Annotated in this window: 62 protein-coding genes, 2 tRNA genes and 1 rRNA gene (1 of these 65 running past the window's edge); 32 read left to right on the forward strand and 33 right to left on the reverse strand. The window is 64.4% G+C overall.

Features of this window, described 5'->3' with window-relative positions; translation table 11 throughout:
* Positions 1–119 precede the first annotated feature (119 nt).
* A 5S ribosomal RNA gene (gene rrf, locus ACSFC5_RS00005) occupies positions 120–241 on the forward strand.
* A gap of 157 nt (positions 242–398) precedes the next feature.
* Positions 399–474 (forward strand) — tRNA-Cys (locus tag ACSFC5_RS00010).
* A gap of 383 nt (positions 475–857) precedes the next feature.
* On the opposite strand, the gene ACSFC5_RS00015 is transcribed toward ACSFC5_RS00010, so the two are convergent.
* The 3 genes from ACSFC5_RS00015 to ACSFC5_RS00025 form a co-directional block, all read right to left on the reverse strand.
* Positions 858–931 (reverse strand) — tRNA-Lys (locus ACSFC5_RS00015).
* A 109-nt stretch (positions 932–1,040) separates the two neighbouring features.
* Positions 1,041–1,736, reverse strand: coding sequence for a DUF7119 family protein (locus tag ACSFC5_RS00020; protein WP_440763229.1), 696 nt, complete (start codon positions 1,734–1,736; stop codon positions 1,041–1,043).
* A 51-nt stretch (positions 1,737–1,787) separates the two neighbouring features.
* Positions 1,788–1,934, reverse strand: a complete 147-nt coding sequence (locus ACSFC5_RS00025) for a DUF8595 family protein (RefSeq protein ID WP_440763230.1) — start codon at positions 1,932–1,934, stop codon at positions 1,788–1,790.
* A 741-nt stretch (positions 1,935–2,675) separates the two neighbouring features.
* On the opposite strand from ACSFC5_RS00025, the gene ACSFC5_RS00030 reads away from it, so the two are divergent.
* From ACSFC5_RS00030 to ACSFC5_RS00075, 10 genes are all read left to right on the forward strand, one after another.
* Positions 2,676–2,984, forward strand: coding sequence for a DUF6360 family protein (locus ACSFC5_RS00030; RefSeq protein WP_440763231.1), 309 nt, complete (start codon positions 2,676–2,678; stop codon positions 2,982–2,984).
* 76 nt (positions 2,985–3,060) lie between these two features.
* Positions 3,061–3,555 carry a ferritin-like domain-containing protein gene (locus tag ACSFC5_RS00035; RefSeq protein WP_440763232.1) on the forward strand — a complete coding sequence of 165 codons (495 nt, stop codon included), beginning with the start codon at positions 3,061–3,063 and terminating at the stop codon, positions 3,553–3,555.
* A 308-nt stretch (positions 3,556–3,863) separates the two neighbouring features.
* Positions 3,864–5,324 carry a sodium-dependent transporter gene (locus ACSFC5_RS00040; protein WP_440763233.1) on the forward strand — a complete coding sequence of 487 codons (1,461 nt, stop codon included), beginning with the start codon at positions 3,864–3,866 and terminating at the stop codon, positions 5,322–5,324.
* Entirely contained in the window at positions 5,324–5,647 is a 324-nt protein-coding gene (locus tag ACSFC5_RS00045; RefSeq protein WP_440763234.1) for a DUF8026 family protein, read from the forward strand. The genes ACSFC5_RS00040 and ACSFC5_RS00045 overlap by 1 nt, the downstream gene beginning before the upstream one ends.
* 80 nt (positions 5,648–5,727) lie before the next feature.
* Complete coding sequence (gene rimI, locus ACSFC5_RS00050) at positions 5,728–6,210, forward strand: ribosomal protein S18-alanine N-acetyltransferase (protein ID WP_440763235.1); 483 nt, start codon at positions 5,728–5,730, stop codon at positions 6,208–6,210.
* 111 nt (positions 6,211–6,321) lie between these two features.
* On the forward strand, positions 6,322–6,762 hold the full coding sequence (locus tag ACSFC5_RS00055; protein ID WP_440763236.1) for a DUF5810 domain-containing protein: 441 nt from the start codon (positions 6,322–6,324) through the stop codon (positions 6,760–6,762).
* 25 nt (positions 6,763–6,787) lie between these two features.
* A complete protein-coding gene (locus ACSFC5_RS00060) occupies positions 6,788–7,198 on the forward strand; it encodes a DUF5809 family protein (RefSeq protein ID WP_440763237.1) in 411 nt (136 codons plus the stop codon).
* Between the two features lie 120 nt (positions 7,199–7,318).
* Complete coding sequence (locus ACSFC5_RS00065; RefSeq protein WP_440763238.1) at positions 7,319–8,206, forward strand: hypothetical protein; 888 nt, start codon at positions 7,319–7,321, stop codon at positions 8,204–8,206.
* Positions 8,207–8,273: 67 nt separating this feature from the next.
* Positions 8,274–8,888 (forward strand): NUDIX hydrolase, encoded by a 615-nt coding sequence (locus tag ACSFC5_RS00070; protein WP_440763239.1) that lies wholly within the window; start codon positions 8,274–8,276, stop codon positions 8,886–8,888.
* A gap of 123 nt (positions 8,889–9,011) precedes the next feature.
* Entirely contained in the window at positions 9,012–9,551 is a 540-nt protein-coding gene (locus ACSFC5_RS00075; protein WP_440763240.1) for a hypothetical protein, read from the forward strand.
* Between the two features lie 53 nt (positions 9,552–9,604).
* Here the strand turns inward: ACSFC5_RS00075 and ACSFC5_RS00080 are convergent, their stop codons facing one another.
* On the reverse strand, positions 9,605–9,847 hold the full coding sequence (locus ACSFC5_RS00080) for a hypothetical protein (protein WP_440763241.1): 243 nt from the start codon (positions 9,845–9,847) through the stop codon (positions 9,605–9,607).
* A gap of 172 nt (positions 9,848–10,019) precedes the next feature.
* Between ACSFC5_RS00080 and ACSFC5_RS00085 the strand changes: the two genes are divergently transcribed.
* Positions 10,020–10,385, forward strand: coding sequence for a rhodanese-like domain-containing protein (locus tag ACSFC5_RS00085; protein ID WP_440763242.1), 366 nt, complete (start codon positions 10,020–10,022; stop codon positions 10,383–10,385).
* 212 nt (positions 10,386–10,597) lie between these two features.
* On the opposite strand, the gene yciH is transcribed toward ACSFC5_RS00085, so the two are convergent.
* From yciH to ACSFC5_RS00115, 6 genes are all read right to left on the reverse strand, one after another.
* Entirely contained in the window at positions 10,598–10,891 is a 294-nt protein-coding gene (gene yciH, locus ACSFC5_RS00090; protein ID WP_006088627.1) for a stress response translation initiation inhibitor YciH, read from the reverse strand.
* Between the two features lie 208 nt (positions 10,892–11,099).
* A complete protein-coding gene (locus ACSFC5_RS00095; protein WP_440763243.1) occupies positions 11,100–13,415 on the reverse strand; it encodes a transglutaminase TgpA family protein in 2,316 nt (771 codons plus the stop codon).
* Positions 13,412–14,512, reverse strand: a complete 1,101-nt coding sequence (locus tag ACSFC5_RS00100; RefSeq protein WP_440763244.1) for a DUF58 domain-containing protein — start codon at positions 14,510–14,512, stop codon at positions 13,412–13,414. The genes ACSFC5_RS00095 and ACSFC5_RS00100 overlap by 4 nt, the downstream gene beginning before the upstream one ends.
* Before the next feature lie 3 nt (positions 14,513–14,515).
* On the reverse strand, positions 14,516–15,487 hold the full coding sequence (locus ACSFC5_RS00105; protein WP_440763245.1) for an AAA family ATPase: 972 nt from the start codon (positions 15,485–15,487) through the stop codon (positions 14,516–14,518).
* 245 nt (positions 15,488–15,732) lie between these two features.
* Positions 15,733–15,927, reverse strand: coding sequence for a cold-shock protein (locus ACSFC5_RS00110; RefSeq protein WP_006088631.1), 195 nt, complete (start codon positions 15,925–15,927; stop codon positions 15,733–15,735).
* Between the two features lie 96 nt (positions 15,928–16,023).
* Positions 16,024–16,350, reverse strand: a complete 327-nt coding sequence (locus ACSFC5_RS00115) for a DUF7573 domain-containing protein (RefSeq protein WP_440763246.1) — start codon at positions 16,348–16,350, stop codon at positions 16,024–16,026.
* Between the two features lie 209 nt (positions 16,351–16,559).
* On the opposite strand from ACSFC5_RS00115, the gene ACSFC5_RS00120 reads away from it, so the two are divergent.
* Positions 16,560–16,760 (forward strand): DUF8024 family protein, encoded by a 201-nt coding sequence (locus ACSFC5_RS00120; RefSeq protein ID WP_440763247.1) that lies wholly within the window; start codon positions 16,560–16,562, stop codon positions 16,758–16,760.
* Between the two features lie 20 nt (positions 16,761–16,780).
* Here the strand turns inward: ACSFC5_RS00120 and ACSFC5_RS00125 are convergent, their stop codons facing one another.
* The 10 genes from ACSFC5_RS00125 to ACSFC5_RS00170 all read right to left on the reverse strand — a co-directional run bounded on the left by ACSFC5_RS00125 (position 16,781) and on the right by ACSFC5_RS00170 (position 27,274).
* Positions 16,781–17,809 (reverse strand): 5,10-methylenetetrahydromethanopterin reductase, encoded by a 1,029-nt coding sequence (locus tag ACSFC5_RS00125; protein WP_440763248.1) that lies wholly within the window; start codon positions 17,807–17,809, stop codon positions 16,781–16,783.
* Positions 17,809–18,579: a coenzyme F420-0:L-glutamate ligase gene (locus tag ACSFC5_RS00130; protein ID WP_440763249.1), complete on the reverse strand. Its 771-nt coding sequence runs from the start codon at positions 18,577–18,579 to the stop codon at positions 17,809–17,811. The genes ACSFC5_RS00125 and ACSFC5_RS00130 overlap by 1 nt, the downstream gene beginning before the upstream one ends.
* Positions 18,580–19,137: 558 nt before the next feature.
* Positions 19,138–19,704 carry a DoxX family protein gene (locus ACSFC5_RS00135; protein ID WP_440763250.1) on the reverse strand — a complete coding sequence of 189 codons (567 nt, stop codon included), beginning with the start codon at positions 19,702–19,704 and terminating at the stop codon, positions 19,138–19,140.
* 220 nt (positions 19,705–19,924) lie between these two features.
* On the reverse strand, positions 19,925–20,686 hold the full coding sequence (locus ACSFC5_RS00140) for a maleate cis-trans isomerase family protein (RefSeq protein WP_440763251.1): 762 nt from the start codon (positions 20,684–20,686) through the stop codon (positions 19,925–19,927).
* Positions 20,683–22,389 carry a hydantoinase B/oxoprolinase family protein gene (locus ACSFC5_RS00145; RefSeq protein WP_440763252.1) on the reverse strand — a complete coding sequence of 569 codons (1,707 nt, stop codon included), beginning with the start codon at positions 22,387–22,389 and terminating at the stop codon, positions 20,683–20,685. The genes ACSFC5_RS00140 and ACSFC5_RS00145 overlap by 4 nt, the downstream gene beginning before the upstream one ends.
* Positions 22,389–24,491: a hydantoinase/oxoprolinase family protein gene (locus tag ACSFC5_RS00150; RefSeq protein ID WP_440763253.1), complete on the reverse strand. Its 2,103-nt coding sequence runs from the start codon at positions 24,489–24,491 to the stop codon at positions 22,389–22,391. The genes ACSFC5_RS00145 and ACSFC5_RS00150 overlap by 1 nt, the downstream gene beginning before the upstream one ends.
* A 43-nt stretch (positions 24,492–24,534) precedes the next feature.
* Positions 24,535–25,740 carry an Nramp family divalent metal transporter gene (locus ACSFC5_RS00155; RefSeq protein WP_440763254.1) on the reverse strand — a complete coding sequence of 402 codons (1,206 nt, stop codon included), beginning with the start codon at positions 25,738–25,740 and terminating at the stop codon, positions 24,535–24,537.
* 155 nt (positions 25,741–25,895) lie between these two features.
* Complete coding sequence (locus ACSFC5_RS00160) at positions 25,896–26,441, reverse strand: ribbon-helix-helix protein, CopG family (RefSeq protein WP_440763255.1); 546 nt, start codon at positions 26,439–26,441, stop codon at positions 25,896–25,898.
* 31 nt (positions 26,442–26,472) lie between these two features.
* Positions 26,473–26,628, reverse strand: a complete 156-nt coding sequence (locus tag ACSFC5_RS00165) for a hypothetical protein (protein ID WP_440763256.1) — start codon at positions 26,626–26,628, stop codon at positions 26,473–26,475.
* Positions 26,629–26,719: 91 nt separating this feature from the next.
* Entirely contained in the window at positions 26,720–27,274 is a 555-nt protein-coding gene (locus tag ACSFC5_RS00170; protein WP_440763257.1) for a metallophosphoesterase family protein, read from the reverse strand.
* Positions 27,275–27,506: 232 nt separating this feature from the next.
* Here ACSFC5_RS00170 and ACSFC5_RS00175 point away from each other — a divergent pair, with 232 nt between their 5' ends.
* Positions 27,507–28,892 carry an eIF2B alpha/beta/delta subunit family protein gene (locus ACSFC5_RS00175; RefSeq protein WP_440763258.1) on the forward strand — a complete coding sequence of 462 codons (1,386 nt, stop codon included), beginning with the start codon at positions 27,507–27,509 and terminating at the stop codon, positions 28,890–28,892.
* Between the two features lie 526 nt (positions 28,893–29,418).
* On the forward strand, positions 29,419–30,351 hold the full coding sequence (ddh, locus tag ACSFC5_RS00180; protein WP_440763259.1) for a D-2-hydroxyacid dehydrogenase: 933 nt from the start codon (positions 29,419–29,421) through the stop codon (positions 30,349–30,351).
* Positions 30,352–30,408: 57 nt separating this feature from the next.
* Here ddh and ACSFC5_RS00185 read toward each other — a convergent pair whose 3' ends face one another.
* Entirely contained in the window at positions 30,409–31,605 is a 1,197-nt protein-coding gene (locus ACSFC5_RS00185; protein ID WP_440763260.1) for a polysaccharide deacetylase family protein, read from the reverse strand.
* A 278-nt stretch (positions 31,606–31,883) separates the two neighbouring features.
* Here ACSFC5_RS00185 and ACSFC5_RS00190 point away from each other — a divergent pair, with 278 nt between their 5' ends.
* The 4 genes from ACSFC5_RS00190 to ACSFC5_RS00205 all read left to right on the forward strand — a co-directional run bounded on the left by ACSFC5_RS00190 (position 31,884) and on the right by ACSFC5_RS00205 (position 34,115).
* On the forward strand, positions 31,884–32,399 hold the full coding sequence (locus ACSFC5_RS00190; RefSeq protein WP_440763261.1) for a GNAT family N-acetyltransferase: 516 nt from the start codon (positions 31,884–31,886) through the stop codon (positions 32,397–32,399).
* 61 nt (positions 32,400–32,460) lie between these two features.
* The gene (locus tag ACSFC5_RS00195; RefSeq protein ID WP_440763262.1) at positions 32,461–32,931 is read left to right on the forward strand and encodes an NUDIX hydrolase; all 471 of its coding nucleotides are present in this window, start codon (positions 32,461–32,463) and stop codon (positions 32,929–32,931) included.
* A 314-nt stretch (positions 32,932–33,245) separates the two neighbouring features.
* A complete protein-coding gene (locus ACSFC5_RS00200; RefSeq protein WP_440763263.1) occupies positions 33,246–33,650 on the forward strand; it encodes a 30S ribosomal protein S6e in 405 nt (134 codons plus the stop codon).
* A gap of 27 nt (positions 33,651–33,677) precedes the next feature.
* Positions 33,678–34,115: a DUF7112 family protein gene (locus tag ACSFC5_RS00205; protein WP_440763264.1), complete on the forward strand. Its 438-nt coding sequence runs from the start codon at positions 33,678–33,680 to the stop codon at positions 34,113–34,115.
* Between the two features lie 66 nt (positions 34,116–34,181).
* Here the strand turns inward: ACSFC5_RS00205 and ACSFC5_RS00210 are convergent, their stop codons facing one another.
* The 8 genes from ACSFC5_RS00210 to ACSFC5_RS00245 all read right to left on the reverse strand — a co-directional run bounded on the left by ACSFC5_RS00210 (position 34,182) and on the right by ACSFC5_RS00245 (position 41,881).
* On the reverse strand, positions 34,182–34,682 hold the full coding sequence (locus ACSFC5_RS00210) for a helix-turn-helix transcriptional regulator (protein WP_440763265.1): 501 nt from the start codon (positions 34,680–34,682) through the stop codon (positions 34,182–34,184).
* A gap of 345 nt (positions 34,683–35,027) precedes the next feature.
* A complete protein-coding gene (locus ACSFC5_RS00215; protein WP_440763266.1) occupies positions 35,028–35,486 on the reverse strand; it encodes a FlaD/FlaE family flagellar protein in 459 nt (152 codons plus the stop codon).
* 124 nt (positions 35,487–35,610) lie between these two features.
* The gene (gene arlJ, locus ACSFC5_RS00220; protein WP_440763267.1) at positions 35,611–37,374 is read right to left on the reverse strand and encodes an archaellar assembly protein ArlJ/FlaJ; all 1,764 of its coding nucleotides are present in this window, start codon (positions 37,372–37,374) and stop codon (positions 35,611–35,613) included.
* A gap of 28 nt (positions 37,375–37,402) precedes the next feature.
* Positions 37,403–39,082: an archaellum flagellar ATPase motor FlaI gene (gene flaI, locus ACSFC5_RS00225; RefSeq protein ID WP_440763268.1), complete on the reverse strand. Its 1,680-nt coding sequence runs from the start codon at positions 39,080–39,082 to the stop codon at positions 37,403–37,405.
* A 1-nt stretch (position 39,083) separates the two neighbouring features.
* Positions 39,084–39,812 carry an archaellum protein ArlH gene (gene arlH / locus ACSFC5_RS00230; protein ID WP_440763269.1) on the reverse strand — a complete coding sequence of 243 codons (729 nt, stop codon included), beginning with the start codon at positions 39,810–39,812 and terminating at the stop codon, positions 39,084–39,086.
* Positions 39,809–40,288 (reverse strand): archaellum stator protein ArlG, encoded by a 480-nt coding sequence (arlG, locus tag ACSFC5_RS00235; protein WP_440763270.1) that lies wholly within the window; start codon positions 40,286–40,288, stop codon positions 39,809–39,811. The genes arlH and arlG overlap by 4 nt, the downstream gene beginning before the upstream one ends.
* Positions 40,278–40,733 carry an archaellum stator protein ArlF gene (arlF, locus tag ACSFC5_RS00240; protein WP_440763271.1) on the reverse strand — a complete coding sequence of 152 codons (456 nt, stop codon included), beginning with the start codon at positions 40,731–40,733 and terminating at the stop codon, positions 40,278–40,280. The genes arlG and arlF overlap by 11 nt, the downstream gene beginning before the upstream one ends.
* Positions 40,734–40,756: 23 nt before the next feature.
* Positions 40,757–41,881, reverse strand: coding sequence for a FlaD/FlaE family flagellar protein (locus tag ACSFC5_RS00245; protein WP_440763272.1), 1,125 nt, complete (start codon positions 41,879–41,881; stop codon positions 40,757–40,759).
* A 436-nt stretch (positions 41,882–42,317) separates the two neighbouring features.
* Between ACSFC5_RS00245 and ACSFC5_RS00250 the strand changes: the two genes are divergently transcribed.
* The 10 genes from ACSFC5_RS00250 (at position 42,318) to ACSFC5_RS00295 (ending at position 48,559) form a co-directional block, all read left to right on the forward strand.
* On the forward strand, positions 42,318–42,923 hold the full coding sequence (locus ACSFC5_RS00250; protein WP_440763273.1) for a flagellin: 606 nt from the start codon (positions 42,318–42,320) through the stop codon (positions 42,921–42,923).
* Between the two features lie 5 nt (positions 42,924–42,928).
* A complete protein-coding gene (locus tag ACSFC5_RS00255) occupies positions 42,929–43,510 on the forward strand; it encodes a flagellin (RefSeq protein ID WP_440763274.1) in 582 nt (193 codons plus the stop codon).
* An 80-nt stretch (positions 43,511–43,590) separates the two neighbouring features.
* Positions 43,591–43,971, forward strand: coding sequence for a DUF7500 family protein (locus ACSFC5_RS00260; protein WP_440763275.1), 381 nt, complete (start codon positions 43,591–43,593; stop codon positions 43,969–43,971).
* Positions 43,972–44,202: 231 nt separating this feature from the next.
* Positions 44,203–44,757, forward strand: a complete 555-nt coding sequence (locus tag ACSFC5_RS00265; RefSeq protein WP_440763276.1) for a DUF7342 family protein — start codon at positions 44,203–44,205, stop codon at positions 44,755–44,757.
* An 8-nt stretch (positions 44,758–44,765) separates the two neighbouring features.
* The gene (locus ACSFC5_RS00270; protein ID WP_440763277.1) at positions 44,766–45,272 is read left to right on the forward strand and encodes a hypothetical protein; all 507 of its coding nucleotides are present in this window, start codon (positions 44,766–44,768) and stop codon (positions 45,270–45,272) included.
* A gap of 77 nt (positions 45,273–45,349) precedes the next feature.
* Positions 45,350–46,132: a twin-arginine translocation signal domain-containing protein gene (locus ACSFC5_RS00275; protein ID WP_440763278.1), complete on the forward strand. Its 783-nt coding sequence runs from the start codon at positions 45,350–45,352 to the stop codon at positions 46,130–46,132.
* 78 nt (positions 46,133–46,210) lie between these two features.
* Positions 46,211–46,648, forward strand: coding sequence for a DUF7500 family protein (locus tag ACSFC5_RS00280; RefSeq protein WP_440763279.1), 438 nt, complete (start codon positions 46,211–46,213; stop codon positions 46,646–46,648).
* 145 nt (positions 46,649–46,793) lie between these two features.
* The gene (locus ACSFC5_RS00285; RefSeq protein WP_440763280.1) at positions 46,794–47,222 is read left to right on the forward strand and encodes a DUF5807 family protein; all 429 of its coding nucleotides are present in this window, start codon (positions 46,794–46,796) and stop codon (positions 47,220–47,222) included.
* A gap of 76 nt (positions 47,223–47,298) precedes the next feature.
* Positions 47,299–47,997, forward strand: a complete 699-nt coding sequence (locus ACSFC5_RS00290; protein ID WP_440763281.1) for a hypothetical protein — start codon at positions 47,299–47,301, stop codon at positions 47,995–47,997.
* Positions 47,998–48,100: 103 nt separating this feature from the next.
* Positions 48,101–48,559, forward strand: a complete 459-nt coding sequence (locus ACSFC5_RS00295) for a MaoC family dehydratase (protein ID WP_440763282.1) — start codon at positions 48,101–48,103, stop codon at positions 48,557–48,559.
* 78 nt (positions 48,560–48,637) lie between these two features.
* On the opposite strand, the gene ACSFC5_RS00300 is transcribed toward ACSFC5_RS00295, so the two are convergent.
* The gene (locus tag ACSFC5_RS00300; protein ID WP_440763283.1) at positions 48,638–49,936 is read right to left on the reverse strand and encodes a DHH family phosphoesterase; all 1,299 of its coding nucleotides are present in this window, start codon (positions 49,934–49,936) and stop codon (positions 48,638–48,640) included.
* 196 nt (positions 49,937–50,132) lie between these two features.
* Positions 50,133–50,609, reverse strand: coding sequence for a universal stress protein (locus ACSFC5_RS00305; RefSeq protein WP_440763284.1), 477 nt, complete (start codon positions 50,607–50,609; stop codon positions 50,133–50,135).
* A 196-nt stretch (positions 50,610–50,805) separates the two neighbouring features.
* On the opposite strand from ACSFC5_RS00305, the gene ACSFC5_RS00310 reads away from it, so the two are divergent.
* Positions 50,806–51,267 carry a universal stress protein gene (locus ACSFC5_RS00310; RefSeq protein ID WP_440763285.1) on the forward strand — a complete coding sequence of 154 codons (462 nt, stop codon included), beginning with the start codon at positions 50,806–50,808 and terminating at the stop codon, positions 51,265–51,267.
* A gap of 98 nt (positions 51,268–51,365) precedes the next feature.
* Here ACSFC5_RS00310 and ACSFC5_RS00315 read toward each other — a convergent pair whose 3' ends face one another.
* Both ACSFC5_RS00315 and ACSFC5_RS00320 read right to left on the reverse strand, forming a co-directional pair.
* Positions 51,366–51,926, reverse strand: coding sequence for a GNAT family N-acetyltransferase (locus ACSFC5_RS00315; protein ID WP_440763286.1), 561 nt, complete (start codon positions 51,924–51,926; stop codon positions 51,366–51,368).
* Between the two features lie 2 nt (positions 51,927–51,928).
* The gene (locus tag ACSFC5_RS00320; RefSeq protein WP_440763287.1) at positions 51,929–52,297 is read right to left on the reverse strand and encodes a universal stress protein; all 369 of its coding nucleotides are present in this window, start codon (positions 52,295–52,297) and stop codon (positions 51,929–51,931) included.
* Positions 52,298–52,500: 203 nt separating this feature from the next.
* On the opposite strand from ACSFC5_RS00320, the gene ACSFC5_RS00325 reads away from it, so the two are divergent.
* Positions 52,501–53,792, forward strand: partial view of an ATP-binding protein gene (locus tag ACSFC5_RS00325; RefSeq protein WP_440763288.1) — the 5' portion only. It continues 148 nt past the right edge of the window; the window shows 1,292 of its 1,440 coding nt (coding positions 1–1,292); the start codon lies at positions 52,501–52,503; its stop codon lies beyond the right edge, outside the window.

Below are 53,792 nucleotides of genomic sequence, written 5' to 3' on the forward strand. Positions count from 1 at the left end.
AACTGGACTACACATACATTACGGTCAGTAACCACCGATTACGGTAGCTTGGACACGAGTCCAAGGCACGGAAGACATGGTCTTCCGATGTACAACGGTTCGAGTCCGTTGATCGGCGTCACGGCGGCCAGAGCGGCGGGGTTCCTCCCGTACCCATCCCGAACACGGAAGATAAGCCCGTCTGCGTATCGCGGAGTACTGGAGTGCGCGAGCCTCTGGGAAATGCGATTCGCCGCCTTCACTCATACTCGGCGATCCCTTCGGGATCGCCACGCACATCACCCACGGAGCCACAGCGCTGGCTCTGTGGGTTTTTTGCGTATGGACGACACAGTCGCCCAGCAACGATTGTGCCGTACCGCTATGCTTAAACGAACGCAGTGACAACAGCAAGACGCGCCAAGGTGGCAGAGTCCGGCCGAACGCAGCGGCCTGCAGAGCCGCCCACCGCCGGTTCAAATCCGGCCCTTGGCTTCTTGCTACGAGCAAACCCGCGAGCGGCAGAAACGTACCTGCGGTAAACCGAAAGTCTGCGCAAGGCAGTGCTCGAAGGTCGTTCAAATCCGACCGGCAGGTTTCCAATCGCTGTCACCGACAGCTTGCCGATCGAAGAGGGGTTCCGCGACAGGAAGGCGGTCCGATCGCGGTTGTGAACGACGCCCAGAAACGCTCGTGGTTTGAGAGAGCTACGCTCTCTCGTCACTAAGCGGGATCGCAGATCCTGCGAGGTCCGCAACCCCGAAGGGTTCGCTTGATCACGAAACGGCTTCTGCGTTTCGAACGACTTCGCTGCGCCTTTTTCGTTACTTCAAATCGCAGCCGCCGCTCTGCTTATCACGAATCGTTCCTTCCAGAAGCGGGCCGGGCGCGATTTGAACACGCGACCGTCTGGTTAAAAGCCAGACGCTCTGCCAGACTGAGCTACCGGCCCTGTAGTTGCTACTTCCGGAGAGTGATGGTTAAACGTTTCTTTCTGCATCAGGCAGTGGCCGTTCTGGTGCTATTTTCACGACAAATAGACGTGGTTTCTCGTTCCGATGCTACTCGAAGTAGTCTTCCAGTGCTTCGCTAACGATGGCACCGGGTTCAACGCCGTCGACCGAGGCTCGACGCCGGAGATCGCGATAGGTATCCGGGGTGAGCGTCAGCTCGAGTCGGCCGAGGGTAACGCCCTGGTCGATCAACGCCTGGTCGATCGAGACGTCGTCGTTGACGGCGCTCGCGACGCTGCGAACCTCGCGGACGGTGAGGTCCCCGTCGAGTGCGGCCCACGCGAGCAGGAGTCTGGCCTCGCCGCCGACGCGAGCGATGTGCTTGGCTGCGGTCGGCGCGATGCGGCCGAGTGCGACCTGTTTGCGGACCGAACGCGGGAGATCGTGGACGCGGGCCCACTTTCGAATGAACGAAACCGTCGCATCGCCGCCCGCGCGCTCGGCGGCGGCCTTGTACGACCCTTCGCCGCGAACGAGTGCGGCACAGGCGGCGGCGCCGCGGAGCATGTAGAGGTGGTCGTCGTTCGTCGAGCCGGCGGCGAACTGACGGACGGTTTCGGCGGCGTCGGCGAGACTGCCGGGATCGTCGGGATCGAACTGGACGGCCTCACGGGCACGCGTTCCAGTGACCGATTCGTCGCCCCGGATAACTGGTGCACCGACGGGAGACTCTCGGTCCGTCGGGATCGATCGACCGCTGTCACGACGGTTGGCGCCACGGTCGCCGGGCCGATTGTCGGTCATACCTTCGGTACGGGCTTCGAGGTCAAAAAAGTCGCTGCCATGGCGAATATCTCACTCGTCGCGCTGCTCGGCGAGATGCTCCCAGATTTCCGTACAGCCAGCACCCTCCTCGATGTCGTCGAGGTGGGCGTCGTCACGCTCCGCTTCGTCCTGCTCGTGCTCGGTCATCTCTGGTTTGCATTCGGCCGCGTCAGTCATGGATTCCCTTTCGAACGCCGAGGGCATAAGTACCGCTTCGTCTGCAAGCGATACCCGTGCTCGGTCTTATCGGTTAGTGCTGCCGCTATCGTTGACGCACTCGAGCATCGTTCGTGTCGGAACGGCTGTCGCAGATCGCCAGTACAGATCGATGACTTCGAAATGACCTATCGGTACTATCGTCGTATTCGGCTAGTGCCGTGGGTGGCGGGGAATCTGTAGGCATTCACTCGACATTTCGTACAGCTTCGAACTATGGTCTCTTTAGGGCCATGCCCACAGTTCTATCGGGGGAGCTCGAGCGAACGCTTCGTAACGCGGTTTCTCGTCGACGGACGACGGGAACCAGCGACGGCTCGTTTCAGGTCGAACGTCCAGTTTTGGCAATTTAGTATCGCCTGTCGAATGCCGTCAGTAGGGGTGAATCGCGTGAGAGATCGACCGTCGGTGTCCGAAGAGGGCGGTAGGCGAGGATCGTTACGCTCGATTTTATAGGCAAATGGTGCCGATACGCGGGGCGATGTTTAGTGTGGCATATCGAGGACAAACGGTGCTATCGCGACACCTGGGTAAGACATTGTCACGGGAACACGACGGGGCTCCAGTTTGGAGTCGGATTCGTGAGGGAGAATTGAATCGCGATCTGTGGCTGATGTGATAAGCCGAGCGCGTCACGGTGGATTGAGACCCGACCGTTTGCTCGTCGCGGGGCCTAAGTGATCCCGCCGCGAGCGTTGCAGTATGTCCGATCGACTGATGTCGGTAACCGCTTACACGACGTTGGATTACGTCGAGGCCAGAGCGAAGGGCCAAGAGTTCGAGTGGGAGTCGGTCGCCGTCGTGAACGCGACCGCCGACAGGGAGGAGCCCGATGCCGTCCACTTACAACTCGAGCTCGACAACCTCTCCGAGCGACATCTGCCCAAACACATGGAGGACCTCGAGTTGACGCCCGAGCAGGCGCGAGCGCTGGCGGCTGACCTCGAGAAACACGCTGACCGCGTAGCGAACGCGAGTACCGAGAACGACAGCGACGAAACCGGCACGTAGCCGCGCGTCGACGGCGCCTGCCGTCGCAGGCTGCCGATTCTTTCAGTTCCGTGGCGAACGATCCGCCGGTTCCACGATGAGTATGGATACGATTCAGGACCTGTTCGAGCACGGCCTCGAGGACATCTATCACGCCGAGCATCAGCTGTTGGACGCGCTCGAAGACCTCGAGGAAAACACCGAGCACGAGGACGTCGCCCGGGCGTTCGCCGACCACCGCGAGGAGACCGAGGGCCAGATCGAGCGCCTCGAGGAGGTGTTCGATCTCTTCGGCGAGCCACCCGAGAAAGAGGAGTGTGAGGGTATCGAAGGCCTGCTTCAGGAGTACGAGGAGTTCACGGCGGCGAACCCGAGCCAGGAAGTGATGGATTACCACAACATGGCCGCCGCGGAGAAGACCGAGCACTACGAAATCGCCGCGTACGGAAATCTGATTCCGCTTGCGGATCAGCTCGGGCTCGACGAGGGGGCCGACCTGCTCGAGGAGAATCTTCGGGAGGAACAGAACGCCCTCGAGAAACTGAAGGAGCTGGCCGAGCGGTTCGAGATGGACGCGATTCCGGCGGAGTAACCCACTCGTCCGAACGAAAACGCTGGCGGCGACGAACGTGCCGAGGCCGACAACGAAGCCGCCGACGCGTAATCGGTAACTGTCGTCTCGGCCGTCGATAACTGCGCGTGAGTTTTCGCCGATCAGTCCCCGGATCCCGCCGTCAGCACCCGAACACGGGTCCGTTTCGTACGAATCGATTCTGCCTCGAGCGGTCGCCCGTCGATTCCTTGACCGGCCGGTAACGCGCTGATAATTTCATGAGGTATGGTGGCAAGCACCAAATATATACGTAGCTGGACGTGGTGGGTTTTCCGGGTGATCCGAGGATGGCTGATGTCCCAACAAAGACGGCACGAGCGGAGTGGGGAACCCGGTTCGGGTTCCTGATGGCGATGATCGGCGCGATGGTGGGCGCCGGGAACATCTGGCGGTTCCCGTACGTGATGGGAGATAACGGGGGTGGCGCGTTCGTTCTCGCCTTCCTCGTTCTGTTGTTCCTCCTCGCGGTACCGGGGTTGATGGCCGAGGTTGCACTCGGCCGGTACACGAACAAGGGAGTCATCGGGGCCTTCCGTGAGGTCGTCGGGCGGGGCGGGATGGTCGGCTTCGGCGTCGTCGTTATTCTGGTAAACGTCGCGCTGATGTCGTACTACTCGCCGGTGATCGCCTGGACGCTGTACTACGCGGTTCACTCGCTGCTGTTTACGTTTACGGCGACCGGCTTCGAGGCCGAGGCGTTCATGAACGGGCTCTTCGCGAACTCGGCGCTGATGATCGGCCTCCACACGGTCGTGATGGGGTCGATCGCGGCGATTCTCGTTCTCGGCATCCGGCGCGGCGTCGAGCGAATCGTCGTCTACGCGGTGCCGGCGCTGGTGATCGCGCTCGTAGTGATGACGATTCGCGGACTGACGTTACCGGGGGCGAGCGAGGGGATCGCCTTCACCTTCGGCGTCCAGTGGGAGTACTTGACGTTCAGCGACACCTGGATCGCGGCGCTCGGCCAGGCGCTGTTCTCGACCGGCCTCGGCTGGGGGATCGCCCTGACCGTCGGGAGCTATCTGCGCGAGTACGACGACGTTCCGCTGGGCGGCGGCGTCTTCACGGCGATCGGCGAGTCCAGTATCGGCATTCTCGCCGCCCTCGCCATCTTCCCCATCGTCTTCGCGGTCGGGGTCGATCCCGACGCCGGGGCTGGCCTCGCGTTCGTCTCGCTGGTCCAGGTCTTCCCCGAGATTCCGCTGGGCGGGCTCGTCGCGATCCTGTTTTTCGTCGGCTTCTTCCTCGCGACGTTCACGTCCGGGCTGCTCATCACCGAAGTCAGCGTGACGACGGTGAGCGAGGAAACGCGATTCGATCGGACCCAGACGACGCTCGGAGTCTGTGGCGTGATCTGGCTGCTCGGTATTCCGAGCGCCTACTCCGTCGACGTTCTCGATTACCTCGACTTCGTCTTCGGGAACTGGGGACTGCCGCTCGCAGCGCTCGCCATCATCGGTATCATCGGCTGGGTCGCGGGGCCGAAACGGATCCGCATGCTCGCGGTCAACCGCAACGCCGGCATCTACGTTGGCTCCTGGTGGGATCCCGTGATCAAGTACGTCATTCCCGCGGTCATGCTCTTCATCATGGGCTACTTCGCCTGGGAGAACTACGGTACTCCGGAGATGATCGGCGGCATGCTCGTGATCGTCCTCTTCCCGATCATCGGCTACGCGGTCATGTCCGTCGTGGAGGGCCGGGGCGGTCAACCGGATACCGCGGAACTCCCCGGAGGTGACGACTGATGCTGGGCGGTCTCTCGGCCGAGGTGATCGGCATGCTCACGTTCACCCTGCTCGCGTTCTGGGGCGTCGCCGGATGGGCGCTCGTCCGGACGCTGCGCCAAGAGGGGCGGAAAGTCGAGATCCTCGAGCACCAGGATCGGATGGACACCTACTCGCCGAAGGCGCTCGCGGAGTTGCGCGAGTGGGTCGAGGCCAACCCCGACGATCCGCTGGCCGACGAGGTCCGCGAACGGCACAACGAGTGCGTCGAGGTCCTCGAGCGGACCGACAGGCGCTTTTACGACTGGTCGGACGCGGAGGTCGAGCGACTCGAGCGAGTCTGATCGACGGATCGGGTTCGTCGCGTCCGATCGGTCTCGACTTCGACGCTAGTTCTTTTACCGTGCCGCCACTACCGGCAGGTGTGACACGGCCGGCTTCCGGAGTGCCTCACGACGACAGCGGTCCCTCGATTCGCCCCGCCGAGCGCGCCGACCTGCTCGCGGTTACCCGTATCGAGAACGAGTCGTTCGCCCAGCCCTGGCCGTACGACGCGTTCGACCGGTTTCTGGGCGAACCGGGCTTTCTTATCGCCCTCGAGGGAGGCGAGGTCGCGGGCTACATCGTCGCCGACGTCGCGCAGAACTTCGGCCGAGACCTCGGCCACGTGAAGGATATCGCCGTCCACCCGGACCACCGCGGCACGGGCGTCGGCAGCCTGTTACTCTCCCGGGCGCTCGCGGTGCTCACCGCCCACGGGGCCGATTCGGTCAAACTCGAGGTTCGCCGCTCGAACGACGGTGCGAAGCGCCTCTACCGGCAGTTCGGCTTCGAGCCGTTGCGGTTCGTCCCCGACTACTACGGCGACGACGAGGACGCGATCGTGATGATCCGTAAACTCGGCTGATCGTCGCTCGTCGGCTCTCGCCGTGTCGGTTACGTGCTGGATCTCGCTCTTCCGTCGTGGCTGTAGCCGCGGGACGCGGACGTTTTATCGCGCGCGCTCGTAGGGCCGGGCATGGGATACGCTTGCCCCGTCTGCGGCGCCGAACAGGCCGACGCGGCGCATCTCGCGAATCACCTCGCGATCACCGCGTCGCTCGGTCGAGAGGATCACCGCGAGTGGCTCGAGGAGTACGCCCCCGACTGGGGCGACTGTTCGCCCGAGGAGTTGGGCGAGCGCGTCAGTTCGCACGCCCCGGAGATCGAGACGCCCGACTTCGAGAGCGCGAGCCACGGTCACGACCACGGTCGACCGGAGGGTCTCGAGGGGGGGATCGCCCAGCAGAGCCGCCAGCCCGGTCGCGGATCGCTGACGGCCGAAGCCGAGGACGTCCTGCAGGAGGCCCGGGAACTAACGAAGCAGATGCAGGAAACGGGCGATGCGGACGACGATACCGAGGGCAACGAGCCCGAGGACGTGGACGACGCAGCCGAGAGCGGAAACGAAAACGCGTAACTGCCCGTCGGTCGTTCGTTCGAGTATGCACACGGTGGGGACGTTCAGCTTCGAGTCGGCGGCGGACGTACGCGAACAGTACGACGACGTCGGTCCTGCGGCCCAGACCGTCGTCCGCGAGGTCGCGAAGGGCATGGCGTTCGACCGCGAGGAGTACGCCGACCGCGTCTCGAGCGAGGTCATCGAGACCGCCCGCGACGCCCTCTTCGCGAGTTTGCTCGCGGTTCGCGTCGGCACGCGAGAGGAGTTCGACGACTGGCGGGAGTCCTACGACGGCGAGGTCTCGGTCGCCGGCCACGAGAACGTCGAGAACGTCGTCTGGCACGTCGGCCCCGAGGGCGAGGCCGCTGCCGCCACGTTCCAGAACGAGGAGGACGCAGCGATTGCGACGCTTCGTCGGCAGGCGTTCGGGCAACTGTATCGGGACCTCCTGTAGTCGCTCGAGCCGAGTTCATTCCGGTCGGGTTCTTCGTGCCGTCAGTCGTGACTATCTGTGTAACTGTCCGGCGAACCGATACGATAATATATTCGTGAATACTATCCAACACCTATTGCGATGCCCTCCGTACAGGACTTTCGCGACGGTCTGGCCGACGAGTCGCTACGGACGGCGATCCTCGCTGGTCTCGCGGCGGTACCGTTTGTCGTGTTTTTCTCTTGGGAGGCGGTGATCGACGACGTCGTCGTTCTCGGCGGGTCGATCTCGTTCTGGGTGCTGGCGTTAGCGGCGGTGTACGTCGGCTACCGCTACAGCGATCACGAAACCTCGACTCGCCGCGCCGGTTTCTGGACCGGGCTCGCCGGTTCGCTCGGAACGGTACTGGTCTACGTCGCCAACACGATCACGACGATCCAGTCGCTCTCGCCCCGTTGGGCCGTCATTACCATTGTCGCGACGCCGTTCGTCGCCGCTTTGGGCGTCGGGATCACCGCCCTGTTGACCATGCTCATCGCACAGTTCGTCGGCTGGGTAACGACGCGGCTCGCTCGAGACCGTCGACGTTCGACTCGGTCGGGGGCCGACGAACACGTCACCGCGTCGCGGTGGTGGCTCCCCGTCGCCGCGTACGCGGTTCTAGCCCCGGTCGTGTTTGGCTCTCTGTTCTGGCAGATCTGGGCAGCGTCTGGTGATGTCTGGTTGGTCGTCTCGCTGGTGGGTACCATCGGGTTGTTTGGTCTCTCGACCGTCGCCCTCGTCAGCCTCTTCGTCGACGCGACCGCTCCGCGGGACGAAGGCGCGGACTGGGTCCCGAACGCGCTCTTGTACGCGGGGGTTCCGCTTGGGGCGTACGCGCTCGCTCATCTAATGGCCTCCCTCTGGATGCTGGAGAACCCGCCCGGCTACGGGATGTACGCGTTCCTCGGCGCGCTCTGGCTCACGTCGGTCGTCTATCTTACCCACCGACACCGGTACGTCGGAACGCTGTCACACCACTTCGCGTAGCGACGCTCTCGGTCGGTCGCCCGCAGAACGGCAGCTATTCCCTCCTCGAGACCGACACCTCCTCCCAATGACGGCACCCGAGGAGTGGGACCTTCGCGAGGCGGTCACCGAGTACGAAACTGGCTGGTACGACGGCGGTTACGACCTGCTCGAGCAGCCCAACGGAATCGAGAAGCGCTACTACTGGGCCGACCTGCCGCCGGCGGTCGTCGTGGTCGCCCGGATCGATGGCACCCTCGCCGCGTCCGTCGACGGTGACGAGACCGAAACCGACGACGGGAGGGTTGCCAACGGCGGCAGCGACGGCGACCATCTCCTCTTCGTCGAGCAGTATCGGCCGGCGATCCGCGAAACGCACCTCGAACTTCCCGCGGGCATCGTCGAGGGCGGCGAATCCTACACCCGCGCGGCCGCCCGCGAACTCGAGGAGGAAACCGGATTCATCCCCTCGAGCACCGCGCTCCTCCAGGAGTACGCGGTTGCAACGGGCGTGCTCCGACACGACCGCGGTATCGTCTACGCCGAGGGGCTCGAGCCCGGCGAGCGCGAGTTGGACAACAACGAGTTCCTCGAGGTGACGACGGTGCCGGTCGAGGCGGCCCTCGAGCGCGCTCGCGAGCAGCCGGCGAACGACTCGACGGTCTCGGCGCTGTTGCTGGCGAAAGAGGACGGATTACTCTGATTTGGGGCGACTTGCGCCGAGACCGGAGGATATCAATCTCCGGACGATCGCCTCTGCGAAAGCGGTGCGCATCACCGTTGTGTGATGTAAAGATTGATGTGAATATATCAGAACCGACACAGTATGCCCTCCAGACGGGAACTACTCGGTATTGCTGGGAGTGTTGCGGTAGGATGCACACTGGCGGGATGTCTTTCTGACTTGGATCTCGTTTCGGCCGAACTAGTCCAACTACAAGCGGTCACTGTCGAATGGAGGCACGAAGGCCGGACATACAGCGATCAGCTCCTCCAACTCCATTTCGATGGCGCACGTGAGATAACTGGCCGAGTTGCAGCAGAGTACACGCAACTCGTCTCTTCACCGGGGGAGATTACGGTTTCCGAGGCGGTTCGAGACGAGTTAGAACGGGAGTTTCGCGACGTTCGCTACGGAATCGGCCTCTGCGGCGAGGATCTCGGGTCAGATGACGAGTACGGCTGTCGTAACGCACCAACGTCCAGAGAGGATTTCAATACGATCCAGTTCGGTGATCAGGCTGAAGCGACGATCGCCGATAACCGTATTACTCTGCAAGAGATCAACGATAACGATATCGACGACTGGACTGTGGATATTTCCGAATTCGACTGGGACGACTTGCATGCGGGACACGGCCAGTAACGAGTACGCGTCCAGACGTATCCCGACGGAGCGGCTTAAAAGGACGAATATCGCTATTTCGAGCCGAGACCGAACGGGAGACGACTGCGTTCGCGGCCGCCGGCGTCCTCGAGCGGTCGCTCTTCTGCTTCGACGCTCGCAGCGAGTGCCAATCCCACGACGGCTAGCATGATGATCGCGCCGCCGAGGAGCGTCACGGGTGTGAGACCGCCCATCGAGAGGCCGATCACGAAGACGACGGTGCCGACGAGTTGCAGGGCGAACACCCCTTCGAAGGGAATCGATTCACGGTTCATACGGAACTAGAAGCGCTCTGCGTAAATAACGGATTCATACGAACGGACAGTATCTCCGCCGGACTGGCTGGTTCGCCGCCCCGTCACCGCCGTTCGCTGGTGGTCGACGGGTGGTTCCGTCCACGAGAATCGACCCATGGGCTTATTCTGTCCGAGTTCCAACCCGCCAGTAATGGACGGCGAAATCTCCCCCGACGAGGTCAAGGACCTCCTCGAGGACGATGCCGACGTACGTATCGTGGACATTCGCGACGCACAGAGCTTCACGCACAGCCATATCCCCGATAGCGAGAACGTTCCGTTCCACGAACTGACGAGTCGGATCGAGGAGTTCGAGGACGCAGCACACATCGTCACGGTCTGTCCCCACGGCAAGGCCAGCGTGCAGGCGGCCCAGCTTATCGGCTCCTACGAGGGCACCGCGGACGCTCGCGTCGAGAGCATGGCCGGCGGGCTCGAGAAGTACGGGATGAAGCACGGTCTCGCCCGGGCCGAAGAGGAGACGGACGAGTCCGCGAACGCGGAATCTCCGTTCTGAACGCTCGACTCGATCGTCGGATCCCGAACCGGGATCGGGAACCGCTCGAGTCGTCCGTACATCGTTCGCCGACGGCTCGATTTCGAGTTCCGTCCCGTCGACCGACCGCACCGCTGCTCGGTCGCTGTCGGCTGAAAATGAACCACAATCGCTGTGAGGCGATTCGCGAGTCGATCGTGACGCTCGGAAGTCGTCTCAGATCATCGCGGGCATTAAGCGACGTTGAAGCCGCGGTCCCGAAGGAACTCTTCGATACGGCCCCTGTGATTGCCTTGCAGTTCGATCTGGCCGTCTTCGACGGTTCCCCCGCAGGCGAACTTGGACTTCAAGTCCGACGAGAGACTGTCTAAGTCGACGTCCTTCGGATCGAATCCTTCGACGATCGTTACCTCTTTACCGTATCTGCGCTCGTCAATGCGGATGTTGAGTTGCTGTTGTCCCTTGGCCACGTCTTCGCAGACGCAGAGTTCCTCGGGCAGCCCGCACGTCGAGCAGACTTCCGACATTACGTTGCATGCTACGAAACGGCCATATTAAACACTATCGGGACCTGCATGCCCTCGCGTGGTTCTTTTTGAGTCGGACGAGGGTTGATTCGAGCCTCCGTTGGTCGTCGACCGCCGAACGGACCCGGGGTACCGCTCTCAGGGCCGCCACGGAGCAGATCGAGATCGACGCTACTGACGGGGGCGACGGATCGAGACGACATCGATGCTACCGGCGACCGACGATCGGGAGGCGCGCTCGAGCGAGGTCGTCGACGAGTTCGATCGTCTCGTCGGCCTCGCTTCGACTGACGCCGCCGCCGTAGAGCGCGCGCTCGTACCGATCGACGACGGTCGCGACCTGCTGATCGACGTCTCGATCCGGATCGGACGACAACGCCTCGAGGTAGCTGCGAGCGGATTCCGAGCGCTCGCGCGGCCGGTACTCGCGGGCGAGTACACGCTCGAGTCGTCGGTAGGCGCGTTCGGTATCGCGGTCGGGGTCGTCGGTCCGTCGCTGCCAGTAACAGCCGACGGTTCGCCGAACGCGGTCGGTCGCGCCGGTGCGGTGGACGCCGGCGAGGGCCCCGACGAGCGCGATCAGGCCGATCGCGGCCGCCTCGCGCGAAACGGACAGCAGCGAGACGACGGTGCTCCAGAGACCGCTGTCGCCTTCGCTCGACCCGGCCTCGTCGTCGGACGAGTCGGTATCGCTTCCGTTCGATCCGGACTCGTTCTCGCCCGACTCCGTATCGGTACCGTTCGATCCATTCGTTTCGGTATCGGTCTCGTCCCGATCGGAATCCCCGTCGTTCGACTCGCCCTCGTCGGTGTCGGGATCGTCCGGATTCCCGTCGCTGGACTCCTCGTCGCTGATCGGCACGTCCTGACTCGAGTCGGTGTCGACGTTCTCCGCGCCGTCCGAGCGGGCCTGTTCGACGCTCTCGGAGTGGGCGGCGTCGCGCGGACCCGGCGGCGTCGGCTCGAAGGCGACCCAGCCGTGGTCGGGGAAGTAGACCTCGACCCAGGCGTGGGCGTCGGTGCCGCGGACGACGTACTCGTCGTCGTCGACCTGCTGGCCGCTCGTGTAGCCGGTGACGTAGCGGGCCGGTACGTCCTCCGCGCGCAGCATCTGGGTCATCGCCGTCGCGAAGTAGACGCAGTAGCCCTCGTCCATCTCGAGCAGGAACGCCTCGGCGACGTTGCCGTCGGGGCGGTCGACCTCGAGCGAGTAGCCCTTCGTCGAGCGGAGGTGGCCCTCGATGGCGACCGCCTTGTCGTACGGAGTGTCGGCGTCGGCGGTGATCTCGGCGGTCCGCTCCTCGAACTCGCTCGAGGTGCTCTCGGGCGTCTGGAGGTAATCTCCCTCGAGGATCGGCCGCGGATAGTTCGTCCCCGCGGCGCGGAGTTCGGTCGTGCTGGGATCGACGATCGCGCTCTCGACGGCGTAGCTGTCCCCCTCGATTACGGACGTCGTCGGGTGGAACTGCCCGTGCGCGCTGACCTCGGTGTGCTGGGCCAGATCACCTTCGATGGCGAGTGGCTGCCCTGCGGCCGGCAAGACGCCGAGGTTAGTCTCGGCGGTGACGATCTGTTGGATCCGCTCGTACTCGCCGGGCGGTTCCTGGAGAGAGCCGTCGTAGGCGCTGGCGTCGCCCGTTCGGACCCACTCGTCACCGGCGAAGCGGTCGTAGACGCCCGTTCGCCAGTAGGCTCCCCGTTCGGACTCGACGGTGAACCGCACCTCCGGCGAGAGATCGACGGAGCCGCCGATCCCCGAGCGCTCGGAGGAGTAGTCGATCGCGCCCTCGAGCGTGGTGGGATCGCCGCCGGAGAGGTGGGCCGAGGAGCCCGAACTGTCGGGGACGAACGTGACCGACAGCGAGAGGACGATGATCAGCGCGAAGGAGACGGCGAGCAGGTCGGCCTGGGCGACGGAGCCGCCGCGTCGCTCGAGTTCGCCGAAGCCGATGGCGCCGACCGCGGCCAGCGTCCCGAGCAGCGTGACCGTCGTTCCGGCGTCGCCGGTCAGGACGAGAAAGAGCAGCGCGAAGCCGCCGGGGATCACGGCGAGTGCGTACCGGCTTCGAACGGCGAGATACCACGAGAGGAAGACGGGCGCGGGGACGAACGCGAGCGTCCAGACGCCGGCTTCGACCATTCGAAGTAGCGGGAGTCCGGCCACGAGCGTGATCGTATCCGTGAGAATCGCGTCGCTCGCGGAGAACGCGACGTCGACGCCGGTGATCTCGAGGTAGTAACCGAAGCCGACCGCGCCGGCGACGAGCGCGGCGACGACCGCCGTTCGGGGGCGAATCGTCCAGGCGAGCACCGTCGCGACGACGATCATCGCCCCGACGAGGGCGAACAGCGACTGGGTGCCGCCGACGACGCGGGTCACCTCGCGCAGCACGCTCACGTACGAGGCCGTCATGACCAGCACACATCCCAGCGCGAGCAGCCGGAACGTGTCGGGGCCGATCGAGCCGTTCAGGCCGAGATCCGCCGTTCGATCGCCGGCGTGGGACTCCGAGTTCGTGCTCACGTTACCACCGCCGATCCGCCGTCGTATCGCGTGCGAGTGGTTTCGCTCGTCGAATCGGGTCGTCCGTTCCCGCGACGATCACCGACGAGTCGATCGAACGGGATCGATCGGCCGTCCACGACGACCGTCGTTCCGTCGTCGCCGGCCCGAACGACGATATCCGCCGCCCGGCGTTGCTCATCCTCGAGCTCGCCCGCCTCGAGGACGGCGAACGCCGACAGGAGGGTGTGGCGGTGGGCCGATCCCGCTCCCGAGGGATAGTCGCCGTTGGGGGCGGTCACGCCGACGCTGACGTCGGCCTCGAGCAGGTGGGTCGCGACGCTCGCGACGGCCGTCGCCAGTTCGTCGTCCCGGCCGGGGGCACACTCCGCGGCGATCGTCGCGGAGCCTGCCTCCTCGTCGGCGGCGTACTCCGTGACGACCAAATCCGCGTCGGGCCGTTTGGCGGCGGACTTCCAGTGGACGTCGCGCAGCGAGTCGCCGCGCTGGTACTCCCGTAGGTGGTCGAACTCCTCGCGGTCGCCGCGTTCGCGCTCGATGAACGTCCGGAGGTCGCTCCCGGGATCGGTTCGGAGCTCGTGAACGCGCGGATAGACGAGTAGCGACGTCGTTTCCGCGTAGTCGAACCGCCGCCTGAACAGTCCGAAGACGTCGGTGACGGTGATCGTCAGCGGCCCGAGTCGATGGTCTCCCCGTCGCGCGAGTCGCACCGCGTACTCGAATCGGTCGTCGCCCTCGAGGGTCGTCGTCGCGGTGGGTGCGCCGCTCTCGTCGATTCCGGTTTCGGCTCCACTGACCGACTCGATGGCAGTAACCGCAGCTCCCTCGCCGACGGCGTCACGAACGGTCGCCGAGACGGCCGACGCGCTCTCGAGCGTGAGCTCGACCGTCCGGCGGTCGTCGACGAATCCCGGCGAGACGGGGGCGCGTCTCACCTCGGGCCGTGTGGCTCGAACGGTCGTCAGCGCACCGACGACGAGCACGACCAGCAGGGGCGTCACGACGGCGTTCAGCGCGCGCGGACCGAACTCCCACGCCATCGCGAACGAGAGCGCGACGACGGCGACGGCAGTCCAGCCGCGAATCGTCGGTCGCATCTGTTACTCCACGGAGACGCGCTCGAGGGCGTTCGAGACCACGGTCTCGCCGTCGCGGTCGTGATCGGTCGTCCTGATCCGGTGTGGGAGGACGACGGGCGCTTCGGTCTGGAGGTCGTCCGGAATCACGTAGTTGCGACCGTCGGTGGCGGCTCGGGCCTGTGCGGCCCGCAGGAGCGCGATCGTTCCGCGGGGGCTGACGCCGATGTGTGCGTGCTCGCGGGTGTAGCCCGCCAGTCGCGTCGCGTACTCCCGAACCGGCTCTTCGACGCGTATCTGTGCGACGGTCTCGCGGGCGGCGACGACCGTCTCGAGGTCGGTCACCGGCTCGAGGCTCTCGATCGGGTGGTGGCCGACCGTGCGGCCCAGCATCTCGGCTTCCTCCTCGGGCTCGGGGTAGCCCAACCGGAGTTTCTTCATGAATCGGTCGAGTTCGGCGAACGGCAGGTCGTAGGTCCGGTTCGGCTCGATCGCGTTCTGCGTCGCGATCACGGTGAAGGGGTCGGGCAGGTCGCGGGTCGTTCCGTCGACGGTGACCTGCGCTTCCTCCATGGCCTCGAGCAGCGCGGACTGGGTCTTCGGCGGGGCGCGGTTGATCTCGTCGCCCAGGACGATGTTGCCGAAGACGGGGCCGCGCTGGAACTCGAACTCGCGGCTCTGCTGGTTGAAGACGTTCACCCCGGTGACGTCGGCGGGGAGGAGATCGGGGGTGAACTGGACCCGACGGAACGTACAGTCGATGGACGTCGCGATCGACCGGGCAAGCATCGTCTTGCCGACGCCGGGAACGTCGTCGAGCAGGACGTGGCCGCGGCCGAGCATGGCGGTGACGACGTGTTCGATCGCCTCCTCGTGGCCCACGATCACGTCGGCGACGTTCGCCTCGATCTCGGCACAGAGGTCGGCGACTGTCGAGACGTCGAGGGCCGCTCGATCCAAGCTTGCGGTCTGCGTCGGCGGGTTCACGTCAGTCATGGTTCGTACACGTAGGGAAAGCGGGGACCGGTCGAACCTCTCATCAGTACGTCAGTAGTGGCTCCGGACCATAGGCTTTGCGTCACGTTGCCCGAATGTCAGCTGCCGCTGCTCCATTCTGACCCACCGTTCGTCGTCGCTGCTCCGCTCTCGGCGGTCCGGCTCGGCTCGAGCGGTGTCCGGTTCGGGGTTGCCGTTGCTAGCCACGTAACAATCAGAGAACGATACCACTCCGCGAATTCGCCTTACAGGCGTTCGAGGTTCGTCGCTCGCGGGCCTTTCTCGGCCTCCTCGATGTCGAACTCGACCTCCTGTCCCTCCTCGAGATCAGGACCGCCGACGTCTTCCATGTGGAAGAACACGTCGTCGTCTGCGTCGTCGGTTTCGATGAATCCATAGCCGCCAGTGTCGTTGAAGAAGTCGACCGTACCTTTCGCCATTGCAAGTGTATTAATCCGCGACAGAGATATAAAGCTTCGGGAGTACGCTCGCAGGCACCTTCGAAAAAACTCGGTTACACTCGCTGAGGGTGCCGATTACCAGGGTTTGCACGCTGGACAGACGAAATCGCCTTCGTCACGCCAGACGCGCTCGGTTTCGGTCTCGCACCGACTGCAGGTGTACGTTCCCCACGCGTACGTCGAGCGTGCGGTTTCGCCGTCCGCGTCCGCGTTACGCGTTTCGCGGACGCTGTCGTCGGTCGTCTCGCCGTCGACTGGCTCTCCGTCGTCGTTACCGTCATTCGGCGCTCGTTCGCCCGTCTCGACCTCGGTCGTCGAATTCGAGTCCGATCGCTGCTCGTCGGGATCGCCGTCAGTCGCCTCGTCCGAATCGAAGTCCGAGAGCGTCGCGTCGTCGGTCACGCTCGAGGGTACGGCCGGCGATGGCTTATAGTGTCGTGACCGTTCGCGAGAGTCGTCGGAGCCGTCCGACCCAGTACGCCGTCGGCTGCCAGCGGTTCGTCTCTCACTGCGCTCAAGTGCCAGCGACGCCGGTAGCGACCGTTCCGGCAGCGGTCCTTCCGCCACGATGGACCGGCACGGCCAAGTAGGATCGGTGACAACCCCCGCACATGGACACCGTCACACCGATGAACGTGATCGTCGACAACATCATCGAGATGAACGAGCTCTTCACCGACGTCGCAATGGGCGACGGACTCGCCCCGCTGCTCGTCCTCGTCGGGACGCTTCTGGTCGTCTTCACGCTCGGCGTCTTCGGCGTGCTCACCCTCGGCGCCATCGGTAGCCTCTTCTCCTCGAGTTCGAGCTAACGCTCTGGCCGACCGAATTCTCACTCGGATCGTCGACCTTCGACGCTGTCGAGCGCCTCGCTCGCCCGTCGGACCGCATCCTCGAGATCCGGTCCGAGCGGGGAGCCGACGACGATGCCGTCGACGTGCTCGAGGGCGGCTTCGAACCGGCCCGCGACGGTCTCGGTCGTCCCCGCGATACAGAAGGCGTCGATCATTGCCGGCGTAACGTGACCGAACGCCTCGTGCAGGTCGCCCCGCTCCAACGCCTCGCTCACCGCGCTCGCGGCCTCGCGGTCGATACCGTGGCGCTCGAGAACGGGCTCGGCCGCCCCGCCGGTGATGAACGCGACGGGCGGTCGGGCCGCCTCGCGGGCCTCGGTTTCGTCCCCGGCGACGCTGACGCTGGCGAACGCGAGCGACTCGAAGGGGCCGTACTCCTCGGGGCGCTCCTCGAGCCCCTGCTCGATTTCGCCCGCGGCCCACTCGAGGTCCCGGGGATGAGCGGCGTTGATCAGCACGCCGTCGGCGTGTTTCGCGCTCATTCGGAGCATGTGCGGGCCCTGCGCGCCGACGTAGGTCGGAATCTCCGCCGAGGCCGGATCGATGTTGAGCGACGCGTCGCGCGCGGTGAACGTCCCCTCGTGGGTCACCGTCTGGCCGTCCCAGAGGTCCTGCGCGAGTTTGAACGTCTCGAGGACGCGCCGGAGGGGGCTGTCGCGCTCGATTCCGAGGTTCGCGAGCGAGGACCGATCCCCGGCTCCGACGCCGAAGACGGCTCGGCCGTCGCTCACTTCGTCGATCGTCGCCGTCTGTGCGGCGAGTTTCACGGGGTGGCTCTCGTAGGGGTTGACGACGCCCGGTCCGAGGCGAATTTCGTCGGTGGCGTCGGCCATCCGCGAGAGTGCGACGAACGGATCGCGGTTGAAGTAGTGACTGCTCGCGAAGGCGATATCGAACCCCTCGCTCTCCGCCAGCGCCGCCAGCTCGGCGACGCGCTCCGTGGGGTGTTCGGGTGTCAGTTCGATGGCTCGGGTGGGGCCGTCGGTCGGTGTGGTGTGTTCGGTCATCAGTCGTCGAACCTCCATTCTCGCAGCGCCTGCCGGACGAGGTCGTCCTCGACCGCTCTGAACAACTCGTCGCTGCCCTCGTGATCGCCGAACTCCCAGTCGCGGACGACGACCGCGGGCGTCCCGCCGGCTCCCTCGCCCGTGACGAGGTTCGCGGCCGAGGAGAGTTCGTCGACCACGGACTGGACGGTGACGCCGAGTTCGTGGCCGTCCCGGTCGAGTTCGCCCCGCCAGTCCCGGCTCGCGGGCATCCCCGCCCAGCCGAGGGCGACGCCGCGCTGGCCGTGACGGAACGGTCGCCCGCAGGTGTCGGTCACGATGACGGCGACGTCTTCGATCCCGCGCTCTGTGAGCCCCGAGCGAATCCGATCGGCGCTCTCGGCCGGCTTCTTCGGCAGCAACAGGATATCGTGATCCGGCACGTTCGAGCGATCGATCCCCGCGTTGACGCAGATGTGGCCGAACCGCGTCTCGGTCAGCAGGAACGGACAGTCGATCAACAGCTCCGTGCTCTCCTCCAAGACGGCCTGTGCGAATCGCGGATCCTTTTCCTCGCCCGCAACGTCGGCGATTCGGTCGGCAATCTCCTGGGCTCGGCCGCTGACGGGGTAGTCCTCGAGGTTCGCCACTCGGCCCTCCGTCTTCGAGACGATGGTGCTCGCGACGGTGAGCACGTCGCCGGGCTCGAGGGATGCCCGATCCGCGACGAGTTCGGCGATGTCGTCGCCGGGACGGATCTCGGGCAGATCCGCCACTGGGTCGAGTTCCATACCGAAGGGTGGGCCAGCGGCGTCAAAAACGCACCGTCACCGGAGAATGGAGCCACTGTCGGGGACTCGAGTTATCGTCTTGAGACTGGCGTTGAGTCGATACAGTTTATTGATCAGTATAGGCGATTCACAGAACAATTGTTTTCAAACGTTCTTTTGATTTGATTTGATTTATCCAACTGCTACATGTCTACGTCTTCGAGAACAGTCCCGTCGTTGTTCATGATACGAAGTTCGCCATTTCTACATGAGCAAGCTGGCCCCCTTTTAGTCCAAATTATCCGTATTTCGCCGTCAGGGTCAAAATGTACTGCAAGAGCAGTTCCACAGTTATTACACACCGCTACTGCCTTCTGTATTTCAGTATTACCAGCCATCTCTACTGAAGCTTAGGAGGCAACGGCTCTTATGTCCCTGACATTTTCATTAACTCACTGTGTTTTGATTAACTGGGAGAATCAATCTACGTTCAGTTTGCGTCTGTAGCGAGTCCACTGTGTCGGCAAAAATGGCGATTGAATCGAGTGTAGAAGCGAAAAAGAGGTATTCAGGACCGGTTTAGCCGAGAACGTATCGGAGTTTCGGGTACGTCTTGACGAGCGTCTGGCTGCCGACTCGCAGGTTCTCGATGTAGCGGTCCGCGCCGAGGATCCGTCCGGCTCCGAAGGCCGCGAGGGCCAGGAACAGGACGGCGTAGATCAGCGTCGAGTCGAACAGCGCGAGCCACTGGCCTTCCCAGCCGCCGAGGTAGAAGGCGAACATCTGTAACGCGCCGCCGAAGGCAGCCAATCGGAGCAGGCCGCCGACGATCAGCGCGACGCCGATCAGTATCTGGGTCGCCGGCACGACGACGTTGATGATCTCCATCAGGGCCGCGTTCCCCGCCATCGCGGCGTAGAGCCCGCTGACGGGGCTGGCCGGATCGACGCCGTGGACCAGGAAGCCGCTCGCGTCGAACGGCTCGCCGCTGACGAACGCTAGCTTTCCGAGGCCGGCGAACAGTATCATGCCGCCCAGCAGGAATCGCAGGGCGACGACGAACCACGCCGACAGCGCGTGGGGGCGGCCTTCGAGTTTGATTCCAGCGTAGCGGCTTTCGAGTGCGTTTTCGGTGGTAGTGGACATGATCGGTCAGCTCCTTATATTTGATAGAAGGGTGGCAACTCCTTTGAACGAATACCCATCTTCCCACCGTACGGGAACACATCTAGTACGCTAACACCACTCTCGTTTCCGATATGAACAGGGTACGCTCGATCCGGTTCGACTTCAGAAAGCACGATCGATCAGATCGCTCTCTTTCTCAGAACCGCGGTACTCGAGTCCGGCCGAATCCGACCGACGTTCACGCCCGGTCGCGGTCGAACAGCGCACCCGGCCCGTCGAGATCGACCTCGAGTCCGGCGACGCCACAGACGTCCCACAGCGTCGCACCGTTGCTGGTGATCACCGGAACCCCCAGTTTCGCCTCGAGCGCCTCGACGGCGGCCAGCGACCGGTAGTTCGTACAGGAGACGAAGACGGCGTCGAGGTCGTCGACCCCGTCCACGCTGTCGAGTACCTGCTGAGACGCGTCGTCGGCGTCCAGCGCGCCGATCGCCGTGTTCGCCTCGAGCCCCCAGCCGTCGATCGACGCGACCTCGACCCCCGACGCCTCGAGAAAGTCGCGCTCCTTCGCGTCGAGGTCTGCGGTGTAGGGCGTGACGACCGCGATCCGTTCGGCGTCGAGCGCCTCGAGCGCGCGTACCACCGAGCGGGCCGTCGCGACGGCGGGGACGCCGGCCGCCGCCTGCAATCGCTCCTCGAGTTCCGCGTCGAACCCGGGCCCGTGGAGCAGGCTGCCGGTGGTGCAGGCGTAGGCGACCGCGTCGACGTCGGCGTGGCCCAGCAGTTCGGCCGCCCGCGCCGCGTCGTCGCTCATCGCGTCCAGCGCGTCGACGGTCACGGACTCGAGTTCCATTCGCGCGCCGTGGACGGTGATCTCGTCGGGAAGCCAGTGGCGGAACTCCGGTTCGGCCGTGGTGTTCGAGGAGGGGACGATCAGCCCGAGTCGGCCGCGGACGTCGTCGGTGTTAGCGTCGGCGTCAGCGTCTGTGTCGGTGTTCATCGATCGGTCACCTCGGCCTCCGCGTCCTCGTCCGAGTCGGTTCGTTTGCCAGCCGCGCGGTCGGCCTCGAGCGCCGCCTCGTCTCGCTCTTCCGGCTCGCCGTGTCCGCCCCCGCCGGGGGTCCTGACGGAGACCGTCGTCCCCGCTTCGACGTCGACGGTCGTCTTCGCGGGCACCGACTCGCCGTCGATCAGGTTCTCGCCGAGTGCGCCGTTCCCGCCGCCGGCGACGCCCTTCGGCGCGTGTCGTCGCCGTTCGGTCAGCAGCGACACCGTCGCGTCCGCCTCGACGGTGACGGTGCGCTCGAGTCCCAGTCCGCCCCGAAAACGTCCCTCCCCGCCGCTATCCGGACGCAACGCGTAGCGCTCGACCCGGAGCGGGTACTCGGTCTCGAGGGACTCGATGGGCGTGTTCAGCGTGTTCGTCATCCCCACCTGTACGCCGTCCATCCCGTCGCGGCCCGCTCGAGCGCCGAAGCCGCCGCCGATGGTCTCGTAGTAGGTGAACGACCCGTCGCGCGCGCCGATGGTCAGGTTGTTCATCGTCCCCTGGCCCTGAGCGGGCACGCGCTCCGGCGCGGCTCCCGCGAGCGCGGTGAAGACGACGTCCGTGACGCGCTGGCTGGTCTCGACGTTGCCGCCCACGACCGCAGCAGGGGGGTTCGGATTCAACAGCGAGCCCTCGGGTGCGTGGACGTTCACCGGTTCGTAGCAGCCGTGATTCGGCGGGATCTCGGGATCCGTGATGCAGCGCACGACGAAGTAGACCGCGCTCTTCGCGACCGCGATGGGGGCGTTGAGGTTGCCCTCGAGTTGCCCTGCGGTCCCCGAGAAGTCGACGTCGATCGCGTCGCCGTCGACCGTCACCGAGACGCGGATTTCGATATCTTCGTCAGTGATGCCGTCGCCCTCGAGGAGGTCGGTCGCGTCGTAGGTACCGTCGGGCAGGGCCGCGATCTCCTCGGCGATCCGCTCGCGCGAGTAGTCGATGACGGCGTCGAACCCCGACACCACCGTTTCCCGTCCGTGCTCGTCGAAGAGCGCCGCGAGCCGCGTTTCGGCGCGTTCGTTCGCCGCCAGTTGCGCGCGGAGGTCGGCCCGTCGCTCGGTCGGGTTGCGGACGTTCGCGAGGATTAGTGATTGGACGTCCTCGCGGCGCTCGCCGCCCTCGACCAGTCGAGTCGGCGGGAGCCGCAGGCCCTCCTGGTAGATCTCTTGTGCCCCGGCGGGCATGCTGCCGGGGGTCATTCCGCCGACATCGGCGTGGTGGGCGCGTGAGACGGCGAAGCCGACGATTTCGGGTTCCTCGCTGGCCCCGGAGGCCGCCTCACGACCCCCGCTTGCTTCGGGTGCGATCGGCGACACCATCGTCACGTCCGGCAGGTGCGTCCCACCCGTGAACGGGTCGTTGAGCACGAAGACGTCGCCCGGTTGCGGGTCGTACCCGAGCACCGCGTCGACGGCCGCGGGCATCGCGCCGAGATGGACCGGGATATGCTCGGCTTGGGCGATCATCCGCCCCTCGGCGTCGAACAGGGCCGTCGAGCAGTCCCGGCGCTCCTTGATGTTCGGCGAGTAGGCCCCGCGGATCAGCGTCTGGCCCATCTCCTCGGCGACGCTCTCGAGTTGGTTGCGCAGCACCTCGAGGGTCACCGGATCGATACTGTCGTCGAAATCGCTTTCGGCGTCGGTCTCTCTCGTCATCACTTGCTCACCTCCGTTCCGTCCGCTGCTCGACTCATCACCAGCGTGCCGTCCTCGAGGATCTCGCCGCCCCAGTTCGGCGGGACGACGGTCGTGCTCTCGGCCTGCTCGAGGATCGCCGGCCCGGAAATCGTCGCGCCCGACTCGAGCCGATCCCGATCGTAGACGGTCGTCTCTCGGGGTTCGACGCCGGTGCCGGGGAAGTGTGCGTCTCGGGAGCCGAGCCGAGCGTCGCCCATCCCCTCGTGGCGGACGGTCGGCTCCGTTCCCGGAACCGTCGCCGTCGCGCGGAGGTTGACGACCTCGAGCGATTCGTCCATCGCGTAGCCGTAGGCTTGCTCGTGGGCCGCGTGGAAACGCTCCGCGACCGCGGCTGCGTCGAACGACTCGTCGACGGGAACGGTCAGTTCGAAGCTCTGACCAGCGTAACGGCAGTCGGCGGCGCGCTCGACCCGCGCGGCGTCCCGATCCGACGCGTCAGCGAGCACGTCTGCGACGAGGTCGTCGTAGACGGACTCGAGATCAGCCGACTCCGCTCGATTCAGGCCGACGCCGACCGTCCGAACGGCGTCGTAGCTCTCGTCGGCCGCGAGGAGGCCGAACGCCGAGAGGACGCCACCCGGCCGCGGAACGACCACGCGATCGACCTCGAGCGACTCGGCCAGCGCGGCGGCGTGCATCGGTCCCGCGCCGCCGAAGGCGACGACCGCAAATTCGCGGGGATCGTGGCCCCGCTCGACCGTCACCGCACGGATCGTCCGGGTCATCGTCGCGTTCGCGACGCGGTAGACGCCCCGTGCGGCCTCGAGCGCGCTCTCGAGCCCCGCCTCGTCCGCGAGTCGCTCGAGCGCGTCGTGAGCGGCCTCGACGTCGAGGGTCATCTCGCCCCCCAGCGCGGTCTCGGGGCCGATGTAGCCGAGGACGACGTTAGCGTCGGTGACCGTCGGTTCGGTGCCGCCGCGGCCGTAACAGGCGGGACCGGGCTCTGCGCCCGCCGAACGTGGGCCGACGCGCAGCGCACCCCCCGAATCGACCCACGCGATCGAGCCGCCGCCCGCGCCGACGGTGTTCACGTCGACCATCGGCGTCCGGATCGGCAGTCCGGCGATCTCGGCGTCGGTCGTCCGCTCGGCCTGCCCGTCCCGAACGAGGCTCACGTCGCTCGAGGTGCCGCCCATGTCGAAGGTGACCAGCCCCTCGACGTCGGCGTCGTCGACGGTCGCCGCGGCACCGACGACGCCCGCGGCGGGACCCGACAGCGTCGTCGTCACCGCGTGTTCGCGAACCGTCTCGGGATCCGCGATGCCGCCGTTGGCCTGCATGATCCGCGGTGCGGGGATTCCGGCGTCCTCGGCTTCGTCGACTAGCCGACCGACGTAGCGGTCGATCGCCGGCCGAACGTAGGCGTCGACGGTCGTCGTCGACGTCCGCTCGAACTCGCGGAACTCCGCGAGCACCTCGTGAGAGGCCGAGACCGGGACTGCGAGTTCCTCCCGCAGAATCTCGGTGACGAGTTGCTCGTTCTCCGAATCGGCGTAGGAGTGCAGCAGACAGACGGCAACGGCTTCGACGTCCGATTCCTGCAGCGTCGCCGCGAGATCCCGAATCTCGTCGGGATCGACCGCTCGCTCGACGCCTTCGGTCGTCGTCCGCTCCGTGACCTCGTATCGTCGCTGGCGGGGGACGAGCGGATCCGGCTTCTCGGCCTCGAGGTCGTACAGATCCGGCCGGTTCTGGCGGCCGATCTCGAGGACGTCCCGGAACCCCTCGGTCGTGACGAGCGCGGTTTTCGCGCCGCCGCGTTCGAGGAGGGCGTTGACCGAGACGGTCATCGCGTGGGCGAAGGCGTCGATTTCGCCGGCATCGATGCTCGCTCGCTCGCAGGCCTTTTCGATGCCCTCGAGGACGCCGACCTGTTGGGGGTCGGTCGTCGGCACCTTCGCGGTGACGAGGCGGTCGTCGACGGTAAGCGCGACGTCGGTGAAGGTGCCGCCGACGTCGACGCCGATCCGGGTATCGTCGCTCGAGAGCGGGACGCCACCGTCGGTGCGCAGGGCGTTCGGAGGGTCACTGCCGTCGGCGCGTGCAGTCTGTTCGTCCATCGATGCGGCCGAGTACGTGTCGCAGTCGTTTGAATTCATTCGGTTAGAGGATCAGCACGTCGTAGAGCGTCTGCAGACCGATTCCGACCACGACGAGCGTGATGAAGCCGCCGAGGACGTTCTGGAGGGTCGTGTTCGTGTGTTCGCCGAGCAGGTCGTCGTTGTTCATCGCGTAGATGAGGAAGACCGCGAGGATCGGCAGGAGGAGTCCGTTGGCGACCTGCGCGAAGACGATGACCTCGACGGGGTTGTAGTCGAGCGCCGAGAAGACGATGCCGACGCCGAGGATCGTCATCCAGATCGCGCGAAAGCGCGTCGATTTCAGGTCGCGCTCCCAGCCGAGTGCCCCCGCAGTCGCGTACGCGCCGGCGAGGGGCGCGCTCATCGCGCTCGTGAAGCCGGCCGCAAAGAGTCCGATCGCGAAGAACGTGAGCGCGTAGCCGCCGAAGACGGGCTCGAGTTGGTCGGCCATCTCGCCGACGTCGGCGATCTGGGTGCCTTCGGGGAACACCGCGGCGGCCGTGACGACGATCGAAGTCGTAATGAGCCCGCCGACGATGATCATCCCGATCGTGTCGGTGCGACATTCAGCGAGGTCGGCCGCCCCGTCCCAGCGCTCCTGGACGGTGCTCGCGTGCAGGAACAGGTTGTAGCCGACGACGGTGGTGCCGACGAGCCCGGCGATCAGGTACGCAGAGCCCTCGGGGACCGTGGGGACGAGACCGCCGCCGAGGGCGGTGATATCCGGTTGAACGATGATCGCGTTGAGCACGAACGCGAGTCCCATGACGACGACGAGGCCGATGAAGACCCGCTCGATCAGTTTGTAGCTGCCCGACCACAGCAAGGCAGCGGCGACCAGCCCGATGAGCGGCCCCCAGACGTTCTCGCTGATGCCGGTGATCGTCGCGAGGCCGGCCGCGCCGCCGACGATGTTCCCGGTCTGGAACGCCGCCGTGCCGATCCCGATCGCGCTCACGACGAGGGCGATGGTCACCCCCTTCGCGATCGGGTTCGAGAACTGGCCGCGAAACGCCTCGCCCAGCCCTTCTTTCGTAATCAGTCCCAGTCGCGCGCTCATCTCCTGGAGCACGATGGTCGCCAGAATCGAGAACGCGATCGTCCACACGAGCAGGTACGCGTACTCCGCTCCGATGACACTCGCCGTCGTGACGGTTCCCGGACCGACGAACGCCGCGGCAACGAGTGCGCCCGGTCCGATCGATTTGAGTCTGTCTACAACACCCATGATGTATGTCCACACACAACCCTCTCCGAAGACCAGAAAAGGGTTGTTAAGAATCGAACACACGGACTCGAGTATTCCCGCACGGGTGATGTTCGACGTATGAAATCGTATGCACGTCAGTCGTCCGTCGACGAATCCGTTCTCCGAGCGTGGAATCAGCTACTCGAGCGTTCGGTCACGATCACCTTCGAGACGCCCTGCTCGATATCGATCTCCGTCGGCAGATCGACCGTGCTGCGCTCGAGAAAGCGCGTCATGAACCAGCGGATCGCCTCCGACGGGAAGACGATATGGTAGACGTCGTCCTCCTCGCTGCGGACATCCAGAAAGCCACAGAACGAGAGCCACTCGAGGACCTCGCCCACGCTCTCGAAGCGCTGGGCGTACTCGCGAGCGTGGTAGTCCGAGACGCGGTCTGCCGCCTCGACGAACGCCGGATCGGGGTCGCCGCCGGCGTAGCAGTGCTCGAGGAAGGCGTGGAGGAAGTCGACGTCCAGTAGGACGTGCTCGCCCGAGGTGAGCATCTGATAGTACTGTTCCAAGTTGTCGCTCGGCGAGCCGCTCGCCGCCTCGAAGTTCGCCGCGTAGAAGGCGAGCGAACGGCGGACGATCTCGCTCTGTCCGTTGCCGGTCTCGGCGAGGAGCGTCTCGAGTGCCGCCTGCGAGTCGTCGTCGAGCGAGACCGTGACGCGCTGAGTCATGTGCTCTCGTCGAACGCGAGACGGGTATAGTTCACGGCACGTGTCCGTCGAAAGTCACGTTCGCGGTCCGTCGAGTCGGTTGTCGCTCCTCGAGCGAGAGGGCGACGTCGCTGAACGTGCCGCCGACATCGACGCCGATCTGAGCGTCCGTTTCGGACCCAATAGTCGTTCGTTCGGGAGTTCCCATCGATAGTCCCGGATACGTGTTGTCGACAATTTACGATTCGTCCACCGCCTGCGACCGCGGGTCTCACTCGCGTTCTCTGAGATGGGACGACCTATCCAGTTCGATGCTCGACCGAGAGGGTTCCGTCGTCGACGGTGGCGACGAACATCGTCTCGAACATCGTGGGTGCAGCGCCGGTGGCGCTTCCCGGGTTGAGCAGCCGGACGCGACTGGCGAGTTGCTCCTCGTCGTCGGCTCGGTGGGAATCGTCCAACGTGACGGTCGTATCGACCACCTGGTGGGTGTGGCCGGCGACGGCGGCGAGTGTCGTTTCGGTGTCCACCCCCGCTTCCTCGCGGACTGTCTCGAGGACCCGTTCGCGCCAGCTGCCCGACGAGCCGTCCCCGTGGGTGACGACGAACGTCACGCCGTCGACCTCGTGGGTGGCCGTCCGCGGCACGTCGAGCGTCGCCGGATCCACGTTGCCCAGAACGGCGGTCAGTTCGCCGTCCGTGAGGTCGACGAGCTGCTCGTACGCCCCGAACGATTCGAAATCGCCGGCGTGGATAGTATGGTCGGCTTGCTTGATCTCGGCGACGACCCAGTCGGGAATGTCGGACTCTCGAGTGGGGACGTGCGTGTCGGAAATGATCGCGATACGGGTCATAGCGTCCGTTTGTCGGCCACTCTCGAAAACTGTTCGTCTCTCCCAAACCGTTTGTCACCGACGCCGAAAACCGTTCGTCAGCGGCCGATCCCCGGTCGACTGTCTCGTTCACTCGAGGTCGTTCCAGGAGACGATCCCTTCCTCGAGAGACGCGTTCAACCGTGAAGGCGACCAGCCGGGAGGGCGAGTCGCTGTCGAAAGCGACACCACTCCGGCCCCCGTCGGGACGGGTATGTGCGCCGACACTCCCGATGGAACGCACGTCGTCACCGCCTTTCTCAGACACCGAGGCGACGTCCTCCTCCTGTGCCGCAGCGACGCTGTCGGCACCTATCAGGGCCGATGGGGCGGCGTCTCCGGCTTCGCTGAAGGCGACCCCGACGAACAGGTTCGCGCGGAGATCCGCGAGGAGACCGGTCTCGAGCCCGGTGAATCCGTCTCGCTCGTTCGCTCGGGCCGCCCGGTCGAGTTCGCTGATCCGGCCCTCGAGCGCGAATGGGTCGTTCACCCGTATCTGTTCGACGCCGATTCCCGGGAGATCGACCTGAGCGAGGAACACGACGCCCTCGAGTGGGTGTCTCCCACGGTTGCTATCGATCCGGACGACGATCGAGAGACGGTGCCCGAACTGTGGACCGCCTACGAGCGCGTCGCGCCCACGGTTCGATCGATCGCGGCCGACGACGAGCACGGGGCGGCGTATCTGTCGATCCGCGCGCTCGAGGTCCTGCGCGACCGGGCGGGGTTGCTGGTGGCGGAGCGCGAGGAGGGCGAGGCGACAACAGCGCCTCAGAACGGCGACCGAGGAACCGGCGAGCGCGGCGCCGATCCCGACGGCGAGTGGGACGAACTCGCCGAACTCGCCGGCCGACTGCTCGAGGCTCGCCCCTCGATGGCGGTCCTCCGAACCCGGGTCAATCGGACGATGAGCGAGGCGGTGGAGGCCGCACCCGACGAGGAGTCGGTTCCCGGCGCGTCGGCCGTCCTCGAGCCCACGATTAACGGAATCGAACGCGCAACCGCCGCCGATACCGACGCCGCGGCGGCCGCCGGCGAGCTGATCGACGGCTCCGTCGCGACGCTCTCGCGGTCGGGAACCGTTCTCGAGGCGCTCCGCGGGGGCGATCCGTCGCGAATCTTCGTCGCCGAATCCCGGCCGGCGCGGGAGGGTGTCGACGTGGCGGAGGACCTCGCCGCGGACGACGAGATCGACTGTCCCGTGACGGTTCACACCGACGCGGCTGCGGCGCACGTTTGCTCGCAGGAGGCCGTCGATCGGGTCGTCGTCGGTGCGGATACGGTGATCCACGACGGCTCCGTGGTGAACAAGACCGGAACGCGGACGCTGGCGCTCGCGGCCGCCTACGAGGGGATTCCGGTCACGGTCGTCGCCGCGACGGACAAGTTCTCGACGCGCGAGGAGGTGAACCTCGAGTCCGGCTCACGGGCCGCCGTCTACGACGGCGACGCGTCGCTCGACGTGGCGAATCCGACGTTCGACGTGACGCCTGCGGACTGCGTGGACGAGGTCGTGACTGAGGGAGGGGCGCTCGAGGCTAGCGAGGTGGCGGCTGTCGTCGAGGAGTTGCGAGGGCTCGAGGAGTGGCGCGATGGGTGAGTCGAAGCGATAGACGGAAACCCCTCGAGTGCGAAGCGCAAGTAGGCGGCAGTGACGATATGTTACCCCCTCCGAGCCCCTTGTGACGAGGATTTTTCCTGAGCCGCCCTTTCAAAGTTCCCAGCGACGGCACCATCTCTGAACCGTCCCCTCAGTGGCTCCAATAGCCGACCGACGTCGTGGATCGATCGTCAGCACAGGCGAGAGACACATCAGTTCGGATCGATCGAACCACGTGCGGTGGCGTGCGCTGAGCCGTGGTGAGCGACGAGTGAACCACGACTCGAATTCGCACGAGGGATGAGGGAGCGAGCCTGCGAGCGACCGAATCGGCTGGGGAGGACGTGGAACTCATCGCCGCCAGCGGCACGATACGCTCGCTCTCGCCAAATCATCAGCAAACCAATCCCGCTCACTACGCCTATCAAATGGACACCATCAGCTGTCCAACGCAGACTCCAGCAACGATGCCGACGACGAGTCGTCTCTGGAAAGGTTCAACCCGCGTTCGTCCGTACCCGTACCCATGCACTTCGAACTCGAGCGACTCGGCGTCCACGACTCGGTCGACGCGGTGTTCCCGCCCGAAGAACTCGCGACCCACCTCGCCGACCTTCCGGTCGCCGTCGACGTCATCGGCGACGACGAAATCGCCGACTGCGACGCGGTTGTCACCCTCGAGTACCGCGAGGCGTTCCTCGAACTCGACTGGATCCACTCCATCCAGGCGGGCGTCGATCGGTTCCCGTTCGACGACTTCGAGGCCGCGAACGTGATTCTCACGAACAGCACGGGGATCCACGACCGCACGGTCGGCGAGACGGTCGCGGGCTACCTGCTCGCGTTCTCACGACGGCTTCACGACCACGTCGCGAACCAGCAGGAGCGCCGGTGGGAGCGCCCCGAGTGGGACGAGGCGTTCACGCTGCCCGGCACGACCGCCTGCGTCGTCGGCACCGGAACGCTGGGTCGCGGCGTCGCGGGGACGCTCGGCGCGCTCGGCGTTCGCGTCATCGGCGTCCGTCGTTCGGGCGATCCCGTCCCCGGATTCGAGGAGATCTACGCGAACGACGACCTGCTCGAGGCCGTCGCCGACGCCGAGTTCGTCATTGCTACGGTTCCGCTGACCGACGAGACGCACCACCTGTTCGACGCGGAGGCGTTCGACGCCATGCGCGAGGACGCCTACTTCGTCAATGTGGCCCGCGGGCCCGTCGTGAACGAACCGGCGCTGATCGACGCCCTCGAGTCGGATTCGATCGACGGCGCGGCGCTCGACGTTTTCGAGGCGGAGCCGCTCCCCGAGTCGTCGCCGCTGTGGAAGCTGGACGAGGTGATCGTCACGCCCCACTGTGCGGCCTACACGCGGGACTACTTCCGGGACATCGGTGAGATCGTTCGTGACAACGTAGATCGACTCGAGTCTGGCGACGACGAGTTCCACAACCGCGTAGTCTGATCCGCGTTTCGCTCACCGTACACCCGTTTTTCGTTCACAGTCGATTTCGCTCGTCGTTCATAACCGGTCTTCGTCCTCGCGGTCGAACCGACGGTAGAGCGCGGTTCCCGCGAGGCCGGCCGCCGCGGCTGCACCGGTGCCCGCTAGGATCGGAGCGCGGTTGTCCCGGACCGCGGACGCGATGCGGTCGGCGCTCGCTCGCGATTCGGTCCCGTCCGATTCGGCGGTCGTCTCCGTCTCGGTTCCGTTCCCGTCGTCGGCCGACCCTCCAGCGCGCTCGTCGCCGGTTGCTGGCCAGGCGTCGAGATCAGTCAGCGCCTCTCGAAGCGTCACGATCTCGAGATCGCGCGCTTTCGCCTCTCGAATCGCGAACCGGACGCGTTCGGGCGTCGTCTCGTCGAACTGGCTGTGGCCGACCACGATCCCCAGATAGTCGCCCGCGGCGACGTCGTCGTAGAAGCGTTCGATCTCGGCTTCGCTCACCGACTGTCCGTCGATACTCGAGCGCCCGAGTTCGTACGAATCGAGTCCCTCGAGCGCGTTCAGGCCGTTTCCGCCGCGGTTCGCGAACGCGGCGTAGTGGTCCTGCACGAGGTCGTCGACCAGTCCGTCGCTGCGGCCGAACGGCGAGACGAAGGCGTCGACATCGACGCCCATGTTCTCAAGTGCCGCTTTCGAGCCGACGACCTCGTCGCCGACGCGCTCGTCGGTAAAGCGCGCGAACGCCGTTCCCGCGTCGAACGCCTCGCCGACCGGGTCCGCGAGGTCGAGGTAGATCCCGGTGTCGTCGCGGTCGCCGCCGGCGATGACGTTCTCGACGGTCCGGTCGCCGTCGCTGATCACGATCTCGTCGCCGTCGTAGTGTCCGAGGAAGCTGCCGTCGAGATAGAGTCGTTCGTCGCCCGGTTCGGCCGGTTCGGTGAGATAGAGATTGCCAACGGCGACGTGACTGGCGGTGTGGGACATGATCTCCCAGCCCTCGGCTTCCATCTCCCGAAGGTGCTCCGGAAGCAGCCCCCAAGAGGTGTCGACGTAGTCGACGACGGCCGCACAGCAGGCGGGAACGCCTTCGTCCTGGTGGACGGGGAAGGTGTCTGTCCAGTCCTCGCGCCAGCTATCGTCGTAGACGAACACGATCTGTCCGTCGGTGCTCGCTCCGGCGGAGCCGACGACCGTCCCGGCTCCGAGTCCCGCCATCACGAGCGCGCTCGTCGCCCCGAGCCGACAGGCCTCCCGCCGTCCGATTCGGTTCATCGTCCTCCGCGGTCAGTGTTCGCTTCGCCTCCTCGATCAGTGTTCGCTTCGCCTCCACGATCAGTGTTCGTTTCGTCGTCCATTCGCCCGTTGCGCTCGCGTCGCGGCGGCGGTGAGAGCCGTCCGAACTGTACGTCGTCGTCCATGCTCTCAACTCGCTCGTATCTAGTCGTTATTATTAGGTGGGTAAGCGTGCCAGAACGGACCGAAGCGCGCTCGACGGATCGCCGCATCGTCTCGAAAACCGTACTCGCTCCGACCCAGCCCACCGTCCGACGATGACCCCACCTCGAGTACCGCTCCGCGAAGCGACGTCCGCAGACGCCGAGTCGATCGCCGACATCCACGCGGCCTCGATCCGCGAACTCGGACCCGCTGCGTACGACGACCGGCAGGTCCGAGCGTGGCTCTCGAACGTTCCGCCCGAGCGCTATCCGCTCGAGGACCCCGACCACCACGTCGTCGTGGCCGAACTCGAGGGTGGCGTCGAAATCGCCGGCTTCGGCGTGCTCGACTCCGATCCCGACGGCCGCGACGACTCGACCGGCGAGATCGGCGCCGTCTGCGTTCACCCCGACCACGCACGCGAGGGGGTCGGTCGCGCGATCCTCGAGTCCCTCGAGTCGACCGCGAGCGATGCGGGCCTCGAGACGCTCGTGCTAACGGCGTCGCGAAACGCGATCGACTTCTACAGGCGACAGGGCTACGAGGGAGTCGAGACGGTCTCGCTCGAGATGGAAGCGGGGGTGGGACTCGAGTGTCTGCGGATGCGAACGACGCTGCAGTCGGCGTAGCTTAGTTTTAGTTCCGCCGCGGATGGAGTACCCTGAAGGGACGCCGGCCTCTCTCGCCCGTATGGAAACGACGCGCCACTTCACGGCGACGGTCTACATCGTCAACGACGGGGCGATCGCCCTCCACGACCACGAGCGCCTCGGGATGACGATTCCGCCCGGCGGACACGTCGATCGGGACGAACTGCCCGCCGAAGCCGGGCTTCGGGAGGTTCGCGAGGAGACGGGGCTCGAAGCGACGCTGCTCGACGACCCCGAACCGATCGAGGCCCCCGCCGGACGGCCGTTACCCTCGCCGCGCCACCAGATGCTCTACGATATCAACGTCCACGACGGCCGAGTCGGCCACCAGCACATCGATCTGATCTATTACGCGACGGTCTCGAGTCGCGATATCTCGTCCGCAGACGGCGAGGTGGCTGCAGACTCATGGGAATGGTATACGCGGAACGACCTACTCGAGAGCGAGCTGCCGGAGGACGTCGTCACGCTCGGGACGGAGGCGATTCGCGCCGCCGGCTCTGGGATGTGACCTTCTTCGAACTGCAGTCGACATCGTAAAGTCAGCTGGCCGGGAGGCGTCTCGAGCGACGAGAGGGCCGTCTTCCGTACTCACGCTCGCCCCGTGTATGGCCCCGCGAACCGTTTGCGCCACGCTGTCGCCCAACTGCAAGCGACTCCGTCGGAATCGCCAACTCCGAACGAGCGCAGAGTGCAACGCGCCCTGTTGCGGATTTTGCCGAGGAACGACGCGCTGTGGGCAGCGACGCTGCCGTCAGTGGGGCAGACCGTAGCGCGAAAGGTCGTATCGATGTTCTTTTGAGCGACGGCCGTCTTCCGTCGCACATGGCAAGTTTCACTGTCGTCGTTGGCGACCCCGACTCCGGGTCGTCCTACCAGCTCGAGGCGGAAGAACAGGACGCAAACCGGTTCATCGGCAAGTCGATCGGCGAGGAAGTCGACGGCGGCGCCGTCGGTCTCGACGGCTACACGCTCGAGATCACCGGTGGCTCGGACAACGCCGGCCGACCGCTCAACCCGGGCGTCGCCGGCGCAAACCTGCAGGAAGTCCTGATGAAAGAACGCCAGACGGGCTACAAGCCGTCGCGTGACGGCGAGCGCCGCCGTATCACGGTTCGCGGGAGCGAGGTCTCTGACGCCGTCGCACAAATCAACGCCGCAGTTGTCGAGCACGGCAGCACTGGTATCGACGAACTGCTCGGTGAGGGCGACGCCGAGGACGACGAGTAATCCGACCACACGACCTTTCGTTCTAGCATGGCAGACCGAATTTCGAGCGACCATCCGTCAGTGCAGACGGTCCGGTCGACGTGTACCGAGACGGCAACCGGCGTTCGTCTCGAGGTACCGGCCGACGAACGCGACGCGTTCCCGACCGACGAGGTCGTCCGAATCGTCCTCGACGGCGACGAACTGTTCGGACGAGTCGAGCGGGCGTTGACGGGCAACGACCTGTCGATTCCCGCCATCTACGAGACGCCCGATCAGGCTCGTGACCCGAGCGGCGCGGCGGACCGTCTGGTCGACTGGGCCGACGACCACGGCGTCGCGGCCGGCAGCTCGGTGCTTGTCGACGTCATCGAACCAGAGTTCCTCTACGGCCTTCGCGCGCCGGGCGAGACGCTCTACTACGACGCTCACGAACCGCCGAGCGACAGCCTGAACGACATCGCGAAGGATCTCGAGGAGCAGTAGCAGTACCGTCGGCTCGGGCTCGAGTCGCCGCTGGGCGCACAGTTCGATAAAGAGATAGCGAACGGGCTACAGTCGAGGGAGGAACGCGTACAGCAACAGCCCGAAGGCCAGATGCTGGACCATCGTTCGTTCGACGGTCGCGCGGACGTACTCCTCGTCGTCGATGGAGTACTCCTTTGTTCGAACTTTCGCGTGCATCGAGAGCACGTCTTCCTCCTCCAGCGTGTGTAGACTCGGGTAGACGGTGCCCGGACTAAGCTGGGCACCGAACAGGTGAGTGAGATCCGAGAGCAGTTCCTTCCCGTGGGTCTCCTCGTGCAGGGCGATGAGCATCAGCAGGATCTCGTCGAGATTCTCCTTGATTATCGCCTCGTCGAACTGGACGTTTTCGGTCGGCAACGCCGCGTTCACCTCCGCCATCAACTCGTCGAGCTCTCGCTCGACGTCCTTGGACGACTCGTCGGTCGTTCCCAAGGAGATAGTGTACGATTCCGACTGCTCGTCTGCAGTCGCCGCCCTCGACAGGTCGTCGAAGACGGACTCCGTATCGGGTATATCCTCACGCATTGACGATCACCAGTTGGGGGTTCGTGAGACGGACCGTCGATCCACCCGTCGACCACGCACTGCCGACGAACCACTGATAGACGACCACCACTCACGACTATTGAATTTCTGGAACCCATAGATATTAAATGGCAAGGGGGCGAACAGACGCCGAATCTATAAGTACAAAATTTCTTGATTTATAAAATAACGATATAATCTGCTATTGTTTGCAACTCATCACCGATCTCTTATTGAATATGGGATGCAGATCGAAATAGCCATCCTATTGGATATTTGGCCAATTATAAGCGGGATGGGTCCATATTGTATAAGGGTTATGGCCGATAGTCGAATGAATGCCCACTATGTCGGCGGCCCGTCGCGAATGATGCTGACCATCTCGTTCGGGTCGTCGGCCGTCTCCGCTTCCTCGTCGATCCGTCGGTCCACGCGACGTTCGGCCATCCGAGCGATCATGACGTGCTCTTCGAGATCGTCCCCGCTGATCGTCGCGATGTACTCGAGACTCTGGGCGTGGGCCGAAAAGAGCGTCCCGCTGAGCGACTCAAGGGGGTACTCGAGCGTCGTCGGTTCGTCGTAGCGCTTGTTGTGTATTTCCCCGAGCGAGAGCCCGCGCAGGTAGGAGGTCATCTGCTCGCGGACGAGCGAACTGATCCAGCCGAGATCCTCGTAGTAGCGCAGGCAGTTCAGCGCGCCGGTGGTCCCGAACGTTTCGCCGAGAAACCGGGCCCACTGGATGGTCGCGTCGGTTCGCCCGGCCGATCGTTCGAGCGTCTCGAGGTACGGTTGTGATCCTGTCATCGTAGGTAACCGGCGTGGCCGGTCTATACCGATGACAGTCGTGGCACTATCAAGAAGCTTCGTCCGATTACGAGGACTGAGTCGCCCGGCAGTGCGGGCCACCGGGGTCCGCGCCCGAACTCGATCAGACGGCGATGACAGCGTTGACGACGTACTTCGTCACGACGGCGATGATCGCACCGAGCCAGGTCAGGAGCACAAAGTGGACGAGGCTGCTGATCATGTGGCCGCGGTCGGTGATCCGGATCATGATCGACGAGAGCATTGCGTTGATCAGAATGGTCATGATCAGCAGATATTCGATCGCACCGAGATTGTACTGCTCGGTGTGTAAGAAACTGCTCGCGACGCCGCTGCCGCTCATCTGGGTTCCCGCCCCACCGGCGTCGCCCCCGCCGTCGAGGTTCATCTCCGTCGTGATCTCCATCATGATCTCGATGACTTCGAGACCGATGAAAAAGGCGAAGACGCTCGCGGCGGTGATCCCGTAGAGAACGCCGGTCAGCGTCGTCGTCGCCTGCTGGCGCTGTTCGCGGACTTTGAGCACCTGGTTTTGGTTCTGGCTAATGACCTTTCCGAGCACCTTCGGATCGCCACCCATCTGGCGGCCAACGACGTACATGTCGCCGAACTTCTGGATGAGGTAGGAGCCGGTTTCAGCGGCGAACAGCCGCCACGACCGGATGTCGTCGATTCGCATGTTGAGTCGCTTGTAGAGCGCGTCGACGTTCGCGGTCAGCGCACCGAAGTCCTTTCGTCGCAGGCTCTCGAGAACGTTCCCCGTCGAGGTCTGTTTGACGCTCTCGACGGCACCGAGCGCACGGATGAAACTGGGGAACTCGCCGTCGCGGACCTTCACCTTGCTCTCCTCCCGGCGCATCCGCCAGCCGGGGAGGAGCAGCGGCGTCACGGGAATCGCGGCCATGATCGGTAGCGGAATCCGATCGGCGGCGATCGGAAGGAGTCCGAGCAGGACGAGCAGAGCGGCGACCGCGAGGACGAGACTGCAGCCGATCCCGATCGCGAGCGCTCGGGGGATCCGCGACAGCGGTCCGGGTCCGGCCGTCTCCTCGATGTACCAGAGCGGGTCGTACGGCGAGACCACGTGAATCGCGTAGACGAACGCCACCTGCACGATCGCGAACATGGCGATCGTCCCGGCGATGAGCAGGGTCGGGCTGATTCCGACCAGTATCGGCAACACGATGGCGAACACGAGGATGAACGCCACCGACAGCATCATCGACATGTACAGTTCCTTCATCACGTCGAGTTTCGCCAGATCCGACTCGTAGCGGGTGACGAACTGTTGGATGATCGTGTCCTGCTCTTCGACGAGGAACTCGTCGATCCCCTGGCCGCCGCCGACCGTGTAGGCGAGTCGCTCCAGAAAGTCTGTCAGGAGGGGACTCGAGGTCTGTTTGGCCCGGAGCCGGCAGGCGTCGTCCAGGCTCATGTTCCAGGTGTCGACCAGCGCGACGAGATACCCCATCTCCTCGGCGAGGGCGTCGTACTCGTCTTCCTCGGCGAGCGTTCGAAAGATCTCGACGCGGTTGATGTTCGTCATCGAGAGGACGGTGATGTGGGTCAAAAAGAGGTGAAAGCGCTGGCGGACCTGCTTTCGCTTGCGATCCTGCGCGAGTTTCGGGTAGATGACTGCGACGACCACGAACAGGAGTCCGAGCAACACGACCGGGAGCGCGACGAACAGCGGGAGACCGAGGACGACCACGACGACGGCCGCGCCGACGAAGAAGCCGAACGCGGGCCCGATCACGAGCAGGAGATACCGCTCCATCGACATCTCCATGTTCGCGTACGCCGTGTTGAGCGACTGCAAAATCGAACGGGCGCTCAGATCGGGCGCGGGTTGGGATTCTGTCGACATTGGCGGTGTGTGGATCTCGCGTCGCCGCTCAGGCGAACTGGTTGAGTCCCCGGATCTGGATCGGGAGCCCCTCGAGGCCGTCGCGCTGGAAGTCCGCGATGGCGTCGTTGACCTCGTGGTAGCCGAGCACGTCGGCGTCGATGAGCTGGCGGATGATCTCCGCGCGCCGGTCGAGTTCGTCGTAGATCTCCCGCGTGTCCTCGTAGCCGAGCAGGGTCGCGATCTGCTCCTCTAAGACGTAGGAGTTGTTCCGTCCCGTGAAGGCGACGTCGTCGTCGCGTGGGTCCCACTTGAACGCCTGCCGGGTGACGACGCCGCCCTCGTAGTCCGAGTAGCCCTCGATCTCTTGAACGGAAGTAACGCGACGAAGCACGTCGTCGCCCTGTTTGACCCGGTTCTGGAACAGCGCGACGTCGCAGTTGTCCATGAACGTCTCCGGGACGTTGATCGGTGCGCCGGTGAATCGCTGGATCATCGACACGATGTCGCTGGCGTGGAAGGTCAGCATGACGGGGTGGCCGGTCTGGGCCGCCTGAAACGCCATCTGTCCCTCCGCACCGCGGACCTCTCCCACGATGATGTAGTCGGGACGCGAACGCAACGCGGCCGCGACGAGGTCGAACATGTCGACGTCCGCGGACTCGTCGCCCGACCCCTCGCGGGTGAGGAGTTGCTGCCAGGTGTCGTGGGGCGGCAACACTTCCGCCGTGTCCTCTGCAGTGTAGATCTTCGAATCTTGCGGGATGAAGGAGAGAATCGCGTTCAGCGTCGTCGTCTTCCCCGACGCCGTCTCGCCGACGACGAACACCGTCTGCTCGTTCTCGAGACAGAGCCAGAGGTACGCCGCCAGTTCGGGAGAGACCGTTCCCCACTTCGTGATCTGCAGGATCGACAGCGGTATCTCCTCGCCTTGACGGATCGTCATCGACGGCCCTTGGACGGAGACGTCGTCGGAGTAGATGATGTTGATACGCGACCCGTTGGGCAGCGTCGCGTCGATCACCGGATCGGAGTCGCTGACGGGGTGGTTCATCCGCTCGCCCATGTTTCGCAGCCACTGCTCGAACTCCTCGGGCGTGCCGAAGTCGACCGTCGCCGAGATCATCCCGTAGGTGCCGTGATCGAGGTAACACTGTTTGGGCCCGATGACGTGAATGTCCTCGTTCGCCGTGTCGACCATCACCGGCTCGAGCGGGCCGAGGCCGACGATGTCGCGCTGGAGCTGGTATCGCAACCGGTCGAACTGGTCCTGCGAGAGCGCGATCTTGGTCCCGCCGAGGGATTTGAGGCGACCGATCGACTGGCCGGTGATCCCCGACGTGATCTCGACGACCTCGTCGAGGAGTTCGTCGAGGTGCTCCTCGAACTCCTCGTTGTTGCTGGGTGCGGGTCGCGTCACGCTCTTATCGAGGATCCGCCGCCGGATCTTGTCGTACAGCGCCGTGTCCGCCTCCTCGAGGGTCGGCTCGACGCAGTAGTAGGTCGTGCTGATTCCCAGGTCGCCGTGGACGTGACAGAAGATCGGTGCCTCGGCCTCGTAGATGACGTTCGGCCGGTCCGATTCCCACTCGCCGCTCGGCTCGTCGATGAGCTTCGGGTACTCGCCGTGTTCCTCGGCGAACCACTCGAGGTGTTCCCGGAGGTGTGGGTGCTCGTCGGCCAAGGCGTCGAGTTCGTTCTCGAGTCGTGCGGTGCCGAAATCGGACATTTCAGGCCACCGTCCTGCTGACGATCGAGATGCCCCGTCCCTGCTGGACGTTGAACCCGATCGAGTCGTCGACTGGCGTTTTCATGTTCTGGAACCGACGGACGAGGACGTTCCGTCGGATCTCCTGTCCGACCGTGTTCGTCTCTATCTGGAAGTAGATATCGGCCGTGTTCCGCAACGGCCGCAACGCGTCGTCGCGGACGCTCGTCGGATCGATCGTCAACACGACGGTTTTGTCCTGCATGGTCACGTGCCGGAGGAAGGTGACCAGCCGCTGGATGACGTGGTCCTCGTCTCCCTCCTCGATGACGGCCTCGTAGTTAGGGTCGTTCCGCAGGAGTGCAGAGAGCGTATCGACGTACACCACGTCGGCCTTCCAGAGCGTCTCCGCGCTCGCGAGCCGCGCGAGCAGCTGTCGCTCTCGCCCCTCGTCGTGCGTGTCGACGTTCGCGTGGAGGAAGAGCATTCGTTCGTCTAACAGCAGGTCGACCACGTCGTAGGACAGCGAGTGCATCTGCTGGACGAACTCCCAGGACTCGAGCTCCGTCGAGATGTAGGTGACGGGGACGTCCTCCGTCGCCATCCCGTAGGAAAACCGCTGGGAGAGCGCGCTCTTGCCGGCGCCGTCCTCGCCCTCGATGAGCACGATGCTCCCCTCGGGAATGCCGCCGCCGATGGCGGTGTTCACACGGTCGCTGTCGGTCAGTCCGATGGAGTAGTAGTCGGTCATGGGTAAGGCACGTAGAACTCGAGGGTCTCCGTCTGGCCGTTAACGATAACGGTCACGCGGTGTTCCTCGCCGCTGGCGAGTCCGTCCTCGACGGCGATCTCGAGTTCGACGACGACGCCGCGGCGCCAACTGGTGGCCTCGTCGTCGAGGATCGTCGGCGGAACCTCGTCCGTCACGTACTCGCCGTTGACGAGAACGTCGAGGCCGCTCCCCTCGCTCGCGAGCGTGGTCGTTCCGGTGTTTTTGACCAGCACCGAGACGGTTCCGCCGGTATCGTCGCCGTCGTAGACTGCCTCACTGCCCGGATCACTGATGATCTCGATGTCAGTATCGATCTGCTCTTTGACCCCGTCGCTGTGGGTATCGATCGAACCACTGACGTCGGTCACCGTCGTCACGAGCGTCCCGGCGACGGCCGCCGCGACGAGCATCGCGGCGATAAAGAGGATCAGCGACGAGATCGACTCACTCGACATCGGTCACCTCCGCCGTCTCGGCGATGCCGCGTTCGGTTACGACCTTCACGCGTTCCGGCGGGTCGTCCGACTCGTCGATTTCGACAGTGAACGCGAGCGTCTCGCCGGGCTGCCAGAGTGCTCTGTCCGCGGTTCCGTCCACGGCGATCTCGTCCTCACCGACGGGTTGGTAGATGCCGTCGACGAGCAGGTCCGTCGCGGGCACCGACAGCGTCGTCGAGCCGGTGTTGGTCACGGTTACCGTCAGTTCGTCGCTGGTCTCGTTGTACCGCGCCTCCTCGAGTTCGATATCGCTGTTGCGAAGGTCGAGGGTCCGGTCGTCGCGGTCGTCGATCGCCGACAGCCGCGCCTCCTGGGCCCCCTGCAGTACCGGGTAGGCGATGCCGACCGCCACGAGCAGTCCGACGAGGAGCACCGCCGTCGCGCCGCTGGTACTGAATCCCATCTTCGATCACCTCGGTCGCCGGGTCACGGTCTCGACCCCGAGTTCGTCGGCCGTTCCGGCTCGACCTCCCGTCGCGTCTCGTGGATTTCCTGGAGCTTCATGATGTACGTGTAGCTGTCGGCGTGATCCTCGGCGGTCAGCTCCTCCGGCGTCGTCTCCGGATCGACGTGGATGTCGAGATCCGGGCCGCTGAGCACGCCCTCGAGGTGGGCTTTGACTTCCTCGTCGATCCAGCCGATCTCGGCGTAGTACGAGATCGCCCGCAGCGTCGCCGCCGAGCCGGCCGTCCGGACCAGCTGGGTGAGCCACTCGAAGACGATGATGTCGGTCGCGAACGTGTCGGCGAGCGTCGCGAGCGTGACGTCGTCCGAGTCGTCGTCTGTGTCGGTTCGGCTCTCGTCTCCCGCATCGGGTCGGTTCTGGTCGCTCTCGTCGTCCGGCTCGTCGACGCTTTCGGTCGCCTGCACTTCGACGCGGGTGTCGCGGTCGTCCTCGTGCTCGAACTGTTCGCTCTCGTCAAACGTGATCGTCTCCCCGCCGTCGGCCTGGGCCTGCGCCGCGTTCTCGAGTGCCCCCTTCAGATCGTCGAACGAGACCGTCTCGTCTCCGGTACCCGAATCAGGGGACGATTCGGTAGCCGACGCGAGACCGAATCCGCCCGACTCGTTGGCCCCGTCGTCGTCCTCGCCGAAGACGCCGAAGCCGTTTTTCTCCTCGCCCGCGCCCGTAAACGGGTTGACGTCGTCGGTCACCATGTCGTAGACGCCGAGCAGCTGGCGAACCGTGTCGTTGACCTCTTCGACCTGCTCGGCGACCTGCTGCTGGGAGTCCTGGACCGTCCCCAGCGTGGACTCCTTGGACTCGAGTTCCTCCTCGAGTTCCTGAATGCGATAGATGAGGTCGTCGACCTCCTCGTCCTCGTCGCTCGAGCCGCGGTTGAAGAGGCCGCCGCCGCTCTCGCTCGCCTCGGGTTCGTCGTCTTCGGCGGTCGGTTCCGTCGACTCCGACTCCGTGTCGGCTGTCTGCTCGGACTCGTCGAACGCGTCGTCCTCCTCGCGTCGCGCCTCGCGCTCGCGGCCCCGACGACCGCCGCTGCTGGCGAGGAAGTCTTCGATGAGTTCGCGGAACGTCTGGAGTCCGAAGTTCATTGTCACCTACGCGGGGTCGCGACGCGGTGGGGGCCCGCCTCGAGGACGCCGTTGGCTGCGATCGGCATCCCCCCACATCCACGTCGCACGGTCATGCTACTCCCCAGTAGCGAGTCGGGTCCTAAAGGGGTTCGCTCGAGTTCGCGCCGCGTTTCGAGGCGTGAGTCGAGTCTCGATACGCTCGCTGAAATGGTACCGAGCTTGATAGTCCGACTATTCGTTGTCATCGCCGGGGTGCATCCCCAGATACTGTGATGCCAATCATCTCGCCACACACCGACCCTCGACGGGACACAACCGTTGTTCCGTCGCCACGCCCGCGGAGGGAGCGACGGGCTCGGCCCGTCAGGTCGGTGGTGAGTGTCCAGGTGGGCGCTCGAGCGCGTTACACGTGTGACGCGTCGCGGGCGAGTCCGGCACGCAGGGTGTACGCACTATGTTCGAAACAATAACAGACGACGACAAACGTGGCCAGGTGGGTATCGGTACCCTCATCGTGTTCATCGCGATGGTGCTGGTTGCGGCGATTGCGGCAGGAGTACTAATCAACACGGCCGGTGTTTTGCAGAGCCAAGCATCTGACACTGGTTCCGAGACGCAGGAAGCGGTTGCGAACCAAGTCGAAGTGGTTCACGCGAGTGGAACTGTCGATACTGGCGGGGAGTATGTTAATAAAGTTAATATGACGATCATGAAATCGGCAGGTTCCGGAGCGATCGACCTGTCATCCATGACCGTTCAGTATACTAGTGATAAGGACGACGTCACATTGACGCACAGCAGCACTGCAACACCGACTGACCTCACGAGCGACACGGAATTTGCAACTGCGAACATTACTGGCTCTGGTGACAGCACTGAGCTTCTCAACACGGACGACCGTGTCAAGCTATCTATTGATGTTGCAACGATCAACGGTGGTAACGGCCTTGAAGGCGGCGACAGCGCAACTGTCTCGCTCGTTGATCAATCCGGTGCGCAGTTCACGTACGGTATCAGTGTCCCATCGACGTTCGGTGACAAAGACGTTGTACAGGTCTAATAATAATGTTCGAGAATATCACAGACGCAGACGAACGTGGCCAGGTGGGTATCGGTACCCTCATCGTGTTCATTGCGATGGTGCTGGTCGCAGCGATCGCAGCAGGAGTATTAATCAACACAGCCGGGGTACTACAGAGTCAAGCATCCGACACGGGCTCCGAGACACAGGAAGCGGTTGCGAATCAGGTCGAAGTTGTCCACGCCAGTGGAAACGTCTCTGGTGATTACGTCGATGAAATCAACATGACGATCATGAAATCGGCAGGTTCCGGAGCGATCGATCTGTCGGCTATGACCGTTCAATATACCAGTGACAGTGCCGACGTGACACTAGTCTATGACGATAGCGGAGCAAGCGATAGTCAATTCGCAACTGAAAATATCACTGGTTCCGGTGACAGTACTGAACTGTTGAATACTGATGACCGTGTCAAACTTACGGTCAATGTTGAAGCAATTGAGAGTGACGGTCTCCAGGGCGGAGATAGTGCAAGTGTCAAACTCATTGACCAGTCTGGTGCACAATTCAGTTACGGCGTGAGTGTTCCATCGACATTCGGTGACAAGGAAGTCGTCTCAGTCTAACGACTCCCATACCATCACAACGACTAACAGTAATACGACCCTGATTCGACACACGACGACGGCATTCTCACCCCGAAGAATTGCAGTTCGAGGACGACAACGTCGCCAAACTCAGTGAGAACCGCTATCTCGTCAGGTCGGATGGTCCGACCGCAACGGCCGAGATGCCGGCGGCTGAGACTGCCACGATCACCGCGGATGCGGACTCGAGGGCCACGCACCTCGAGTCGAACGCGTCCGACCAGTCGAGGGGCACCGCGCTCGCCGACGCGGCCGAATCCCACGGGGTCGACAGCACGCTGAAGACCGACGGCGCACTCGCACACCATCACGCCACGTCACACGACGTGCACGAGGTGTTCGGAGACCTTCTGATCTGGTATGCGGGCCAGCTCGACGACGACATGTCGCCGAGCGAAACGTTGCAGGTCGTGCTGGCCGCATCCGATCTCGAGGTCTAACTGCGTTCTCGCCGCACTCTCTTACAGGACAACAGGAATACACGGCGTGTCTCACGTTGCGGACGCGGATTTTTGTCTGGACCCACCCACTCCCAGCGTGGGGTCTCGGCAGACGACAGTCGCTGACGACTCGAGTCGCACTCTCGCAGTTCGCCCGTGGAAATAGTAGCCAATCTCGTATATACGAGACCCGTCCAAAGCTATAATGGACACCAGTACGTACCGACGCGTATGTCCGATCGTGGTCTCGAGTCGTGGACTGAGGGATTGACCGCCCGCGAACGCGTCCGAAAGATCGCGACGACGCTGACGCGACCGCGATCCGTCGAGTGGGTGCGAGAGGAGGCCGGTATCTCCTCGTGGCAGACCGCAAAAGACGAATTGGAGATGTTAGCTGAATTCGGACAGGTACAACCCGTCGACGCCGACGGCAACACGAAGTACGCGCCGAACTATCAGCGCCGGTATTTCAGCGAGATAGCCGAACTGATCAACGAGCATACGCGCGAGGAACTGCGCGAGCAGATCGCGGATATTCAGGAGTCGATCGACGAGTGGTGCGAGGAGTTCGACGTCGAATCGCGGGTCGCTCTCGAATCGACGCTCACGGATCCCGATCTCACCGGCGAAGCGATCCGCGAACGGAACCGAATCCTCCGACAGTGGGAACGCTACGAGGATAACAAACGGCTGCTGGGGCACGCACTCGAACTGTACGACGATGCTCGATCCCTCCACCCGGGACGAAACGAGTCGTCCGATTCGTCACTGTCGGTCTCTCAATAGGTCCGTCGATGATCTTTCTCGCAAATCGGGCGAACCTCGACAGGCGGACGGTGCTACGGAGGATACACACCCAACTCCAGACACAAGCCACGACCGACGGCGGACCGATCGAGCGGGTGTGGTATCAGACATCGGTCGGCAACAAGGTCGGCGTTCGAGCGACGGTCGATCCGTCCGCGTTTCTCGACACCGCGTATCCGATCGACGAAGCCGAATTGCAGGTCACGTTCGATTTTCCGCCGGATCGAGAGTACGATTTCTACGCGATCCAGTGGGTTGAGTCGGAGCGGGCGCTGATGCTCGGCTGGCATCAAGACGAGACCTATATGGACCTCGGCGCGTGTCACTTCCAGATCGATTACGGCGGGGAAACCGTCCAGCGAAACGAAGCACCCACCCTCGATATGCACCCACTCAACGTATTCGATCAGCGAACCGACCATCTCCCCGAGATTCTCGATTCGCTCGACTGGGACCAAGAGACGCCGTTCGTCCCAGAATCGGCAGTCCGATAACTGAACTCGAGTTCACTGACGACTCACGACTCGATATCGTCCGGGTCTTTTTGGAGGTGGTACACCGACAGCGTGTCATGACAGACGCGTCCCCGGACGCACCCTCGCGGCGGCAGTTCCTCGGCGCGGCTGCCGGCACGGCTGTAACCCTCGCCACCGCCGGCTGCCTCGACTCGGTCATCGGCTCCTCGGCAGCCACTGAAATCGAACCCGAAGACCCCTCCCAACCGCGGGAGGGTACCCCCGGCGAGTTCTACTACTTCCTCGAGGCGAACGGCATCGAAGTCGACGAACTCCTCGAGGAGTCCGACGAACTCTACCTTACGTACCGCTCCGAGGCCGAAACGGTCGAGGAGTCCGACGAGGAGATCTGGCTCATCTACGAAGTCTACAAACAGGCGCTGATCCACCGCGGCTCCGAGATCGAGTTTATCTACACGGAACTCTCGAACCCCTTCGACGGTCAGGCGATGGGCTGGGGAATCAACTCCGAGTGGATCCACGAATTCGACAGCGACGAGACGGCGGCCGAAGGGAACGAGTCGGATATCGATAATTCGACCGCCGCCGACGGAAACGAGACTGCTGGGAACGAAAGCACCGGTGGTGGCATCGATATGAACCAGGTGACGCTCTGGAACAATATTATGAACACGAAGGTCTACGAGGACGACCTCGAAGCAGACAGAGACGACGAGGACGGGACCGAGGCCGATCAGGACCAGGAGTCCGACCGAGACGATACCGACGAGACCGAGGACGACGATGGCGGTCAGGAGAACGATAGCGACGGCGAGGCCGATGATCAGACAGCTGATGACTCCGGGAGTGAGGACGGTGACGCCGAGACCGACGACTGATCGAGGTCACCTCACTGCCAGCCAACAAGACCAGCACCCCCGACCGTTTACACACTACTGTCACGATAGCATCACACCATGACTCCCGACCCAACTCAGGACGACGGCATCCTCACCCCCGAGGAGTTGCAACTCGAGGACGACAACGTCGCCAAACTCAGCGAGAACCGCTATCTCGTCCGATCAGACGGACCGAACACGACGGCCGAGATGCCGGCGGCTGAGTCTGCCACGATTACGGCGGACGCGAACTCGAGTCCCGCGCGCCCAGAGGCATCCGACCAGTCGACGGACACCGCGCTCGCCGACGCGCCCGAACCGCACGGGGTCGAGATCACGCTGAAGACTGACGACGAAATCGCACACCACTCCGGGACGTCACACGACGTTCGCGAGGTGTTCGTGGACCTCCTGACCTGGTACGCGAGGCAACTCGATGAGGACATGTCTCCGAGCGAGGCGCTGCAGGTGATGCTGGCCGCGTCGGATCTCGACGTTGCGCCGCCCTCGCGCTGACAGGGCGAGCAGAAGCCACGGAAAATTCGCGGCGACGGACTCGTTTTTCGAGACGGCCGACTCGTAGCTGTTCCGCTGACTCGACTCCTCACACTCCCACCCGTATGACGCGTCCTTTTTCCACCTCGAGCGAGGACTCACCAGTATGACCAACGCACGCGAGGAATTCCTAGCTGGCGAGCGGCCCGACGACGTCGCACTGTTTTTGGCCGACTCGTACGTCTCGGACGACCGCCTCGAGCAGTTCGGGGACCGGGTCGAAGACGGCGTCCTGATCGTCGTCGACGGCGAGCGCGGCCGGAGCGCCTTCCAGGCGGCGACCGGCACGCAGGCGATGGAGTTCGCGAAGTCGGCGATGGATCTCGAGGGCGAAATCGACGACGATCTCTCGGGTGGTAGCTGTCCGGAGGCGTCGGACGGCGAGGACCACGCGGTCCAGTTCGTTTTCGCCTTCGCGGAGGAGCGAAACGAGGACGTCGGGGGAATCTACGCCGAGAGCGACGTGGTCCACGCCTACGCGAAGTGTACCTGCGGGACGGCGTACTCGGATCGGTGGAACGCGACCGACGCCTGATCGCGTCGTATCAACTGAGGAATTTTTTCAGCCGTAAGGAACACGCTTTTGCGACCCGGCCGGCTACGATCGAGCCATGAGTTCCTTCGAAACACCGCACAAGACCGACCGTGGCTTCGGGCTCTCTAGTCGGGAGGTGCAGGTGATCGGCGGCGCGACCGGGTTGATGGCGATCACCGTCGCGTTGATGTACGTCTTCGCGGCGACGCCGCTCGCGGTCGTCAACGACTACCTCTTTGCGGCCCCGATCGTGGGCGTGCTCGTCTACGGGGCGGCGATCATGGGCGGCGAGATCGTCGCCGAACGCGGGATCGAGGGCGGCGATATGGGGATCGCCTTCGCCGGGATGGTCGTTCTGCAGTTGGCGTTCGGCGTCTTCGGCGCCGGTATCCTGTCGATGGCTCCGCAGGAGACACAGCTCACGGTACTGGGAATTACGGCTGTCGTCACCGCGCTGATGACGGCAGTGGTATCGGGCTACGTCTACGCCCGCTCGACGACGTTCGAGCACTGGGGACGGTTCGCGAACTACGCGTTCCTCGGCGGTCTCGGCGCGATCCTCGTCGGGACGTTCGTCCTCGACGTCCTGCTCTTGGTCGGATTCGTCCTCATCTTCCTGGGCTTTATCCTCCGGCTGGGCTACGAAATCTGGCAGGTTCGTGACCACCGCGACGCGCGCGTCGCCCTCCAGACGATCGGCGTCTACATCGCCGTCGCCGGCGTGTTCGTCCACGTCCTGCAACTCGTGATGCGGTACGTGACATCGCAGAATTGAAATCGAGGTTCGGAGCCGTTTTCGGCGCGATACCGAACGAGTAGCCGGGGACTCTGTCCCCTAAATCGGTCGATTTAATCCCTCGTTCGTGATACCCTCCTCCGTGACGCGCTATTACGAAGATCTGGCGGTCGGAGACGTCTACGAAACCGGGAGTTACACCGTCACGAAGGAGGAGATCGTCGACTTCGCCGAACAGTTCGATCCGCAGCCGTTCCACCTCGACGAGGAGGCGGCCGAGGAGTCGATGTTCGGCGAACTCGTCGCCAGCGGGCTGCACACGCTCTGCCTGTCGGTTCGGTTGTTCGTCACGGACTTCGTTCAAGGAGAAGAGGGAGTCGCGAACATGGGCGGGCTCGGAATGGACGACCTGCGGTGGCACGAGCCGGTCCGCCCCGGCGATACGCTTCGCGTTCGGGCCGAGGTGCTGGAGACGACGCCCTCCGAGAGCCGGTCGGATCGCGGCTACGTCGACTTCGGCCGTACCGTCCACGTCGACGGCACAGAGGTCATGTCGATCACGTCTCACAATATCGTCCGTCGAGCGTCAGCCGACGAATAGGCCGTTTTCGCCGGCCGGCTGTGGACTGCTCGCCGTCAAATTACAACTCGCCGCCGGATCATCGTCTTCTCGAGTCGACTACGCGTCGTCGACTGCCGTGTCGGCAGCTCCGTCGTCCGCGTCGGCGGCGTCCTCGACGACCTCCTCGAACGCGTTCAGAATGACCTGTTTCGTCACGGCCCCCCGAGTCACCCAGTGGTTCGCGTAGTCGAGCATGTCGTCGTAGATGTCCGGTTTGCAGCCCGCGGCTTTGGGGTGGCCGCCGCCGTTGACCTTCCCCGCGACCTCGTGACAGCGCTGGAACTCGTCGGTGCCCCGAATCGAGGCCGAGCCGGCGGGCTTGACGATCACGGAGGCGTCGGCGCCCTGTTCGCGCATCGCTTCGGCGACCTCGTTCTGCGAACAGCGGCCGTAGGTGATTCCGACGGTGTAGCCGCCGATCTCGCGGAGTTCCGAACGCCCGACCGCCTGGTCGATCAGGGCCTGCTTCTCGACGCGGCGTTCCTCGAGGAACTCACCCACCCAGTCGGGCAGGTCGGCGCCGTACTCGCGGACGACCTCGACGTACGCCGCGGGATCGGACCAGTAGGCGTAATCCGCGAGGTCGTCGCTGCGCGGGTCCTCGCGCAGCCAGAGGTCGTGATCGCGCGTGACGGCCGCGAGTTCCTCGTACATCGGGGCAAAGTCGTACTCGAGCGAGCGGTAGACCACGTCGGCGGAACACTCCTCGTCCGAATCGCCGACGACGAGATCGACGCCGGCGTCGCGAACCGACTGGGCGACGTCCTCGCCCCACTGGTGGTGGTCGTACCAGGCGACGGCGCTTGCGGTCTCGAGCGCCGCGTCGAGTTCCTCCTCGACGTACTCGTATCGGTCGGGCGCGAGGTCGCAGACGAAAAGGTCGATCCCTTCGTCGCCGTACTCGGCGACGCGAGCCAGCGCGTCCTCGACGTCGTGCGGGCTGGCCGGGATCAGTGCGACGGAGTGAGGTGTCGGTTCGGGCTCCTCGAGCGCGGCCTCGGCCTCGGCGGCAGCGAGCGCGACCGCCGCTTCGTCGGCGTCGTCGACGGCATCCGCGGCGGGTTCGCCGTCGGCAGTTTCGTCTGATTCGTCGGCATCGGTCTCTTTGTCGTCCTCGTCGTCCGGTTCCGGAACGTTCCGGACGTCGTCGTAGGCCTCGCGAATAAGTGCGACGCAGGCCAATCCGTCGGCGTCGGGGTCGGCGACGACGGCGACGTCGGCACCCTCGAGCGCGGCCGCCGTCTGCTCGTCTTCTAAGTCTTCTTCGAGGCTATCGGGGAGAAAGAATCCGGTGCCCGGAACGACCGACTTCCGGGCGATCGGGAGCTCGCCGCTATCGATGAGTTCGTCGTACATGTCTCGAACTGCGCGCCGGCGGGGGAAGTGACTTCCCCTCTGTGGTGGCCACTGGCTCGCGTTCGCACGGCGACCCGAAACGCAAGCGAGGACGGAATAAGCGAGCGGTCGCCTCGTACGGTTTGCTGTACCGAGTTACCGGTGGGACCGCAGGACGGATCGCGGTCCCACTGGAAACACCTCACAGCAGACAGTATCAGGCCTCGGTCGTCACTTCTTCGCCACCGGTAGCGTCGTCGCGGATCGTCTCGAGTTGTCGAACCGAGAGGACGGGAACGGGGGAGGTGCGGACGACGCGTTCGGCGACGCTGCCGAGCAGGAGGCGGTTCTCGCCGTGGCGGCCGCGGGTGCCGGTCGCAATGAGATCGGCGTCGACCTCGCGGGCGTACTCGCAGAGTTCGACGGCGGGTCGACCCTCGCGGACGGCCGTGGTAATCTCTCTCCCCTCTGCCGTCCGGCTCTCGACGGTCGCAAGCGCGGCGTCGGCGGTCGTCTCGAGGGCGGTCTGGAGTTCGTCTCGGAGCTGTTGGGGTGAGGCGTCGACCTCGCTGGCGTCGACGACCGAGAGGGCGTGAACCTCCGCGTCGAAGCGACTGGCGAGATCGAGGGCGACGTCGACGGCCCGTTTGACGCTGTCGGAGCCGTCGGTGGCGATCACTACCGTGTCGAACATACGCGGTAATTACAGCCGAAGTGGCTTAAACGCTCTCTCCGCGCGCGTCGCTCGAGAGCGAGTCTCGTTTCGCCCGTCGCCCCGGGAACGAATCTCGTCTCGTTCGTCGTCCCGAAACGAGTCTCGTCGTGAAAACGGGTCCCGATTTCGGGGAACGTGGGATGGGTTTTTGACGACGGGCCACACACCAGCGCGTATGGACGACAGCGAGCCGTTTACCGTCGACACCGTTCTCGCGCCGGTCGACGGGAGCGAGGAGTCAGCCACCGCCGTCGAGTACGCCGTCGCGGTCGCCGACCGCTACGATGCCTCGGTCCACGCCCTGTTCGTACTCGGCCGCGGTGTCGTGCAGGGAATGAACGCCGGCGCCGTCGACGAAGACGATGTCGCGACGGACACGCAGGGCTTTTTCGACGACGTTACTCGCATCGCCGACGAGGCTGACGTGCCGATCACGACCTCGGTCGACGACGGCTTCTCGCCGACCCGCAAGACCCGGCATCCGGGAAACGTCGTGCTCGACACCGCCGACGCTATCGACGCCGACTTCATTGTGCTGCCCAGGGAGCCGGTCGCCGATACGGCGTCGGCGGAAGTGCTCGAGCAGGTCGCCGAGTACGTGCTCTCCTACGCGAGCCAGCCCGTGCTGTCGGTCTGAATCGGTTCGGAGAACCGGACGCGGGGTCGTCGCTGCTCAGAGTCAGAATTGAGCGAAGAGCAGGCCGCGTATTCGATGTATTCGATAGCGATCGACCGCTACAGCCGGATCGCCATCTCCTGCTCGAAGCTTTCGGTGCCGGTCGACTCGAAGCCGACTCGCTCGTAGAGTGCGATCGCCGGGTTGTTCCAGCGTTCGACGGTCAGCCACACCCGATCGATGCCGATGGTGCTCGCGTGGCCGAGGAGGTGCTCGAGCAGCATCGTTCCGATCCCGGCGCGCTGGTAGGCCTGCAGGACGAAGATCGCGAGCTCCCACTCGATGTCGGCGTTGTCCTCGATCGAGGCCGGATCGTCGGTGTCGGGAACGAGCATCGCGTGGCCGATCACGTCTTCGCCGTGGCGGGCGACGACGTTGACGCTCTCGTCGGCGATCGTCTCGAGCCAGTTGCGAATGCGCTCCTCGCCGGTCGGCGGGATCCCCTGTGCGCGGTCGGTGGGATCGAACTGGTCGTACATCTCGACGACGTCCTCGAGGGTGTCCTCGAAGTCGTCGGACGCCAGGATGTCGATCTGACGGTCCGCTCCGTCCTCGAGCGTCGTCGGCGGTGCGGGAAACGGTCCGGCTGATTCGTCCGGATACGGTCGCGTACCAGCCATCGTTACCGCACCAGTTTGACGGTTGTCGGCGCGTTCAACAGGACGAACTCGGTGATCGGTCCGAGTTGGATCTTCCCCATCGGACTCAGGGTGCCGCCGCCGATCACCAACTGGTCGTACTCACCCTGCTCGGCGTAGTCGACCAGCGAACTGCCGGGGTCGCCCTCGAGTTGGACGAGCTCCGCGTCGACGCCGGCCTCCGAGAGCAGCTCTCGCGCCCGTTCGGCCATCGCATCCTGCGAGCGTTTCGCCTCGGGTTTATCGACGACCGCGACGGTGAGGTCGTCGCCGACCTCGTGGGTGCGATCGATCGTCCGGCGAAGTGTCTTGATCGATTCGTCGCTGCCGACGATTCCCACTAAGACGTTCATACGCATGACTGTGCACCCATGCACGAAAACCGTTGTGCCGCTGGCACCGTCCTCGAGGGTGACGTCGGGGTGGCCGCGGGCTGTCGCCCCCGCTCTCGATGGCCACGAACGGATACTCGAGTGTGAGTCAACACCGTGTCTCTCGGCCGCAGACGTTGCGCAGGACGACGACGTTAAGAGCGTGTGGTGAATACGATGACGGAATGAGTGATGCGGCGCTCGATGTCGTGGAGTTCCTGCTCACGACGAGCGTGTATTCGGACGACAGGACGCTAGACGAGAACGATCTCCCGCCGGCGTTTCGGCGGGTCTTCTGGACAGGCGGTGTCGAGGACGACGGCGACGGTGGAAACGGTCGCAAACACGCCGGCATCAGCCGCCCCCTCTCGGCAACCAACGCGACTGCCCGCGAGGCGACGGACGTCGACCGACCCTGGGACGCCATCTCGGAGCTGATGTTCACCGAACGCGACGAGTTCTCCGGGACGATTACCCTCGTCCAGGAGGAGATGGCCGAGCAGTGGTTTGCCGAGCGCGTCGACGACGAGCGACTGCGCGAGAACCCGACGTTGACGAAGCACTTTACCACGCACGCGGAACACGGCGATCAGTTCGACGTGACCCACGAGGAAGCGCGGGAGGAAAACCGGCCGATTCAGGCCGACCGCGTCTGGATCGACGGACTGCTCGACGAGTACTTCGACGAGGAAGACGACGAGGAGATGCTCGACCTCGTCGAGGTTCGAGCGCCGGAGGAGGTCGACATGTCCTTAGACGACCTCGTGCTCACCGAGGATCAGGAGAACGAACTCAACAAGATCGCGAAGGCGATCGAACACCGCGACTACCTCGCGGATATCGGGCTTCGCGAGATCGGGAAACTGCTGTTCGTCGGCCCGCCGGGGACCGGGAAGACGTCGACGGCGCAGGCGCTGGCTCAGGACATGGATCTCCCGTTCGTCGAGGTCAAACTGTCGATGATCACGAGCCAGTATCTGGGCGAGACGGCGAAAAACGTCGACAAGACGTTCGAGGTCGCCAAACGGCTCTCACCGTGTATCCTCTTCATCGACGAGTTCGACTTCGTCGCTAAGACCAGAAGCAGCGACGAACACGCCGCCCTCAAGCGCGCGGTCAACACGCTCCTCAAGAGCATCGACAACATCTCTCTCATCGAGGACGACGTGTTGCTGATCGGGGCGACCAACCACCCCGACCAGCTCGACGACGCCGCCTGGCGGCGCTTCGACGAGATCATCAACTTCCCCAAGCCCGACCACGGCATGCGGGCGGACATCCTCTCGCTGATCACCCGCACGATGGATATCGACGAGTTCGACCCCCACCTCATCGCCGAGGTTACCGAAGGGCTGACCGGCAGCGACCTCCGGATGGTGTTGCGAGAGGCCGTCCTCGAGGCCCTGACCGAGGACCGAACGACGCTGACCCAGGAGGACCTCCTCAACGCCGTCGAGGAGTTCGAGGAGCGCGATAC

The organism is Natronorubrum marinum (assembly GCF_052040125.1).
Classification (GTDB): Archaea; Halobacteriota; Halobacteria; order Halobacteriales; family Natrialbaceae; genus Natronorubrum.

What these genes read in the sequence shown, in the direction of transcription:
- ACSFC5_RS00020 (WP_440763229.1), bottom strand. Translation starts at nt 1,736, where the DNA reads ATGACCGACAATCGGCCCGGCGACCGTGGCGCCAACCGTCGTGACAGC.
- ACSFC5_RS00025 (WP_440763230.1), bottom strand. Translation starts at nt 1,934, where the DNA reads ATGACTGACGCGGCCGAATGCAAACCAGAGATGACCGAGCACGAGCAG.
- ACSFC5_RS00030 (WP_440763231.1), top strand. Translation starts at nt 2,676, where the DNA reads ATGTCCGATCGACTGATGTCGGTAACCGCTTACACGACGTTGGATTAC.
- ACSFC5_RS00035 (WP_440763232.1), top strand. Translation starts at nt 3,061, where the DNA reads ATGAGTATGGATACGATTCAGGACCTGTTCGAGCACGGCCTCGAGGAC.
- ACSFC5_RS00040 (WP_440763233.1), top strand. Translation starts at nt 3,864, where the DNA reads ATGGCTGATGTCCCAACAAAGACGGCACGAGCGGAGTGGGGAACCCGG.
- ACSFC5_RS00045 (WP_440763234.1), top strand. Translation starts at nt 5,324, where the DNA reads ATGCTGGGCGGTCTCTCGGCCGAGGTGATCGGCATGCTCACGTTCACC.
- ACSFC5_RS00055 (WP_440763236.1), top strand. Translation starts at nt 6,322, where the DNA reads ATGGGATACGCTTGCCCCGTCTGCGGCGCCGAACAGGCCGACGCGGCG.
- ACSFC5_RS00060 (WP_440763237.1), top strand. Translation starts at nt 6,788, where the DNA reads ATGCACACGGTGGGGACGTTCAGCTTCGAGTCGGCGGCGGACGTACGC.
- ACSFC5_RS00065 (WP_440763238.1), top strand. Translation starts at nt 7,319, where the DNA reads ATGCCCTCCGTACAGGACTTTCGCGACGGTCTGGCCGACGAGTCGCTA.
- ACSFC5_RS00070 (WP_440763239.1), top strand. Translation starts at nt 8,274, where the DNA reads ATGACGGCACCCGAGGAGTGGGACCTTCGCGAGGCGGTCACCGAGTAC.
- ACSFC5_RS00075 (WP_440763240.1), top strand. Translation starts at nt 9,012, where the DNA reads ATGCCCTCCAGACGGGAACTACTCGGTATTGCTGGGAGTGTTGCGGTA.
- ACSFC5_RS00080 (WP_440763241.1), bottom strand. Translation starts at nt 9,847, where the DNA reads ATGAACCGTGAATCGATTCCCTTCGAAGGGGTGTTCGCCCTGCAACTC.
- ACSFC5_RS00085 (WP_440763242.1), top strand. Translation starts at nt 10,020, where the DNA reads ATGGACGGCGAAATCTCCCCCGACGAGGTCAAGGACCTCCTCGAGGAC.
- yciH (WP_006088627.1), bottom strand. Translation starts at nt 10,891, where the DNA reads ATGTCGGAAGTCTGCTCGACGTGCGGGCTGCCCGAGGAACTCTGCGTC.
- ACSFC5_RS00100 (WP_440763244.1), bottom strand. Translation starts at nt 14,512, where the DNA reads ATGCGACCGACGATTCGCGGCTGGACTGCCGTCGCCGTCGTCGCGCTC.
- ACSFC5_RS00105 (WP_440763245.1), bottom strand. Translation starts at nt 15,487, where the DNA reads ATGACTGACGTGAACCCGCCGACGCAGACCGCAAGCTTGGATCGAGCG.
- ACSFC5_RS00110 (WP_006088631.1), bottom strand. Translation starts at nt 15,927, where the DNA reads ATGGCGAAAGGTACGGTCGACTTCTTCAACGACACTGGCGGCTATGGA.
- ACSFC5_RS00120 (WP_440763247.1), top strand. Translation starts at nt 16,560, where the DNA reads ATGGACACCGTCACACCGATGAACGTGATCGTCGACAACATCATCGAG.
- ACSFC5_RS00125 (WP_440763248.1), bottom strand. Translation starts at nt 17,809, where the DNA reads ATGACCGAACACACCACACCGACCGACGGCCCCACCCGAGCCATCGAA.
- ACSFC5_RS00130 (WP_440763249.1), bottom strand. Translation starts at nt 18,579, where the DNA reads ATGGAACTCGACCCAGTGGCGGATCTGCCCGAGATCCGTCCCGGCGAC.
- ACSFC5_RS00135 (WP_440763250.1), bottom strand. Translation starts at nt 19,704, where the DNA reads ATGTCCACTACCACCGAAAACGCACTCGAAAGCCGCTACGCTGGAATC.
- ACSFC5_RS00140 (WP_440763251.1), bottom strand. Translation starts at nt 20,686, where the DNA reads ATGAACACCGACACAGACGCTGACGCCGACGCTAACACCGACGACGTC.
- ACSFC5_RS00145 (WP_440763252.1), bottom strand. Translation starts at nt 22,389, where the DNA reads ATGACGAGAGAGACCGACGCCGAAAGCGATTTCGACGACAGTATCGAT.
- ACSFC5_RS00150 (WP_440763253.1), bottom strand. Translation starts at nt 24,491, where the DNA reads ATGGACGAACAGACTGCACGCGCCGACGGCAGTGACCCTCCGAACGCC.
- ACSFC5_RS00155 (WP_440763254.1), bottom strand. Translation starts at nt 25,740, where the DNA reads ATGGGTGTTGTAGACAGACTCAAATCGATCGGACCGGGCGCACTCGTT.
- ACSFC5_RS00160 (WP_440763255.1), bottom strand. Translation starts at nt 26,441, where the DNA reads ATGACTCAGCGCGTCACGGTCTCGCTCGACGACGACTCGCAGGCGGCA.
- ACSFC5_RS00165 (WP_440763256.1), bottom strand. Translation starts at nt 26,628, where the DNA reads ATGGGAACTCCCGAACGAACGACTATTGGGTCCGAAACGGACGCTCAG.
- ACSFC5_RS00170 (WP_440763257.1), bottom strand. Translation starts at nt 27,274, where the DNA reads ATGACCCGTATCGCGATCATTTCCGACACGCACGTCCCCACTCGAGAG.
- ACSFC5_RS00175 (WP_440763258.1), top strand. Translation starts at nt 27,507, where the DNA reads ATGTGCGCCGACACTCCCGATGGAACGCACGTCGTCACCGCCTTTCTC.
- ddh (WP_440763259.1), top strand. Translation starts at nt 29,419, where the DNA reads ATGCACTTCGAACTCGAGCGACTCGGCGTCCACGACTCGGTCGACGCG.
- ACSFC5_RS00185 (WP_440763260.1), bottom strand. Translation starts at nt 31,605, where the DNA reads ATGAACCGAATCGGACGGCGGGAGGCCTGTCGGCTCGGGGCGACGAGC.
- ACSFC5_RS00190 (WP_440763261.1), top strand. Translation starts at nt 31,884, where the DNA reads ATGACCCCACCTCGAGTACCGCTCCGCGAAGCGACGTCCGCAGACGCC.
- ACSFC5_RS00195 (WP_440763262.1), top strand. Translation starts at nt 32,461, where the DNA reads ATGGAAACGACGCGCCACTTCACGGCGACGGTCTACATCGTCAACGAC.
- ACSFC5_RS00200 (WP_440763263.1), top strand. Translation starts at nt 33,246, where the DNA reads ATGGCAAGTTTCACTGTCGTCGTTGGCGACCCCGACTCCGGGTCGTCC.
- ACSFC5_RS00205 (WP_440763264.1), top strand. Translation starts at nt 33,678, where the DNA reads ATGGCAGACCGAATTTCGAGCGACCATCCGTCAGTGCAGACGGTCCGG.
- ACSFC5_RS00210 (WP_440763265.1), bottom strand. Translation starts at nt 34,682, where the DNA reads ATGCGTGAGGATATACCCGATACGGAGTCCGTCTTCGACGACCTGTCG.
- ACSFC5_RS00215 (WP_440763266.1), bottom strand. Translation starts at nt 35,486, where the DNA reads ATGACAGGATCACAACCGTACCTCGAGACGCTCGAACGATCGGCCGGG.
- arlJ (WP_440763267.1), bottom strand. Translation starts at nt 37,374, where the DNA reads ATGTCGACAGAATCCCAACCCGCGCCCGATCTGAGCGCCCGTTCGATT.
- flaI (WP_440763268.1), bottom strand. Translation starts at nt 39,082, where the DNA reads ATGTCCGATTTCGGCACCGCACGACTCGAGAACGAACTCGACGCCTTG.
- arlH (WP_440763269.1), bottom strand. Translation starts at nt 39,812, where the DNA reads ATGACCGACTACTACTCCATCGGACTGACCGACAGCGACCGTGTGAAC.
- arlG (WP_440763270.1), bottom strand. Translation starts at nt 40,288, where the DNA reads ATGTCGAGTGAGTCGATCTCGTCGCTGATCCTCTTTATCGCCGCGATG.
- arlF (WP_440763271.1), bottom strand. Translation starts at nt 40,733, where the DNA reads ATGGGATTCAGTACCAGCGGCGCGACGGCGGTGCTCCTCGTCGGACTG.
- ACSFC5_RS00245 (WP_440763272.1), bottom strand. Translation starts at nt 41,881, where the DNA reads ATGAACTTCGGACTCCAGACGTTCCGCGAACTCATCGAAGACTTCCTC.
- ACSFC5_RS00250 (WP_440763273.1), top strand. Translation starts at nt 42,318, where the DNA reads ATGTTCGAAACAATAACAGACGACGACAAACGTGGCCAGGTGGGTATC.
- ACSFC5_RS00255 (WP_440763274.1), top strand. Translation starts at nt 42,929, where the DNA reads ATGTTCGAGAATATCACAGACGCAGACGAACGTGGCCAGGTGGGTATC.
- ACSFC5_RS00265 (WP_440763276.1), top strand. Translation starts at nt 44,203, where the DNA reads ATGTCCGATCGTGGTCTCGAGTCGTGGACTGAGGGATTGACCGCCCGC.
- ACSFC5_RS00270 (WP_440763277.1), top strand. Translation starts at nt 44,766, where the DNA reads ATGATCTTTCTCGCAAATCGGGCGAACCTCGACAGGCGGACGGTGCTA.
- ACSFC5_RS00275 (WP_440763278.1), top strand. Translation starts at nt 45,350, where the DNA reads ATGACAGACGCGTCCCCGGACGCACCCTCGCGGCGGCAGTTCCTCGGC.
- ACSFC5_RS00280 (WP_440763279.1), top strand. Translation starts at nt 46,211, where the DNA reads ATGACTCCCGACCCAACTCAGGACGACGGCATCCTCACCCCCGAGGAG.
- ACSFC5_RS00285 (WP_440763280.1), top strand. Translation starts at nt 46,794, where the DNA reads ATGACCAACGCACGCGAGGAATTCCTAGCTGGCGAGCGGCCCGACGAC.
- ACSFC5_RS00290 (WP_440763281.1), top strand. Translation starts at nt 47,299, where the DNA reads ATGAGTTCCTTCGAAACACCGCACAAGACCGACCGTGGCTTCGGGCTC.
- ACSFC5_RS00300 (WP_440763283.1), bottom strand. Translation starts at nt 49,936, where the DNA reads ATGTACGACGAACTCATCGATAGCGGCGAGCTCCCGATCGCCCGGAAG.
- ACSFC5_RS00305 (WP_440763284.1), bottom strand. Translation starts at nt 50,609, where the DNA reads ATGTTCGACACGGTAGTGATCGCCACCGACGGCTCCGACAGCGTCAAA.
- ACSFC5_RS00310 (WP_440763285.1), top strand. Translation starts at nt 50,806, where the DNA reads ATGGACGACAGCGAGCCGTTTACCGTCGACACCGTTCTCGCGCCGGTC.
- ACSFC5_RS00315 (WP_440763286.1), bottom strand. Translation starts at nt 51,926, where the DNA reads ATGGCTGGTACGCGACCGTATCCGGACGAATCAGCCGGACCGTTTCCC.
- ACSFC5_RS00320 (WP_440763287.1), bottom strand. Translation starts at nt 52,297, where the DNA reads ATGAACGTCTTAGTGGGAATCGTCGGCAGCGACGAATCGATCAAGACA.